Below are 57671 nucleotides of genomic sequence, written 5' to 3'. Positions count from 1 at the left end.
GGCGGATTTACGCAAAGTAGTAAGTTGCATTTAAACGTAACAATAGAGCGGGTCATTAGCTCAGTTGGTAGAGCAGTTGACTTTTAATCAATTGGTCGATGGTTCAAATCCATCATGACCCACCATTCTTTATTCCTTGTGAATACGGTTTGGCATCAATCGGCGGATTTACGTAAGCTTTATTCATAATTGAATAAGTGCATAGAACGGGTTATTAGCTCAGTTGGTAGAGCAGTTGACTTTTAATCAATTGGTCGATGGTTCAAATCCATCATAACCCACCATTCTATGAAAAGTTATATAAGAGCGGGTCATTAGCTCAGTTGGTAGAGCAGTTGACTTTTAATCAATTGGTCGATGGTTCAAATCCATCATGACCCACCATTCTTTATTCCTTATGAATAGTGTTTGGCATCAATCGGCGGATATACGTAAGCTTCATTCATAATTGAATAAGCGCATAGATTGGGTTATTAGCTCAGTTGGTAGAGCAGTTGACTTTTAATCAATTGGTCGATGGTTCAAATCCATCATAACCCACCATTCTATGACAGTTTAATCGGCGGATTTACGCAAGCTTTTTACAAAGCAGATTTATATTAGAGCGGGTCATTAGCTCAGTTGGTAGAGCAGTTGACTTTTAATCAATTGGTCGATGGTTCAAATCCATCATGACCCACCACTCTCTAATACTTTCCTTTATATTCTTTTTTAATTTCCCACTTTATTTTTTATAAACAGCCTTACTAGTTTGCTGTTATTTGCTTTCATATTCTCGTATAATTCGCCCTAATTAATGCACTGTAGATAAGTGGTCGAGAACATGAGTCTAGCTCAAACTATTATGCCTGAAGGTTATATTTTTCCCCCTAAGCCAGCACCGTTAACACAAGACGAGCAAGGCGAATATAAAGCGCGTATAAAACAATTACTAAAAGATAAAAATGCAGTACTTGTTGCCCATTATTATACCGATCCTGAAATTCAAGCACTTGCTGAAGAAACCGGCGGCTGCGTTGCCGACTCGCTAGAAATGGCGCGTTTTGGCGCACGTCACGATGCAGATATGATTATTGTTGCGGGCGTAAAATTTATGGGCGAAACAGCCAAAATTTTAACGCCAAATAAAACGGTTGTTATGCCAACGCTTGAAGCAACATGTTCGTTAGATATTGGTTGCCCGATAGACGAGTTCTCTGCGTTTTGCGATCAGCACCCTGATCGTAAAGTAGTTGTATATGCAAACACCTCTACGGCTGTTAAAGCACGTGCAGATTGGATTGTAACTTCATCCTGTGCACTTGAAATAGTAGAGCACCTCGATGAGCAAGGCGAAAAAATCATTTGGGGCCCAGATAAGCACCTTGGTAGTTATATTCAAAAAAATACCGGTGCTGATATGCTTATGTGGAATGGCGCATGTATTGTACATGACGAGTTTAAAACAAAAGCACTTAAAGACATGAAAGCGCTACACCCAGATGCAGGCGTTTTAGTTCATCCTGAGTCACCAGCAGAAATAGTTGCTCTTGCCGATTCGGTTGGATCTACGAGCCAATTAATCAAAGCAGCGCAAACAATGGACAATAAAAAGTTTATTGTAGCAACTGATCGCGGCATCTTTTATAAAATGCAGCAACTATGTCCAGATAAAGAGTTTTTTGCGGCTCCTACGGCAGGTGAGGGCGCTTCATGTAAAAGTTGCGCACATTGCCCTTGGATGGCAATGAATGGCTTAAAAGCGATTGAAGAAGCCCTCATAAGTCCTAAAGGCAAAGAAGTATTCGTTGATATGGATTTACGCGAAGGCGCTCTTAAATCCTTAAATCGCATGCTTGAGTTTACTGCGAGCATGGCTAAGTAACTTTTAAAGTATAAATTAAAAACGGTTAAGTCTTAGATTTAGCCGTTTTTTTGTGCCTATAGGTAAGTGTTGCTTGATTAGTAAGCATTTAAAGGCCCAAATTTAAAAATGCCTTGCACCTTAAGGGTCTATTTCATACTATAGCGCGCTGTTGCATTACACAATTGCAGCACCGTGGAGGGATGGCTGAGTGGCTGAAGGCGCACGCCTGGAAAGTGTGTTTAGGTTTATCCCTAACGAGGGTTCGAATCCCTCTCCCTCCACCATTATTCTTAGAGCCCAGTTATTAATATCGAAAGGTAACAATAACTGGGTTTTTTAATGCCCTCAGAATGACTAATTATTTACTAAGCAAAGTATCGATAACATGCCGACAAGTTCATGTTTTTCGATTGGTTTTGAAACGTAACCATCAAATAACTGCCTGTATATTTCTTTTTGTTCTGTAAAAACATTAGCAGTTAATGCAATAACAATTTGTTCGCTATTAAGCGCTTTAATTTTTTTACATGCCTGAAGACCATCCATTTTTGGCATTTGAATGTCCATAAAAATAATGTCTGGTTTGTGTAACTCGTATAATGAAATCGCTTCTAAACCATTGTTGGCAATAATAATGGTGGCTTTAGTTGGTTCAAGCATCGCAGCTGCAACAAGCTGATTTATTTTATTATCTTCAGCTAATAAAATAATTTTTCCAGATAGGTCAGGAAGCTCAATATTTTTGGTTGTTAATGTGCTGTCATCCACCTGCGCTTGTTTTAATGGTAAGTACACATAAAACTGACTCCCTGAACCTAACTGGCTTGTTACTTTAATTTCGCCATTCATCAGGCCTATTAATGATTTAGTGATGGGTAAGCCAAGGCCCGTACCACCATATTCACGCGTGGTTGATTGCTCAGCTTGTTCAAAGCGCTCAAACAATCGATTAATTGCTTGCTCAGAAATTCCAATCCCCGTGTCTGATATACAACAACATATTTTGTTTGCGTCGGTTAGCCTAAACGTTACTGTAACGCCACCTTTAGATGTAAACTTAATCGCGTTAGATATTAAGTTTAAAAATACCTGTCTGAGTCTAACTGGGTCGCCCACCCAATGCTTGTGCTCAATATCAATCACAAATTTAAGGTAAATGTTTTTATCTGTTGCTTGCACACCTAAGTCTGACTCTAAGTGATGAATAAGTTCAAAAAAGTCAAAAGGCTTATGCTCTAATGAGAGCTTGCCAGCCTCAATTTTAGAAAAATCAAGAATATCGTTAATAATGGTGGTGAGTGCTCGAGTTGAATACAGTGATTTTTTTAAATACTCTTTTGATTTTTCATTAAGCGGTTGTTCTTGTAATAGTTGTAATGTGCCAAGTATACCGTTCATCGGGGTTCGTATTTCGTGGCTCATATTTGCTAAAAATTCAGACTTTGCTTGCGATGCTTGCTCAGCAAGTTCTTTTGAGTGACCAAGGGCTTGCTCGTGGTCAATTTGTTCTGTTAAATCGTAAGCAATACCTAAGTAGCCAACGGTGTCTCCTTCGTTATTTAACAACGAAGTGACACTTAAATTAACTTGTATTTTTTCGCCTGTAGAAGAAATGTATGTCCATTGATTAATATCTGGCTCTGTTGCTGTTGCTTTTAGGATAAATACTTCAAAACCAGGGGGTACAGGTTTATTTAATTCAGCACTAAGTAGTTTAGCTTTTTTTATAATTTCTTCTTTTAAATGAAATATGCCAGGGTTTTTAATGCCAATAACATCTTGCGCTTTGTAGCCTAATAACTTTTCAGAGGCGGGATTAAATAGAGTTATTAAGCCGTTTGTGTCGGTCGCAATAATTGAATAACTAGCACTGTTTAAAATACTTTGTTGGAGCATGTTCATATCGGCTATTTCTTGAGTACGTTGTTTAACTTCGCTTTCTAGTTTTAAATTTGCTTGCTGCAATGCGAGTTTATTTTTTTTAGCCTGAAGTGTTTTTCTCTTAATTCTTTGGTTTCTTCTAAAAATAAACAATTGAATTAAAAAAACTACAAACATACAGCCAATAGTGGCGAAAGAGCCATTAACATGGCTTGATACCGACTAGGAAGATGAAGGTTATAAATAAAGGCGTCTGAGGCATCAATGGTAATTTTCCACGTTCTACCCATTAATTTTATAATTTTAGTTAATTGATAATCGTTAGTTTTGCTTTTTATGCCATAACTAAAAAAATCAGTCTCAGTATTGTTATTGATATCACTTATCGTTAGTTGATTTTCGTCAAAGTGTGAAAGTGAGTCTAAAATTTTATCAATTAACAACGGCGAATATGCCCAACCTAAAAGCTCATTAAGGCGCTGTTTTTTATTATCAGAAATAGTAATGGTTTTATATATTGGCACTAATATTAAAAAGCCTTGTTGCGAGAGTTTATTCGCTTGTACTAAAGTCAGTGGCGCCGTTAATTGGGTTGTATTATTTATGGCAGCATTCAGTGCTGCCTGTTTGCGCATGCTCTCAGATCCAATATCTAATCCAATTGCTTGTAAGTTTTTTTGCTCAGGAAAAATATATTGAATTATAAAATGCTCATCACTAGTCGCTACGAGTGTATTCAAATTAAATGTCTGATCGGGTCTATCGTTTTTTGCATCATTCAAAAATTTATTTAATTGCTCAATGCCAACTTTTTTTATATAGCATACCATTAGCTCCAGGAAATTCTTTAGCGTAGTTACGGCTCCCAGAGTAGTTAGTTATGGCTTGATAGTTTAAGTTATTTGCACCTATCCCATGTACAAAGCCCTTTAAACCAAATAGCCCATATTGATACAAATCGAGCCTACTGTTAATACCTGTAGAAAGCGAGGATAGGCGGTTATCAAGCGCATTGTTTATTTTATTTTTTATGGCTTCTTGGTGTTTAATATGAGCAAAGTAGGTAAGTATAATGCCCGCAACTAATAAAATGACGTGAGGAAGCAGTGAGATTAATAACCCTTTATTAACCGGTCGTGCTTGAATCATTAATTAATCCTTTTTCATGAGTCGCAGTAAGTGTGTTTCTATTTTAATAACGTGATAAATATAGCACCTATTATTCAAGACACAACTTTGTTATTAATTGGAATGTATATATTTTATAGAGGTTTAGAGTAGGGGGAGTCTAAAAAGTTGATTGTAAGCCTCAAGATAAAATTAAAATACATATAAATATAATAATTTATAAATTCTGCATCACTTTATAGATACCAACAAAAGTAGTAGCAAAAGGCGCTGGTTTTTGTGCTTATTGATTTTTAGAAGAAATCAGCTGCTCATAACTTTACTTAGGTAAGTTTAAATCAAGTAAAATTAAATTAAATTAATATTATGATGTTTTTTTAAATAAAATTAGCGACTTAGATACGAGTGAGTAAGAGGTAATCTTTACCAGTTTTTACAATTCATCCGTAATAAAACAAACTCTTAATATTTTATAATATAAAAATTAAAACATTATAAATTTATATTGTTCTATATTTACTAGCATGAAAGAAATGTAATTACTTGAAATGTAATTACCTTATGACATGTTTGCCGTGTAGGTCAAAAGCATACATATTCCTATGTGCTGCACAGTAAAAACTTAAAAAAACAAGGTAACGGAGATAACTATGGCTCACCGAGTATCTAAATTACTTGCGGCAACAGGCGCAGTATTAACATGTATTTCTATTCCTTCGTATGCTGCTGTTAATGGGCTGACAGAACAAGATGAATTTAATATAAAACTTAGATCAATTTATTTTGACCGTGACTACGGTAACGACGCAAGTGACGATTCAACTTTTGCTCAAGGTATAGAGCTCAATTACACATCGGGTTATATAAATGATTTATTGAGTGTGGTTGTATCGACTTACACCGTAATGAATATTAACTCTACAGGTTCAGCCGCAGGTAATATTTTACCAGCAGGTAATGAGAGTGGCGGAGTAGACGATAGCTTTTCTAAATTTGGTCAATATTTTTTAGATTTTAAATTGGGCAACAACGGTCACGTTAAAGTAGGTGGGCAAAAAACCAAAAGTATGCTTTTAAAAAGCTCAGGCAGCCGTGCTATTCCTAATACTTTTAGAGGCGTTTTTGGCGATTACAAAATTGGCAACACTAAATTATATGGTTACGTATACGACAAATGGAGCCGTCGACATGATGAAAGATGGGAAGACTTTTCTACCGATCAATCGGCACCTGGCGCCATTAGCGTAATTTGGGGCGTAGGTGCTACGCATAAAAAAGACGACATAACATTAGAGGCTGAATATTTAAATTCCCACAATTAGCTAAGTAAAATGGGATTAAAAATTAGTTACGGCATTAAACTTAAGCAAAGTAAGTTAACCCTTTCAACTGGCATATTTACCTCACAAGATGATGGTGATTTATTTGTAACAGGCGCAGAGGGCGGCGATTTAGATGATGAAGATGCACCTGGTGCATTAACAGGTTTAACTAAAAGTGAAAACGATGGATTTGCCTATTACTTAGATGCTGATTGGAAAAAAGATATTTGGAGTGTAGGTGCGGCATTTACTAAGGTAAGTGATGCTTGGATTGAAGATAACTTTAGTGGCGGTCATGGTACAAACCCATTTCCAACTCGCTCATTGATTGGTGCCGATTTAACAAATCAAAACGAGGCAACGTGGCAGGCACGTTTTGGCATTGATTTAAAAGCAGTATCGCCAGGTTTAACAACAAAGTTTTACTACACAAGCGGTAGCGATGCTGAAAACTCTGCGCTGGGTAAGTTAGCTGGCACAGCTGATGAAAAATATTGGGCTGTAGATACGCGCTATAAAGTTGAGAAAATAAAAGGCTTAAGTTTGCGCTGGTTATTTGTAGATTATACAACCGAAAAATCAGGCAGCGTTGATGGTGTTAAAGGCGACAGAGCCGACCACCGAGTTTATGTAGATTACACTATTAAATTTTAAAATAACGTTTAATAAGCCAATGCAAATTTATACATTGGTTTTATTTCCTTTATTAATTACCACTATGATAAAACTAACAAATAGATAATAAAAATAAAGCTAATATATGTTTTCTCTTCAACAGTGGCAATCGCAGGGCCAATTCACTCATATTTCTGGCCATCAAATATTTACAAAAATAGCTGGTGATATAACTAAGCCTGCGCTGCTTTTAATACATGGCTTTCCAAGTGCTAGCTGGGATTGGGAAGGTATGTGGCAAACGCTTAGTGAACATTATTTTGTAATTACGCTCGATATGCTAGGTTTTGGTTTGTCAGATAAACCAATAAACGCTACTTATAAAATTACCGAACAATCCAACTTATATACCCAATTTTTAAAAACGTTAAATATTAATGATGTACATATTTTAGCTCATGACTATGGCGATACTGTGGCTCAAGAGTTATTAGCAAGGCAAGTGGTTAGCCAAAGTGACTTTAAAATAAACAGCGTGTGTTTTTTAAATGGTGGGTTATTTCCTGAGGTGCATAAACCATTATTTATACAAAAGCTTTTACTTTCAAAGCTAGGTTGGATAGTGCCAAAATTAATGAATAAACAAAAATTTGCCAATAATTTAGTGACTATTTTTAGTAAAAGTACACCGCCTTCAAAACAAGTGGTAGACACACTTTGGGAGTTGCTAATTTATAAAGATGGTTTAGCCGTTATGCCTAAACTCATTAGTTATATAAAGCAGAGGCAGCAAAACCGAGAACGTTGGGTTGGTGCCATCATAAATAGCAATATACCACTTACGTTTATAGCAGGCGCAGAAGATCCCATCTCTGGTAAGCACATGATTGAACATTATAAAAAGCTTATTCCGAATGCGCGCGTACAAGAGTTTGTAGAGCTTGAGCATTATCCGCAAGTAGAAAATCCAGATGCTATTACGCAGGCTTATTTGGATTTTAGAAATTGCCAATAAAAACGCGGCACTAAATTAAGTGCCGCGTTTATAAATTAATAACTCTGAGCATTTAGGCTTTGAACCTTAATATTTTTTCTTTGGTGCTTTTAATTGCTTTTCAAACTCGTCTGAAAACAATATCGTGCCGTCGTCTTCCTCTGTAGGGAAGGCTGCAATAAGTAAGTCATCTTCTTCAAGGCCTGGTGTCCAGCGACTAAACCAGTCAGCAAGTGGAATTGCTTTAGCGCTGCAGCCAGCCCATTCGCCAGTTGCCCATGCTTCTGCAAATTCGCGAGTTGGCCAAACTGGCACACAGTCGTCATCTTCGTTGGCAAGCATAACGCAGCCATCATCATCGTTTAAAATCCATACTTGTTTAAATTGTTGTACGGTTTCGAACATATAGGCTAGGCGTTTTTTTGCCCCAAGCCCTAAAATTACTGCTTGTTCTTCGCTTAAATTTGGCGTTGTCATAATTAGCTCACTCTTAATTACTATATCTAAATTATATGCACACAAGTATATCGAGTTATATGACAGAGTGTTGAAAAGTTGCTATTTAATTTCAGCAATGCGGATCTAATTTGTATATTGAGCAGTATAAGTCACAACTAATTTGAGCGATCATTCAAAATAAGCTTGAATGTTTGTAAAAAGGCCACATTGTAGTAAGCATATACTTAATGAAGGATTGAAAAATGACTACTGATTTACTTGCTCCGTTTAAACTAAATAATACGATTGAGCTTAAAAACCGCGTACTTATGGCGCCATTAACGCGTTGTATGGCTGACGATAACTTAGTGCCAACACAAGATATGGTTGAATATTATGCTCGCCGTGCCGAAACCGGTTTAATTATTAGCGAAGGAACTATTATTCGTCCAGACGCGCAAGGTTACCCAAATACACCAGGTTTATTTACCAGTGAGCAAATTCAAGGTTGGAAAAAAGTAACAGACGCAGTGCACGCTAATGGCGGCAAAATGTTTGCACAGCTTTGGCATGTTGGCCGTGTTGCACATCCTCACTTTTTTGATGGCGATGTACTGGCACCATCAGCAATTGGCGTTGAAGGCTCTGTACCTCGTATGCGTGAGCTTACATATATCACACCAAAAGCAGCGACTATAGATGACATTAAGGGCTTAGTAGCTGATTACGCAAAAGCGGCAGAAAATGCGATTGAAGCGGGTTTTGACGGGGTAGAAATTCACGGTGCTAACGGGTATTTGATTGACCAGTTTTTACATTACGCTGCAAATACACGCAGCGACGAATACGGTCAAACGCCTGAAAATATGTCGCGTTTTGCACTAGAAGTAACCGATGCAGTTATCGCTGCTGTAGGTAATGAGCGTACTGCTTTACGTGTTACACCGGGTGCTTATTTTAATATGAGCGAAGATAACCGTGATAAAACGGTATTTGATTACTTATTACCAGAGCTTGAGAAGAGAGATTTAGCATATTTACACGGCGGTATTTTTGACGACAGTACAACGTTTGATTCGCTTGAAGGTAAAACGACGTCTGAATTTTTACGTGCAGGCTACAAAGGTACATTAGTAGGCGTAGGCAGCTATATTTTTGAGTCAGCAAAAGAGGCAATTAACGATGCTAAGTTTGATTTAATTGCTATTGGTCGCCCACTTATCGCAAACCCAGATTACATTAGCAAAATTGCAAACGGTGAAGAGTTAGTACCTTACAGCGATGAAATGCTAGCTGAATTGAAGTAACAGCTAAATATTATATTTAGTTATTAAGGCACCCAAAGTTAAACCTTTGAGTGTCTTTTTTTGTACATATTCCCGCCATAAATCTTCCATATTTGTTTAACCTTTATGTAAATAAAGTTCATCCTCGTTGTCATATTTAAAATTCATACTGTGCTCGTTTTCATATTTCATAATTAAAACTAAACGGGACAACAATGTACGCTTTAAAAAACAAATCGCTATTGAGCATGGCTATTGCCATGGCGGTATCAACATCTACTTATGCTAACGACAACACCATAGAAGAAGTAACCGTTGTAGCTAAACCAACGAGCTACGCTAACAATGTTATTGAGCCTGCAATGCTTGAGCAGCAAAGTTCGGTATCGAGCATATTATCGGTTATTGATAACTTACCAGGGATTAGCATAAACGAAGGTGATGCATTTGGTGGCGACGATTGGTCTACTACAATCACTATGCGTGGTTTTAGTATTGATGGAAACCAACAACAATTAGGTATGACCGTTGATGGCATTCCCAATGGTGGCTCTAATTACGGCGGTGGTGCTAAAGCTAATCGTTACTTGGAGAGTGAAAATTTAGCAACGGTAGAAGTAGGTCAAGGTACGTCTGATATTAAGTCGGCTTCACTTGAAGCACTAGGCGGGACATTTAACTTTGTAAGTAAAGACCCAAGCCTTGAAAAAGGCACTACCTTTGCTTATACCTCAGGCAGTCACGATGCCACGCGTTATTATATTAAACACGAAACAGGCACTGTTTTTAATAACACACAAGCGTACGTAAGTTACTCGCAAACCGATACAAGCCGCTGGATTGGTTCAGGCAGTAATGGGGGCAAAGACAACCAACACGCAGAGCTTAAGTTTGTATCTAATTTTGACGATTTAACACTTACTGGTCGTTTATCTTACGATGATGTAAGCGAGACAAACTATAACAGCGTAAGCCTTGAGCAGTTTGAACAAACACCCGATTGGGATCAGCTAACATGGAATTGGACAGGAGTTCCGCATTTTGACCAAATGTTTGCAGAAGGTTGGGGAACGCTTCGTGAAAATACCTTAGGCTATTTAAAATTTGAATACGCTATTTCGCCAACTTCATTATTAACTGTTAGCCCTTATTATCATAAAAATTCAGGTCGCGGCGATTGGATCCCACCTTATTTAACAACGCCGGTTGATGAAAATGGCAACCCAACAACCGAGGGTGGCACTAATGCAGGCTCTTATGGTTTTGCTGATAGTGAAGGCAACCCGCTTGCACCCAATGCCGATTGTACGCAAAGTTTGAGCTGGCCATGGGAGTCGGGTCCTGGTTTAAATCCTGCGTGTTACGATGCAACAGCAACGCCTGTTATGTCTTACCGCCACACGCATTACAACAAAGATCGTTTAGGTGTAACGGCAAATTACCAAGCTACATTTGGTGATCACGATATCGAAGCGGGCTTTTGGTATGAGCAAAGCGAACGTGATGAGTCGCGTGATTGGCACAAAGTAATTGATGCGCGTATTTATCATCACTTTGATAGCACGCCTTACTGGACACAATACAAAAACACTTTTGATACCGATACATTCAAATGGTACCTACAAGACTCGATTAATTTTGGTGATTTAACGTTAAATATTGGTGTAAAACAGTATTTAGTTGAACTACAAAAGTACGACCACTTTGCTAACGAAAGATCAGATAAAGTAGATAGCGACTCAGACGTGTTATTTAGCGGTGGCGTATTGTATCAGCTAAATAACAACACAGAATTATTTGCCAGCTACAGCGAAAATTTTGCAGCAATAAAAGACGGTGTGCTTGAGCGAGATAGCTCAACACTTACAAACATAGAGCCAGAAACTGCCGACAACATCGACTTTGGTGTACGTTACCAAGCCGACAGATTAACCCTTACAGCAACGGCTTACAGTGTTAAGTTTGATAACCGCATTACCTTTATTGCCCCTGGTAGTGGCACAGATGGGATTGATTACACCATTGGTACAAATGGCTCGTACGTAAATGTAGGGGGTATTGACTCAAATGGGCTTGAGCTTGCAGCAAGCTATATGTTAACACCAAGCTGGAGCGTGTACTCGTCATATACTAATAGCAGTTCTGAGTATTCATCCGATGATCCAAATGCATACGATTCACAGGGTGTAATATTAAGAGATGAAAGTGGTAATGAGGTAGCACCGAGCTTTAGAAAAGGCGACAGCATAATAGATTCATCAGAAGATTTATTTGTGGTATCTACCGATTACTTTAGCGATGGCTTTCGTGTTGGTTTATCGGCTAAATACACCGGTGAGCGCTTAGGTGCATGGCAAGACGAAGATACTCGCACGCGTAATAAAGTAGACGGCTACACCGTACTTGATTTTAATGCAGGTTATTCAACTGACGTAGATGCAGGTCCGTTTAAAGCCATTGACGTATCGTTTGTTGTTTATAACGTTACTGACAAAAGCTACTTAGCAGGTGGTACTGGTAACGGCGCTACTTACTACATTGGTGCGCCTCGCACCGCAGCAGTTACATTTACCGCTGACTTTTAATTAAGTTTTAGTAATTGAATTAAAATAAAGCCCATCATTGATGGGCTTTATTATATCAAAGGGCGCAAAACGCGATGAAAACAATTATAAAAGTAACACTATTTAGCTTAAGTGTATTAGCGAGTAACTTTGCAACAGCAGCGCAAAATGTAGTGCTGGTAACGCTTGATGGAGTACGCTGGCAAGAAGTATTTAATGGGGCTGATAATAGCTTAATGAATAATACTGATTTTGTTAAAAAGCCAGAGCAATTAAAGACCCAGTTTTGGGCAAAAACAGCGAATGAGCGCCAGCAATTACTAATGCCTTTTTTAACGCAAGTAGTGGCTAAAAAAGGCATTATGATTGGTGATAGAGCTAATGGCTCTACTATGTCGGTAAGTAACCCGTGGTATTTTTCATACCCTGGTTATAACGAAATACTCACCGGTGAAGTTGACGAAAATATAAATAGTAATAACAAAGTGCTCAACCCAAATAAAACTATTTTAGAGCGTTTAGATAATTTACCTGAGTTTAAAGGTAGCACAGCCTTATTTGGTAGTTGGGATGTATTCCCATACATTGTAAATACTAAGCGCAGTAACGTGTATGTAAATGCAGGTTTTATGTCAATTGAAGAGAATTTATTCACAGATGCGCCATTATTAAATGCGTTACAAAATGAAATCCCCAGTCCTTGGCATAACGTACGACTAGACAGTTTTACATATCGCTTTGCTAAAGCGTATATGTTGGCTAAAAAGCCTAAGTTGTTAGTGATAAGTTTAGGCGAAACCGATGACTTTGCGCATGATGGACATTACGATCAATACCTTAAATCGGCAAGGCAAAGTGACGCGTTTATAAAAGACTTATGGGCAACCATTCAAACTACAGCAGGTTATAAAAATAACACCACACTAATTATTACTACTGATCACGGCCGTGGCAATAATGCCAACGATTGGCAACATCACAGCTCTAAACGTGCACTTGCTGAGCTAGAGTTAGGTGAAAATACCTACCCAGAAGGAATTGTCGGCTCTGAACATATTTGGCTTGCAGCCATTGGCCCCGCAATAAAAGGTAGTGGCTTAATTAAAACTAAAAATGAGCTTAAACAAGCGCAAATAGCGGCGACCGTTTTAAAGGCGCTTGGGCAGAATCCAAATGAAATAAATTCAAATATGGCGCCTGCTATTAGCGAGATTTTAAAATGAAGAACCTATTAAAAACATTAACCCTAACTGCCTTGGCGTTGAGTTTGGTTATTAGCGCAAGTATTACTGCCGCGCCATCTAAAATTCTGTTTGGTTCGTGTGGGCATCAAGATAAAACATACCCATATTTAATGCAATTAACAAAGAGCAGGGGGATTTGTTTATATTTTTGGGTGACAATATCTACGGCGATACCAACGATATGGATGTACTTGCCGATAAGTACCAACGCTTAGGGGCAAAGCCTGGTTTTAAAACGTTAAAAGCGCAAACGCCTATTATTGCTATGTGGGATGACCACGATTATGGCCAAAACGATGCAGGTAAAGAGTATCCGCATAAAGAGCAATCACGCCAAATTATGCTTAATTTTTGGGATGAACCTGTAAACTCAGCGCGTCGCACTCGCCCTGATGGAATTTATACCTCGTACATGTATGGTGAAAATGAGCAAACCATACAAGTAATAATGCCTGATTTACGTTGGAATCGTGATGCGCTAAACCATGTAGGTGAGCTTGAATACTACACTAAACGTAAGTTAAATAACCAAGGCCCGTATAGTCCCAGTGAAGTGAAGGGCGCATCCATGCTAGGTGAAGCCCAGTGGCAATGGCTTGAACAAGAGCTTAAAAAGCCTGCTGCAATAAAATTGATTGCCTCAAGCTTACAGCTTTTACCCGATTTTACAGGTTGGGAGTCATGGGCAAACTTTCCTGAAGATAGAAACCGTTTATTTGCATTGATTAAAAAGCATAAAGTAAATGGGGTAGTGATCATCAGCGGCGATACGCACTGGGGTGAAATATCAAAGTATCAGCAAAACCTTGATTACCCATTAATTGAGATGACCAGCTCTGGCTTAACTGAAAAATGGAAAGACGTAAGCCCTAATAAACACCGAGTAGGGGATTTTGCTCATAACGTAAATTACGGTGATTTAAGCATAGACTGGCAGCAAATTGATCCCACTATTTCACTTAAATTAAAAGGCATTGATGGCCAAGTAATAATGCAAAGTGACTTTAGTTTATCAAGTATTAGCCCTTATAAATAAACTCACTACTACGCACAGTATATAAAATAGATGCTGTGCGTATAAAAATCTGTAAATTAGTTCTTAACTCTCTGATTTATTAAAGCCAATTACCCTTTTCGCTACCCCTAATATTAAAAATATCTTACACTGGTTTTATCTCAAGCAAGGACCGTATTATATGCTAAATATTATTCAATCAAACCGGATGGAAGCACTGCAAGCGCAGTTCCACCAGCTGTTAAAAGTAAACCCATTGCAAAGCCCGTTCGACAAAGAAGTCGTGCTAGTGCAATCGCCGGGTATGTCGCAGTGGTTAAAAATAGGTTTGAGCGAAAACTTAGGGGTCGCAGCGCAGGTTGATTTTCCGCTGCCATCGAGCTTTATTTGGCAGTTATATCAGCAATTACTGCCAAATGTCCCTAAAGAGTCGGCATTTAACAAGCCTAACCTTGCCTGGAAACTGTTTGCAATTTTACCAACCTGCATTGATGAACTGCTTTATTTGCCGCTAAAAACCTATTTAGAGGGCGATATTGACGGGCAAAAAACCTTTGCGCTATGCGAAAAAATAGCCGATGTGTACGACCAATATTTAATGTACCGACCGCACTGGATAGCCACATGGGATAGCGGCAAAGATGAGCTTGATGATGTAGATGTAAGCATTGCCCCGTGGCAACCTGACTTATGGCGACGCATTGTAAAACTAAGCCAAGAACTTGGGCAAAGCCAATTTCATCGCGCTAATATGCAAGGGCAATTACTTGCAGCACTTGAGACTATGGATAATAGCTTACTGCCACAACGCATTAGCTTATTTGGTATATCGGCGATTGCCAGCTCCCAGCTTGAGGTGTTTGAAGCGCTGAGTAAAAAAACCGAGGTTATATTATTCTTTTTTAATCCAAGTGAGCACTACTGGGGCGATATCATAGATGAAAAAACAGCAGCTAAAATAAGCGCTAAATACGCTAAAATGCCGCTGGTGGAAGCGCAACAAAAAAAACAAACCAATCCAGATGAAGAATACTACTTTATAGGTAATCCGTTGTTATCGTCGTGGGGTAAATTAGGTCGCGACTATTTTGAACAACTTGTACAGTTAGATGCCCGTTGGATTGACGGTTTTATTGATGTGTTTGACGACACCTTACTAGGGCAAGTACAAAGCGAGATTTATCAGCTTGCGTTTAAAGGCGAATCACTGACCGATAACAAAGAGTGGTTTATAAACGACGAAGGTAAGTTACCAATCAGTGCAACCGACACCAGCATTACGCTCAGCGATTGCCATACACCGCTTCGAGAGGTTGAGCGCCTGCACGACTACTTACTTAATTTGTTTAATCAAAACCCTGCGCTTACCCCCAAAGACATAATAGTAATGATGCCCGATGTAGGCACTTACAGCCCCTACATTGAAGCCGTATTTGGCGGGGCACAAGGCAGCCGCTTTATTCCTTATGCATTGGCCGATTTAGCCATAGAGCAAGAAAAGCCTGTCCTTAGTTCATTTGCGAGTTTAGCTAACTTACCGTTTTCGCGCTTTGGTGTGTCGGATATTCTCGATTTATTACAAGTGACGCAAATAGCCGAAAAATTTGGGCTTGAAGCGCACGAATACGAGCAAATTCAATATTGGCTTGAACGTGTAGGCGTGAAATGGGGTATAAACGCAGCGCATAAAAGCAGCTTTGATTTACCCGCTATTGATTTAAATACCTGGCAACATGGGCTCAACCGTTTACTGCTTGGCATTGCCATGCGCGACGAACAATGTCCGTTTAACGGTATTTACAGCGCTGATGAAGTAGAAGGTATGGCGCTTGATACACTCAACAAGCTCGTGCATTTTATTGATGTACTGCAAAGCTTTAAAGAGCAGTTAACGCCCGACGATACGCTCACTAATAAAGCGCATATTTTAAGCGAGCTATTAAACGCTATATACGAAAGTGAAAGCGACGACAGCTGGGATTTATTAGTACTGCAAAACGTGCTTGAAGAGTTACAAAAACACCACGACAACGGCGATTACAGTAAAGCGGTTTCGCAGCGTATTGTTAGTTACTTAGTTAAACAAGGCATTCAAGAAAAAGGCGTGGGGCAGCGGTTTTTAGTTGGGCAAGTAAACTTTTGTACGCTTATGCCCATGCGCGCAGTGCCATTTAAAGTGGTATGTATGCTGGGCTTAAATGATGCCGACTACCCGCGTAACGTACAGCCCATTGGTTTTGACTTAGTGCCTTATTCTAAAAAGCAAAAAGGTGACCGATCACGTAAATTAGATGACCGCTACTTATTTTTAGAAGCGCTACTGAGTGCCCGCGACAACCTATACATGAGTTACATTGGTCGCTCGTGTTTTGATAACCAACCGCGCATGCCATCAACGCTTGTAAGTGAGCTGTTAGAATATATTGGGCGTAGTTTTGTGTTAAACGAAAAGAGTGAAAAAACGCTGCCCGCATGCCTAATTAATCAGCAGCATTTACAGCCCTTTAATAGCCATTACTATTTAATCGATGAGCAAGCCAATACTGTGCTGAGCAACCACAGTTACAATCCAATTTGGCTGCCAAGTGAGTCAATTAAACCAGAGCCAGTTATTGCACTTGATGTGACTGTGCCAGATCAGCTAGATCTCGATGTGTTTATTAGAAGTGTGTGCAGTGCACAAGAGAGCTTTTATCAACAAACATTAGGCTTACGCCTGCCACAATTTAACGAAGTAGCAAAAGACGAAGAACCCTTTAGCCTAGATGCGCTGCGCCGTTATTTTTACCTTGATGAAATACTTAAAGCCAATATAAACGAGCAACCACTGAGTACCGAGCAAATACTGCAACGAGGTGAGTTACCTCAAGCCAATGTAGGCAGCCTCATATTTGAGAGTATGGAGCACCGAGTTGATGCGCTTGCAGGGCAAGTAAAAGAGCAGATTAAAGGCGGAAAAAGTGAGCCAATAGAAGTTGTGCTTACCATTGAAGGCACCAAAATAGAGGGCTGGCTCAATCATGTTTATTTGCAAAAACAAGTGTTTTATCGCAGCGCGAGTATTAAAGCGAAAGATTTAATTAAAGGCTTTATTTATCACCTTGCAGCGCAAAGTATGGATCAACAAGTAGAAACATTGTTACTTGGGCTTGATAAGCAAATTACCTTTGCGCCCATAAGCAAAGCCGATGCCGATGCACTATTAGCCGATTGGTTTGAGTTATATAAAGCGCTGCGCGCAGAGCCTGTGCCATTTTTTCCGGTAAGTGGTTATGAATACGTTAAAAGCGGCGGCGATATAACAAAAGCAATGAGCAAATTTAGCCCGCAATACATAGGGCGAGGCGAGGGCGAAAATCCGTATATTCGCTTAACGGTGCAATCGCTAAACGACTGCCAAGAAGAATTTATAAAATGGAGTGATAAATTGCTCACGCCTTTATTTGAACACGCAAAGGAGAGTGACCATGCAAGCGCTTAATCCTCTTACTATGCCGCTCATTGGTCAAAGTTTAATAGAAGCCAGTGCGGGTACTGGTAAAACTTATACCATTACGGGGCTGTATTTACGTTACTTACTAGGTATGCAAATAGAAGGTGAGTTAAATACGCCGCTCAGTGTTGAGCAAATTTTGGTAGTAACCTTTACCGACGCTGCCACCCAAGAAATTAAAGACCGCGTACGCAGCCGAATTATTGCTGCGCGCGACGCATTGCTTGGGCAAGACCCAAATGACGAACTCATTGAAGGCGTAATTGCTAAAATTGATGATAAGCACCGCGCCTTTGATTTACTCGATGCAGCTGCTAAATCAATGGACGAAGCGGCTATTTTTACTATTCATGGCTTTTGTCAGCGGATGCTAAAACAACATGCGTTTGAGTCGGGTGTGGCGTTTAATCTCGAATTTATTTTAGATGAGCGCGACATACTGCTCGAAACCATTAAAGATTTTTGGCGCGCGTTTGTATACCCACTTAACAAAGAACGCACCGATGCTATTTTAGATGTATTTGCCGCACCAGAGGCTTTATTCGCTCAAGTGGCGAGCATTTTAAACAAAGCTAATGCGCACATTACGCCACAAATAAAATTAGACGATGTATGGAAGGCGCGTGACGAGTACATTACACGTGTACCTGCATTTAAAAAAGCGGTGTTAGAGCAAGAGTTTATAGGTGCTATAAAAGGCTCGGGTTTAAGCGGGTCTAAAACGCCAGCACGAAAAGGCAGCCTTGGTGCGCTTGAGGCATTTTGTTTAGGCGGTGATTTGTTTTTTGAATTTGGCACTAGCAAGTATTCGTTTGAAGTGTGGAGTACAGAAAACTTAAGCGATGCAGGCAACTATAAAAAAAATCAGCCATTATTTGTGCATCCTTTACTGAGTCAGTTTGACGAGCTTGCCGCCCTTAATAACACCATAAACCAAGGGCTCAAAATAGCAGTTATACAACATGCAGCACGCTGGGTAAAAGCTGCAATAGTTAAGCGCAAGCAAGAGCAAAGCGTGATCACCCCAGATGACTTATTGACCAATTTACACAGTGCGCTTAATAACGAGCAAGGCGACGTACTAGCGCAAAAAATTGCGCAGTTATTTCCGGTTGCCATGATTGATGAATTCCAAGATACCGATCCGATTCAGTACGGTATTTTTAGTAAAATTTATGGGCAACAAAATACCACGCTTGCCATGATAGGCGACCCCAAGCAGGCTATTTATGGCTTTAGGGGCGCGGATATTTTTACATATATTGGCGCAAAAGAAGCTGTACAGACTGATCAGCAATTTACGCTGGGTACTAACTTTCGCTCAAGCACCGATATAGTCAATAGCGTTAATAGTTTATTTGCCAAACACGCTAACAGCTTTATTTATAACGACGCTATACCCTTTAACGCAGTAGCTGCTAAAGGTAAAAAAGCGGATGACTCTTTTTTAATTGATGGCAAACCCGCGACCGCATTCGAATTTAATGTATTTGTAGATGAAGCCGCCGATGAAAAAAACAAACCAACCAACAAAGGTGTAGGGCAAGCGCATTTAGCCACTCACTTTGCTAATAAAATAGTGACCCTGCTTGAAAAAGCAAAACAAGGGGATGCGTGTATTGGCAGTAACCCTGTTAGCGCTGCCGATATTTGTATATTAGTGCGCGACCGTGTTGAAGCACAAATAATGAAAAAAGCACTAGGTGATGCCAAAATAGCCAGTGTGTATTTATCGCGCGAGAGCGTTTTTAGCCAAGAGCTTAGCCATCACCTACTTAACTTTTTAACGGCGCTGCATGGTCAATATGACGAGTCATTGCTGCGCGGTGTTTTAGCTGGTCCATTATTTTGTTTAAGTTATAACGAAATATACGCACTCGCCGATGATGAAAATAAATGGCAAGACTACTTAAACTTTTTTGCACAACTTAGCCACATTTGGAACAAGCAAGGCGCTATGGCAATGCTTGAGCGCTTAATGAGCCATAACCAGCTTAGCGCTAAATGGCAAGGATTGGGATATAACGTTGAGCGTTGGCTGACTGACTTTAGGCATTTGGGCGAAATACTTCAGCAAAAACAAATAGAGCTTGAAGGCACGCTGCGTTTACTGCGATGGTTTGCACAAAAGGTAAGCCAACAAGATGGCGAAACAGTACAAGTGCGCCTAGAAAGTGACGCCAACTTAGTTAAAATTGTCACTATGCATGCCTCAAAGGGGCTTGAATACCCTTTGGTATTTATGCCGTTTGCCAGTGGCTATCGCGAAACAAAAGAAGCGCTTTATCATAATAATGGCAAGCTAGTTTACGATTTAAGTAAAGACGAAGATGCACTGCAAAAAGCAGAGCAAGAGCGCTTAGCTGAAGATTTACGCCTGCTGTATGTAGCACTTACTCGCGCTGTGCATTTTTGTGCGCTTGGTGTTTATAACATAGGGCAAGGGCAAAGTAGCCGCTTAGCAATGCAAAGTAGTGCACTTGGGCATGTTTTATTTGCAGGGCTTGAACTTGCCAGTAGCCAAACATGGCGCACGCATTTAAGTGAGTTTTGCGACGCTAATAGCGCGATGAGCTATCAGCAATTTACCTCACAAACATTATTAGAGCAGGGAATACTTTGTTTTAATAACAGTGAAAGTGCGCAGCAAACGTTAAGTGTTAATAAAGTAACGGCAAATATTGAGCGTAACTGGCGAGCAACCAGCTTTAGTGCGTTGAGCTTTAAAAAGCACAGCGACCAATTAGCCCCAGGGCGAAGTGATGAAGATCACGAAAAAGACGAGTTTGCAGTGCAAGAGGACGAAATACCATCACCTTATAGTTTTCCTAAAGGGGCAAAGCCTGGTAGCTGTTTACACGAAATATTTGAACAAATAGATTTTACTAGCCCAATAGTTCATCCAACTAATACTGAGCAAAACTTATCTGAAGTAGTTAAGCGCAGCCTTGAAAAATACCACATAGGTGAGCAATGGCGAGAAGTGGCTGAAAAGTGGGTACTTGATGTTCTTGCGTGTCCCCTAGATAACAGCTCTTTAGAAAACAGCCTTCTTTCATTAGGTGTGCTCACACCCAATGATTGCCTAGTCGAAATGGAATTTAATTTACCTCTTGATAGTTTAAGTGCACCTAAGCTAAACGAAATGCTGGTTAAACATTTTGGCTTTACGCAAAGTAAGCTTGAATTTTCACAAGTAAAAGGCCTGTTAAAAGGCTTTGTCGATTTAATATTTTGCTACCAAGGTAAATATTATATTTTAGATTATAAGTCTAATTATTTAGGTAGCACGCCAGCTGATTACGAGAGCGACATGCTTGAGCAAGCGATGAGCAGTCATCAGTATCATTTACAGTATTTAATCTATACCGTAGCACTGCATCGTTTATTAAAGCAACGCATAGTTGATTACTCAATAGAAACCCATTTAGGCGGTGTGTATTATACTTTTTTACGTGGGATGCCGGCAGGGCAAGGCGTGTACTTTAAAAAGCTAACTGTAGAACAAGTGATTATTTTAGATGGCTTATTTAGCCAAGGAGCTATGCTATGAGCGATTTAAATGAACAACCTGGCTTGTTTGACGATATAGACGAGTCACTTAATAATGAAGCAGCAGAGCCTCTTACTTCAAAAAATGTAGCACAAGATGCCCCATTAGAGGACATTGTGTTAAATAATACGATTATCGAAGTCCCGTTACTTGAGTATTTATTAGCGCAAAATCGACTACGTGTAGTTGATGTTAAACTCGCAGAATTACTGTGTGCTAATAACAAAGAGCAAACACATAATGAGCTGTTTTATATTATTTTATTACTGTGCTTATCGCAGCAAAGTCAGCATAGCTGCCTAACTTTAAATGAGGTTGATTGGAGTAATCCTTTTAACTTGCGCAATAGTGACTTTAATAAACTCGATGGCAATGTGCCCAGTACGCTAAGCCCGTTTAGTGATGATTTTAATGTACACTCAGCGCTTAGTTATTTACAAAGCCATGAAAGCGTAGGCGAAAATAAACCACTACAACTGTTTAACGAGCGACTTTATTTTGCGCGCCTTGCCGATTATGAGCAAACACTTGCAGATAGATTACTAAGTATGAGCGAGCGAAAGCTCAATATTAACAACGAAATATTGGCTGAACTTTTAAATACCTATTTTCCTGCAGATTCTGCAATTGAAACTGATTGGCAAAAAGTGGCATGTGCGATTGCCGCCACCAAAGGCTTTAGCGTGATCACGGGTGGTCCTGGCACAGGTAAAACTACCACAGTGACTAAGTTACTGGCTATTTTACAGTCACTTTATAAAACCGCGCCGCTTAGCATTAAGCTGGTGGCACCGACTGGTAAAGCCGCTGCACGTTTAAGTGAGTCTATTTTGGGCGCTAAAAATAAGCTCACAACGATTCCTGATGATATAAAAACGCTGATCCCGCAAAGCGCCCAAACTATTCATCGCTTATTGGGCGTAAAACCGTTTACTAATAAATTCAGACATAACAAAAGCAATCCGCTGCATTTAGATGTACTAATTATTGACGAAGCCAGTATGGTCGATTTATCGCTGATGGCTAAATTAATAGAAGCACTCCCTGCGCACGCGAGATTAATACTCCTAGGAGATAAAGATCAGCTTGCCTCGGTTGATACCGGCAGCGTAATGAGCGATTTATGCCAAGGTTTAATACTTGGGCAAACGCCAAGCTACTCGCAAGCACGTTGTGATGAGCTAAATAGCTTATGTTTTAATAATGAGCCTAAGCTCGTAGCGCAAAGCGTGAGTGAATTTAAACTCGCAGATTGCGTTGCCTTTTTACAGCACAGTTATCGATTTGATGCACAAAGCGGCATTGGTCAACTCGCACTTGCGGTAAACACCAACAACACCGGTATTTTAAATTATGTTGAGCAAGAAAGTACTGAAGGGCGTTTTAACGATGTGATTTTAGATTACGACTTTGTAGCAAAACCGATTGAAAAGCTTGTTAAAAGTGCAGCAAGTCATTATGCAAAGTATCTTAACTTAATTGCCCAAGGTGCAGATGTTGTACAGGTGCATGCTGCTTTTGCTAGTTATCAGCTTTTAGCTGCGGTACGAGAGGGCGATTACGGCGTGCATAGCTTAAATCAGCGAATAGAGCGCGTATTGCAACAGCAAGGTTTAATAACAGTTAGCCCTAATACTCATCATTATACAGGCATGCCCATTATGGTGAGCCAAAACGATTACCAGCTTAAGTTATTTAACGGCGATATTGGTATTTTAATGCCCGATGAAAGTAATCAGCTCAAAGCAATATTTATTGATGAGCAAGGTAATCAACGAGCATTTTCGCCAGCACGACTCCCTGCACACGATAAAGTATACGTAATGACTATTCATAAATCACAAGGTTCAGAGTTTAGTTACACCGCTATGGTACTGCCACCGCTAAAACAAGCGCGCATGGGTATTAACAGGCAATTAGTGTATACGGGAATAACCCGTGCTAAAAATACCTTTGAGCTGGTGGCAGACAAAAAAGTACTGCAACTAGCAATGAATAAAAGCGTATCAAGAGCATCTGGTTTGTATGAAAGGTTACAATTTTAAGCTTAGTTTGAATTTTTTATTAATAATTTAGCTTCAAACTGCTTGTTATTTATCGCGTTATTATAAATGTCTTCTATACTAAAGTTAATTTTATATTGAATGTATTTGGGCGTGTTGATTTTTGGTGGCTGAATTTGCAGTAGTGTGTTTGGTTTTTAGGCAAGGCAGAGCCTATGTAGTGTGGTATTCCCCATAAATAGGCGATAACGTCGTATAAATACCAAACATACGCTGCCCTTTGGGTTCTTTCTAGGGACGATTAACTCTTTGTTGCCTACATGGATGTAAGTCAGGGGCGTGAGCAGGACGCGGAAGCTTTGCTCGGTTTTTACTTAGCCCACTAGGTTACAAACCTCGCGCCGTGATTTAATCGCCCCTAGATTGAACAAATTTCAATCCACAAAGGTCAACACGCCCTAGTAAGGATATTAATGTTTTTTTCTAAAAATAAGCAAAATGAAATAGCCTCTTTAAAAGCAGAACTCTATCCGTTACAACAAGTGTGGGAAGGGCTTTACCGAGAGATGTTAGTACTGAACATTCTCTATGATGGCAGAATTTCGCACGCCAATGATAGGTTTTTAGAAAACTTAGGCTACAACGAAGACGATCTTACTAATAACTCTTTTGATGATTTTATTACTGAGTCATCTCGTCAATCTTCAGAATTTAAAAGCCTACAGCAAGCTATAAAAAAAGAAGGACATTGGGGCGGTGCATTACAAATTGCGCGCGGTGATGGTAAAGCTGAATGGTTACGTTTAATTGTACACCCGGTGAAAGGGGAGCAAGATCAGTTGCTCTATTTTTCTATATTCGGGAGTGTGCTTACAAAAACAATTACGGCTTCCCGCGAGCAAAGCGACACTATCAAAGCGATATATCGCTCTATGGCAGTAATTGAATTTGATTTAGAAGGCCATGTTTTAAAAGCAAATGAGCAGTTTTTATCAGTAATGGGTTATCAAGAAAGTGAATTAATAGGAAAACACCATCGCACATTTTGTGAAGCTTCAGAGTATAATTCCCAAGAGTATCAACAGTTTTGGGCTAAATTAAGAGAAGGACAGTTTATAGCGGAGCGCTTTAAGCGTGTTGATAAATACGGCAATGTTGTATGGTTAGAAGCGTCATATAACCCAATCTCAAATGACATGAATGAGCTTTATAAAGTAATGAAGTTTGCAACAGTTATTACAGAGCAAGTAAATCAAGAAATTGCGATATCTCAGGCTGCCGAAATTGCTTATAGCACCTCAACCCAAACTGATAAAAAAGCAGAGCAAGGCGCGAGCGTTATACAAGATACGGTTACAGTAATGACCGAGCTTGCTATTAACATGGAGCAAGCTGCAAGTGAAATTTCAGCGCTTGATCAGCAGTCGCAACAAATATCGAGTATTGTACAAAGTATTAGTAGTATTGCAGAGCAAACCAATTTATTAGCACTAAATGCCGCAATTGAAGCGGCTAGAGCTGGCGAGCAAGGGCGAGGCTTTGCTGTGGTTGCAGACGAGGTTCGATTGCTTGCATCTCGTACATCAAAAGCAACAGAAGAAATAGTAGAAGTAGTACAGCGTAACCAATCACAAACCCAAAATACGGTGGCTGTAATAGAAAAAGGTAAAGAAAAAGCAGAGCAAGGTTTAGCACTATCTAAAGAGTCGGGTGATGTGATGCAGGAAATTCAGCAAGGCGCACAAGAAGTTGTAAATGCGATTGGGCAATTTACCAGTGAACTCAAAGCTAACGGCTAGATTAGTTACGTCCTTATTCTAAAGCGGGCACCTTTACCGGTACCCGCTCAACCTAACCCCCTCAATATTACTCTCGAAACACTCCTGATAATTTTAAATTTAACAACTATTCTTTATTAACCCATTAAATAACAAGTAATAAGTTTCTTCATTCCTATAAATGATAATAAATTGTTGCATTTTTGTTCTTTGTTCCTAATACTGATGAACGCCAAGGCTGACAAGCCCTAGTATGAATACCTTAAATGATAATAAAATATTACGTACACAACATTAAGGAATTGTATGAACAACACTAAGCGCACACACACATTAATTAAACCAAGTCACCTAATTGGTGCTGGGCTTGCTATGCTAATGAGCTTTTCTGCTGCGAGTAAAGACTACAAAATTATATTAATTCACGGGTTACAAACCTCGCAAATAACAAATAAGTCGGGTAGTGATGTAATTAATGACGGTGAAACATATTGGCAATCGTACTGGAATAATCGTGCAGATGAGCGAATTGATTGGCCTGCTTATGAGCGTATTGAAGGAAAAATTGCTACCGATTGGGTGTGGCCAAAGTTAAAGCAAATTTCGCGCTCTAATTTATGCAGTGATGGCTGTGTATTTGTAACACATTCAACAGGCGACTTAGTTGCACGCCATATTATTGATAACCAAGAAAACTGGTTAGAAAACGCAGGCTTACAGCCGCTTAATATTGTTGCGACGTTTGATTTAGCAGGCGCGGGTGGTGGAAGTGAGCTTGCAGATGTAGCAGTTAGTGCTTTAACTGGTGCATCATGGAACTTTGCGGTCGATGCAGCACTCAAATGGTGGCTAGGGAGCGATGTAACCGAAGCTGTTGGTGTATTACACGATTTAAAAGTGAATAATGCCCGTAAAATATCGCCATTTCCTGATGCACGTACACCTCGTTTACGCTTTGTGGCAGATGGTAATGCGTATTTAGGTTTAACAGGTGGATTTTTAAAAGGTAATGATGATTCGGTTGTAGCATCGCACTCTTCATGTGGTGCAAGTTCGGCTGGCTCGTTTGGAAGTTGTAGCAGCAGTATTGATACAGATGGCCATTTAAAATCGCAAGGTGATGCTGTTAGTAGCTTTATGCCAAATCATTATCCAATGATGATGAGTGACAGTTATAGCCATAACGAAATACATAACGCGCAGCGTAAAGGTAATGTCACAATAGCCATGAATAACGTAAATGTTGAAGGTAATAACGTAGGGTTTAATACGTTTGATAAAACTACAGGTAGTTGGTTTTGGAAAAAACAATATCGTTATATTAAGGATTCAAATAATTTAAGTGCATCAGCACTTATTTATAATGTGATTCCATAACATAGAAGGCGTGTAGTTATACCAATCTGCATAAATCTTTGATCAATTTAACGAATTAAATTCCACTATAACGTCGTTAAAAATTTTTTATTTACGACTGCATGGATGCAGGAGGTAGAGCAATGCAGGGAGCAATTGCCGAGAACAACTAGATACAAAAATTTTTGCCTAGTTCTAGCGTAATTTTCTTAACGTTAAATAAAGCAGGTTGGTATTAAAAACTATACGCCTTATAAAAGATTGAAATATAAAAATGAAAAAATTTTATGTCGTTGCTTTAATTATTAGCACTATTTTATTCTCGCTATGGTTGACTGGTAAAAATGATGCTCATAAAGTTGCTGAGCCAATAAAACCACAGATTAAACACAGCGCGAACGCACCTGACTTATCGCCTGTAAAAGTGATCCCTATAGATGTGCCTAAAGCTAAAAAACCACAATCAAAAAAGCAAATTGCGTTTAATGAAGACCTAACAAAAGCAGCGCAGCAAGTGGTGATGCAATACGAAAGTGCACTTAAGTTTCCTCCTTATTCTCAACCTCTAAGTCCTTTAGATGAAGATCGATTAAAGCCAAATCAATTTTATCCTGTGTCGAGCCCCATAGGTGAAAGCGGCGATGCTTTAACGGTAAGTCTCAAACAATATCGTTTTGTATATCCAGAAGAAATAACAATAAAGGTAAGCGCTCAAGGGCTTGGTAAAGTGGTCGTTGAACTTGCAAATACTGATACAAAGGAAGTATTAAATACCCATACGGGCAATGCGCGTGACGGTGAGGCAATTATTACATTTGAAGAAGATGAAGATTACCCTCGTAGTTTGCAAGTGTATGTTCAGGGCGATGTTGACGGTAAAAAAGTACCCGTAGTTGCGCAAATTCAATATATGCCACCAAGTGCTACTTTAACAGGTTTTGAAATTGCTTATGCTCAAAATGAAAACATGGTTATGCCAGCTAATTTAACGGTGATAAAAAGTGGTTTGTATCGTGTTAGGGCGAATTTATATAGTGGTGATACACCACTTGCCCATTTGGTATCTAAGGAACGCTTAACACAAGGGAGCCAAACCGTAGACTTAAAAGCTCATTGGTCAGTATTACCTAAGGGCGTTACCGATATGCGCTTAAGTGACTTTGTAATAGAAAGAATGTCGCTAAGCCCAGGTGAGCGTAACAGCTTTGGGAATAGTGAAATAAGCCATTTTGATATAAACGATTTCTCGTACGACAGTTTACAGCAGTTGCCGTATCAGACTAATGCACAAGAAAAGTTAAGTTTAGAGTTTTTACAAGGCCTAGCTGAGAGTTAAAAATAGAACGCAAGGCTGAATTGGTAAATTTAAGGGGGTTGTACATAAATACAACCCCCTTAAATTTGTTAGCCTAGATATGTTAGCTTAGATTTATAGTAACTACACTTGGCGCTTCTTGTTCATCAAGCTCATTAGTAACAGGCACTTTAGGAATGTCTGGCTTATCAAGAGCTATATCGCCACCATCTATGACTTCACCGGTTTGTAAGTTTTTAAAATCAAACAAATCAGCATCAGCTAAGTGTGAAGGCACGACGTTTTGCATTGCTGTAAAAATACTCTCAATACGACCTGGATGCTCAGCATCCCATTTAGCGAGCATTGCTTTTGTATGTTTACGCTGTAGGTTTTCTTGCGAACCACATAGGTTACACGGAATAATTGGATAACCTTGTGCAAATGCGTATTGGCTTATATCGCTTTCTTTACAGTATGCAAGTGGGCGAATAACCATGTGCTCGCCGTTATCACTCATTAATTTAGCCGGCATACTTTTTAGTTTTCCACCGTAAAACATATTTAAAAACAACGTTTCAATCATGTCGTCACGATGGTGGCCAAGGGCTATTTTAGTTGCGCCTAACTCATTTGCTGTGCGGTATAAAATACCACGACGCAGTCGTGAGCAAAGTGAACAGGTTGTTTTACCTTCAGGAATAATGTCAGTAACAATGCTGTAGGTATCTTCTTCTACAATTTTGTATTCTACATTTAATTTATCAAGATACTGGGGTAAAACGTGCTCAGGAAACCCTGGTTGTTTTTGATCTAGGTTTACAACAACGAGATCAAACTTTATAGGTGCTACACGTTTTAAATGTTGAAGCATTTCAAGCATTGTGTAGCTGTCTTTGCCACCTGATAAACACACCATTATACGGTCACCTTCTTCAATCATATTGAAGTCCATAACGGCTTGACCAGTTTGGCGACGTAAACGCTTTTGTAGCTTATTTAAGTTAAATTGAGCTTTAGCTTGATCTGAGTGTGACAATTACGCCCCCTAGTAAAACAATACAGCAAAGTTATTTGCTAAAAATAAAGGGGCGTATTATACCCAAACCACCTGAATATGCGAGTTTAGGATGTAATTAAACACGGTATTTTTAGCAAGTAACAAACTGGATGTTACTAGCTAAATTTTTAATTAATCTAGTTTCTTTGCCATCGGGCTTACGTAACCATCGGGCTTAAGTGCTAGTACATCGCAGTCAAGGCTATCAATTACATGCTCTGCTGTATTACCTACTAAAGCGGCACTTAAGCCTGTACGACCAACGGTACCAATAACAACTAATTCGCTATTTAACCGCTTAGCTACATCAGGGATTACATCCTCTGGTAGGCCTTCTTCAATAAAACATTGCTCTTGGCTTAAATTAAACTCAGCAGCAAGTGCATTGGTTGATTCAATGTGGTGTTTTTTAACTGATTCGTTATAAAGTCCAGGGTTAAACTCAGGAATTTCGATTGCTATATTTATGGGCGTTGCAGGATAAGCATTAACTAAATTAAGTTTTGCGTTGGCAAGTTCACATAAAAATTGTGCGTCTTTAATTACCCGTTTATTAAGTGCTACATGTTCTTCGTTTTCACTAACCGCATTCACAGCAGCTAAAATATTACCGTTTTCTGGCCATGCCATTTCTTTAACAAACAACACCGGGGCAGGGCATTTTCGTACTAAATGCCAGTCGGTAGGGGTGAAAATAACGGATTTAAGTGCACCATGTTGATGTGTGCCTTTAATTACTAAATCGTACTTTTGATCAATTACAGTATCGATTATGGCTTCATAAGGACGGTTATGCCAAACCACTTGGGTGTCAATATTTATATCTTTGTAAGGTGAAACCAAATCGTTAAGCCATAGCTGGCGATCTTTTAGTACGGCATCACGCATTGCTTCGCGTTCATCGCCAGATAGCATCGTTGTCATTTCATAAGAGAAATCGTAAACCGTCATAAAGGCGGTAATACTTGCGCCAGATTTTTTGGCTAAGTCTATTGAACGTGATAAACCGTGTTGATCGTCTTTGGTAGGGTCAATAACCGCAATAATGCGTTTAATAGTGTTCATATGCTACTCCATTTGCCTAACGGGTGTACAATTAGTGTAACGCAAATATAAAACAGTTAAAGGGGTAGCATATAAATTGTTGTTCTAAATCAAACTATTTAATTTAGCGAGGCTTAACGATTGCTGCCGTTTTAGCTAAGGCATCGTTATCTAAAATAGTAATAAATTTACCTTCTACTTTTATTAAGTCCGCTTTTTGAAAACGGCTTAATAAACGGCTAATGGTCTCTACGGTAAGGCCTAAGTAGTTACCTATTTCACCACGAGTCATGGTAAATCTAAATTCTTTACGCGAAAAACCACGTTCACCAAAACGCTCTGATAAGTTATAAATAAAACTAGCTAAGCGTTCTTCTGCTGATTTTTTATTGAGTAATAACAGCATTTCTTGATCGTATGTAATTTCGCTGCTCATCAAGCGCATTATTTGTTGACGAAGTTTTGGTAATTTACCAGCAAGTTCGTCAAGGGTATCGAATGGTATTTCGCACACCATTGACGTTTCGAGTGCTTGCGAAAAACTCTGGTGCGCCATTTTGCTTATCGCGTCAAAGCCTACTAAGTCACCCGCTAAATGAAACCCGGTTATTTGCTCATCACCTTGCTCTGATAATGTGTACGATTTAAATGAACCTGAACGTACTGCATAAATAGCTTGTAAAGGGGCGCCTGATTCAAATAAGTAGTCGCCTTTATGGAGTGGTTTTTTTCGCTCAATAATTTCGTCTAGCTTATCCATTTCTTGGCCATTGAGAGAAAATGGCAAGCACAATTGACTAATACTGCAGTTATTACAGCTAATAGCACAATTACCTTTAGCGCGACTTTGAGAGAAATCCATAATTTAATCCGTTTAAATTTTTATACACACGACTGCAAAATAACCATAAAAGGTTAATACTGCGAATAGGTTACTGTATCAGCTTGTCAGTTGCAATTATCAATAAGTAGATACCATACCAGATTATAACACTGCCCAATACAATTCGGGTCCAAGGGTGGTTAATAATACTATTTAGTTTTTGTGCGGTAACGCCTAACGTGATCATTGCGGGGAAAGTACCCAAAGCAAAACAAAGCATCACTAAAGCACCGTCTAGGGCACTTGGGCTAGTCATCGCCCATGTAAGTGCTGAGTAAACAAGTCCACATGGAAGCCATCCCCACAAAGCACCGTAACCTAGAGCTTTAAAAGGGGAGTTAATAGGCATTAAGTATTTATTTAGCTTAACAATGTGTTGCCACACTAAGGTTTTACCAATTTTTTCTAACCATTGCAACGTAGGACCCAGGCGCATTATATACACGCCGACTAGGAGCATAAAAATAGCTGCAATGAATGAAAGTGCTAAAGAAAAAGATGTGTTTTGCCTAGCAAATTGGCTGCTAATACCAGCAACAAGTGCACCTGCTGCCATGTAGCTCAGTGCACGCCCGGTATTATAGGCAAATGAATAGGTAAATGTTTTGCGTTTATCACTTGCCAGTTGTAATGAGCTTGCAATACCGCCACACATGGCAATGCAATGACCGCTACCTATTAGCCCCATTAAAAATGCGCTGGTGTAAAGAGGATCAATCATTACTTTTGTTATGTTGCTCTTTGTCATCTTCAAACAAAATACTATGACCTTGCTTATTTAAATCAGAAAACTGCTCACTCTTTACGGCCCAAAAGAAAACGCCTATAGCAATAATGACAAACAAAATGGCAATGGGGATCAAAATGTAAATTATGCTCATAACTTTAATAGCCTTAGTGAATTACTAATCACAATAATTGAGCTGGCAGACATGCCAATAACAGCCATCCACGGAGCAACTAAGCCCAGTGCTGCCAATGGTAATATGGACGCATTATACAATAAAGACAGCGCAAGGTTTTGCTTAATAATTCGTCGGGTTTGTTTTGCCACATTGAGTAAATGATCAATTGACGCTAAATCGCTATTAAGGAGCACTACATCGGCGCTATTTTTTGATATGTCAGCACCGGTTTCCATTGCAATGGATAAATGCGCACTGGCAAATACAGGGCTGTCGTTTACGCCATCGCCGACCATTGCTACGATTTCGTTTTGTAACGCCCATTGTTCAACTGCGGTTTGTTTATCTTTTGGCGAACATCCAGACTGCACACTTTCAAGGTTGAGTTGTTTAGCTACTTTTTGCCCAGCATCTGATGCGTCACCGGTTAACATATGGCACGTTAAATTTTGCGATTGAAGTGAGCCTATAAGCTTTTTAGCATCGTTTTTTACTTTATCAATAAAGTAAAAACGTGCAACAACCTGCTTATTTATATACAAGCTTGCTTGTGCATTTGATTTTTTGCTATCAAACCAACCACTTTTACCAATTGCATAATGATTGTTTGCATCTTGTGCGCTAATCCCCAGACCTGGATGCACTTCAACGTTATCAAGAGTGTGGTGAGTAGGAGTAATTTCATCAAATGCGCTGGCTATAGGGTGTTCAGAATAACGCTCTAACATAGCTGCTATATCTAGCACTTGCGCTTTTGTGTATTGCTTATCGAGTATATCTACTTCATCTAGGCTAAATTTACCTTGAGTAAGTGTGCCTGTTTTATCAAACGCAAATAACGTAATTTGTGAGAGTGTTTCGAGCACATGCGCTTGTTTTATTAATACGCCTTTACGGGTCAAGGTTGCAACCGCGCATGTAAGTGCGGTTGGTATGGCTAAACTCAGGGCACATGGGCAGGTAGCAACTAAAACCGAAATGGTGATCCAAAATGCGTGTTCAGGGTCAATTTGGTACCAGCCAATAGCTGTAAGTGAAGCAAATATAAGCAGGCACGCTATAAACCATTGCGCAACTTTATCTGTAATTTCAACCAGTTTAGGGCGTTTAGTTAATGCGTTGTGTTGCAAGCGGATAATTTGATTTAAAAGGGTATTTTGGCCAATTTTATTAATTTTTATTTCAATAACGCCGTCGTGGTTAACGCAACCGGCGTAGACATTGTGGCCGATAAATTTTGTAACGGGTTGGTGTTCGCCCGTCATCATTGATTCATCAACCGTAGTTTTACCCTTTATAAGCTCGCCGTCGGCAGGAATTGTTTCACCCGCTTTAATGAGTACTACGTCATTAAGTTTTAGTTTTTTGGCTGCAATTATAAGTTCTTCACCACTGTCGTTAATGGTGCGGGCTGTTAATGGCAATAATTTTTGTAAGTTAGCAGTAAATTCGCTCGCTTTTAAACGCGCTCTAAATTCAAGATACTTACCTAATAAAAGTAAAAAGGTAAACATGCATACAGATTCAAAATATACTTCGCCGACTTGCATAAATGTGGCGTAACAACTTGCGCCAAACGCACCAAAAATAGCCAGCGATACGGGTAAATCCATATTGAGCTGTTTTGCTTTTAAGCCATTTATGGCGTTGGTTAAAAAGGGCAGTGCGCTATATAAAATAACCGGAGAGGCAAGTACTAAGCTGATCCATCTAAAATACTGCTCAAAATTGCTGTCCATACCTGAAAACATGCCAAAGTACATGGCAAACGCAAACATCATAACTTGCATGGTCATTAAGCCTGCAACACCTAAGCGGCGAATATAGGCTTTGGCAGTTTGTTGCTTTTGTTGAGCTTCAATATCTGATTGAAATGGGTAGGCTTTATAACCAATTTTGGCTAAGGAAGTAATAATTTCACTCAATGGGGTGCTGGTTTTATCCCATTGGATCATCGCGCGGTTGGTGGAAGTATTTACATCAACCCGTTTTACAGTCTTTAAGTTTAAGAGTTGTTTTTCGATAAGCCACGCACACGCTGCGCAGGTTATACCTTCAACACTCAACAATACCTCTGAGATATTATCGTTAGTAGCTATAAATTCGTCTTGAATGTCTTCGTTGTCATAACTTTTTATAAATGCGAGTTGCTCAGGTACCAGTTGCTCAACTTTGCCTGCGCGAACAGTTCGGTATTTATAATAATCAGTCATACCTTGATCAACAATATTTTGCGCAACTGCTTGGCAGCCAATGCAACACATTGGCTGGGCTATATCGTCAATTATAACGTTTGCGCTAAATCCGTTTGGCACACTTTCAAGGCAATGAAAGCAAGAGTGAGACATAGTAATGATTACTTATAGTTAGGAGTAACTAAAACGGTTTCAGCCGTCGGTAGAACAATGTTTTCTTTTAGTTTCCAGCTGCCATCAATTGGCTCAATAAATACAGAATATGCACCTGGCGTATACTTATCAAGTAATGCAGTAAATTCTTGATTGGCATTAGGTGTAAGTGTGGCCTCAAAGTCATGCGCTTTAATAGTACGGTGGTAAAACGATAGTTTTAAAACATGCACGTTGCTACTGTCACCTTTTGTAAACTTAAAGCTTACACGCTCGTTGGTTACATTTAATTCGCCATGTAAGTAAAGTGCTTTTGCTTTTTCAAACTTAGTCAGTTCTAAGTTTATTGCTTTGCCTTTTTTGTAGTAGTCGTCAACAACCATATCTGGGCCGTTACCTATTGCCGTAATAAATAAGCTAATACAGCCAATAATGGCAACTAACGGAAAAAAGATTAAAAACCAAGGCCAAAAATTTTTATACCACGGAGTAGGTTGCATAGTGTCTCTAAAATTAGTTTAGGAAGCGTTATTTTATAGGAATTATACGTAAAAGACTAAAAAAAAGCCTCACACTGGAGGCTTTTTTGATCTGGATTAATCTATTGAATTAAATAAATTAATTTATAAACATTTTATTAACCGCGTGATTATTTATCTTGCGATAAACTGTAAACATAAGCTGTTAATAAGTGAATTTTATCTTCACCTAAAATGTCTTTCCAAGCAGGCATTACACCGGCACGACCGTGGTTAAGTGTTTCTTCAACAGCACGTTGAGAGCCACCGTATAACCAAATGTTATCGGTCAAGTTTGGTGCGCCAAATGGTAGGTTATGTGCAACTGACCCTTTACCGTCAGCACCATGACATGCGGCGCACATAGCAAACTTAGCTTTACCTGCAGCTGCATCTTTTTGATTAACAGTACGACCAGAAAGGCTTAGCACGTGTGCTGTCATTTCTTTAACGCCTTGTTCACCTAATGCTGCGCCCCAAGGTGGCATAGCTGCTATACGACCATTAAGCAGAGTTTCTCTAATTTTGTCTGGTGTACCGCCATATAACCAATCTTTATCAGTTAGGTTAGGGAAGCCTGTTCCACCACGTGCATCAGAGCCGTGACATTGCGTACAGTTTTGTGAGAATAAACGCTGACCAATTTCGATGGCTAATTGACCATCTGTTTGTTCATGTTTGTCACCATTTTCAAGAGCAACTTGCTGCGCTGCGTCACCTTCAAACTTAGAATTAACTAAATCTAAAACCGGCACTTGTGCAAGTCGATTAAAAATAGGACCAAAGCGTTCTTGTGCAGCTTCGTACTCTTTATCAAGTTTTACAAAGCGACCTTCTTCTTTTGCTTTAATTATCGCTTCTTTAGATTCTGCTAAAGTAGTAATGCCTTGATTAGAACTAGTCCATTTACCTAAACCTTCCCAGTTACCTAAACCTGGGTAAGCTGCAAGGTAATATACTGACCAAATAAAAGTTGCGAAAAACATGTAAGTCCACCACTTTGGTAGTGGATTATTTAGCTCTTCAATGCCATCATATTCATGTCCGCAGCTTTCACCTTCAGGTACACCAGCGTAGTTTTTTAAATTCCACACGAGTAAACCAAACAAAATGAACAAACATGATAGGGTTAATACAATAACCCAAATACTCCAAAAGCTAGTCATTTCTCAGACTCCTTTTCCTCGTTAGAGAGTGTGTTGTTATGTTTTTTTTCATCTTCAAAAATGGCATTAGCAGCGCTGTCAAAACGATTTTTGCTACGTTTGCTATATGCCCATACAACAATCACAATAAACAATACTAAAATTACCAGAGTTAAAATGCCTCTGTATGTTCCGTAATCCATAATAGTTACTTCAAGTGGGTACCAAGTTGCTGTAAATACGCGATTAGAGCTTGCATCTCTGTTGCGCCTTCGCCGTTATTCATAGCGTTAACTTTTTCAACATCAGCTTTAAGTTCTTCGTCGCTGCCATAACCTAGGCCCGGGTGTTTTGGGTTTTCTGGGTTGATAGCAAAAGTATCACGGAAAATTTGTAGTTTTTTCAGAGTAAGGCTGGTATCAACCGTATTCTCTGCTAACCAAGGAAAACCTGGCATATTCGACTCAGGAACTACTGCACGCGGATCTACTAAGTGCGCATAGTGCCAATCGTCAGAGTAGCGCTTACCAACACGGGCTAAATCAGGACCAGTACGTTTAGAACCCCATAAAAATGGGTGATCCCATACCGACTCACCCGCTACAGAGTAATGACCGTAACGCTCAACTTCATCACGGAAAGGGCGGACCATTTGTGAATGACAGTTAGAACAGCCTTCACGCACGTAAAGGTCGCGGCCTTCCATTTCTAAAGCATTAAGAGGGCGTAAGCCTTCTACTGGTTTAGTTGTGTCGTCTTGGAACATTAGCGGAGTAATCTCAACTAATGCACCAAAGCTGATAGCGAAAACAGTCAGAATAGCCATAAGGCCAACGTTCTTTTCTACTATCTCATGTTTATTTTGTGAATTTTTATTGCTCATCATCTCACTCCGTTATGCTAATTGTGCTTGCGCGTCTAACTTCAGCGATTCTTTCTCAGCTGAAATTGTACGGAAAACGTTATAAGCCATAACTAACATGCCTGCTACGATGAATACACCGCCTACAAAACGCATGATGTAGAAAGGATGCGACGCTTCTAAAGACTGCACAAAGCTGTACATTAATGTACCGTCGGCATTTACTGCACGCCACATTAGACCTTGCATTACACCAGAGATCCACATTGCAACAATGTATAAAACAACGCCAACAGTGTGTAACCAAAAATGGGTGTTAACCAATTTAACGCTGTACATACGACCTTGTGCAAATAACGCAGGGATAAGGTGGTAAATAGCACCAATTGAGATCATAGCAACCCAACCTAGTGCACCTGAGTGTACGTGGCCGATTGTCCAATCTGTGTAGTGAGATAACGCATTTACAGATTTAATTGCCATCATAGGGCCTTCGAACGTAGACATACCGTAGAAAGACAATGAAACAACTAAGAAGCGTAGTACTGGATCAGTACGCAGTTTATGCCATGCGCCTGATAGGGTCATAATACCGTTAATCATACCACCCCAAGACGGTACGAATAGGATAATAGACATAACCATACCTAAACTTTGCGTCCAATCAGGAAGCGCAGTGTAGTGAAGGTGGTGAGGACCTGCCCAGATGTATAATGAAATTAATGCCCAAAAGTGAACTACCGATAAACGGTATGAGTAAACTGGGCGACCTGCTTGTTTTGGTACAAAGTAATACATCATACCTAAGAAACCAGCAGTTAATAGGAAACCTACAGCGTTATGACCGTACCACCACTGAACCATAGCATCTACCGCACCTGCGTAGATTGAGTATGATTTAGTTAACGACACAGGCACTGCCATGCTGTTTACAATGTGTAGTACTGCAACAGTAATAATAAAGCCAGCATAGAACCAGTTAGCAACATAAATGTGCGACACTTTACGCTTGATTAAAGTACCAAAGAATACAATAGCGTAAACAATCCAAACCACAGCGATTAAAATATCGATTGGCCATTCAAGTTCTGCGTATTCTTTTGAGCTAGTAATACCAAGTGGTAATGTAATTACTGCTAATACAATAACTAGCTGCCAGCCCCAAAATGAAAAGGCGGCGAGTTTGTCTGAGAAAAGACGCGTTTGACAAGTACGTTGTACGACGTAATAAGACGTCGCAAACAGTGCACTAGTACCAAATGCGAAAATTACTGCGTTCGTGTGTAACGGACGTAGTCGAGAGTAAGTTAACCATGGTGTATCAAAGTTAAGTGCTGGCCAAGCTAATTGGGCAGCAATCAGAACCCCAATACTCATGCCAACGATGCCCCAAATCACTGTCATAATAGCGAATTGGCGTACAACCTTATAGTTATACTCAGTTTGTGATGCTACTGTTTGGCTCATTTTCTGGCTTCCGCTGCAATAAATGCGTTTAGAAATGAATTACCCACCTTTAAAAGTGGGGCCTACTATTTTCCCCAAGCGTGTTATCTAAAACTTTCAATACATGAAAACTTCAGAAAAAAAACTTGAGAAACCCTTATTTTTTTGCGGGTGAAATGATAAATTTTTTGGCCTAAAAAAGATAGGTCAATTACATAAAATTATGACATCAATCAAACTTTGTGAGCTTGTTGTTTATTTTTTGATACAGTTTGTGCCTAATTTGGCCTAATAGTAACACTCGCACTTGTTATTTACAGTCACGATTATTAGTATTTGCTTTTCTTTAGTGCGAAATTGTTATGTTTATATATAGATTAAGTTTATTTACGGCGGTGTTTTTTTTATTAACAGCGTGTGATTTCTCTAAAAATACAGATGAAAAATTTCTTAAAAGCACTACATGTGTAGCTAATTTACCTTGCACTTTTTCAAATGGTGTTAAAGTATGGTTAAGCGAGAAAACCCTTTCCCCCGAAACCCCATTTACTATTTTTAGTGATTTACCAACAAACATTACAATTGAAGATGCCAAGCTAAAAGGTATTACTATGTACATGGGTTACATTCCTCAGCAGTTTAAAAAACATAATGATTTGTGGCAAAGTAATACTATGGTAGGTATTTGTTCTGAGCAAAATATGCTTTGGAATTTAGAACTAACCGTTAAAGATAATGCCACCTCTGTAATACAAACACACAATTACTCTTTTTACGTAACGTATTAAAGTTGCGACTACAAACTCTTGTATACAGCTTACATTTTTGATGTGAGTTCGTTTTCTTATACATACGATTATTTGAGTGACAAGATCAATAAAATTGCCTTTTTAGGTTTTGAAAAAGATAAAACTTCTAGAGTGAATGAGTGCCCTCAAAAAGTTCAACTTTAATTACAACTGAATAAAAAATCTAATCAAAAAATCTTCCCAAATGGCTAAATAAGACTGTTTAAGCACCAAGCATGCATAAATATGGTTATTAATTAACATTTAGTTTTACGGTTTTAATAATGTGCTGTGATTAAGTTGTTAATTTATCTATTTTTGGTACGCAGCTCAGTTAATTACATTTGATTACAAAGTGAATCACTTTGGTTTCAGGTGTGTTTCGAATGTTTCGGTTTTTTGTTAGGTTACTGTTTTTAAATTGTATTTATTAATTAATACTGAAACATAATGTAACCTATGTACCTAAAGTAGTTATTCCATTTTATTGCATGATATAAATTGAGCTGCCATTAAGTTTTCGTTCAGTTAAGGACGCCTAAGTTGCCCACCTGACTCACTATTCTAATAAAAAGTGAGCATTACCAATAAAGGTAAATTTCCAACAAGTAGGGTTCTTTCATGAAAAAATCAACTCTTGGTTTAGCTGTAATTGCAGCGATCCCAATGTTCTCAAGTGTGCAAGTTTTAGCGGCAGACGAAGCTGCAAAATCAATCGAAAAAATTCAAGTGACGGGTTCTCGTATTAATCGCACTGATATGGAGACGTCAAGCCCTATTACCGTCATTGGCGATGATTTTATTACCAAAAGTGGTTATACATCAGTTGCTGATGTACTTTCAAATCAACCTTCAGTTGCAGGTACAAGCTTAGGTGGTACTAGTAATAACGGTTCAGGTGGTTCTGCAACAGTAAACTTACGTGGCATGAGCTCTCAACGTACCTTGGTTCTATTGAATGGCCGCAGAATGGTGTCATCTGGTACTGGCGCTGATTCTTCTGTCGATTTAAATACTATTCCAGTTGCAATGATTAAGTCTATTGAAATATTAAAAGATGGTGCGTCTGCAGTTTATGGTTCTGATGCCATAGCTGGTGTTGTAAATATAATCACTAAGAAAGATTTTGAAGGCACGGAACTTAATATTGACGGAAGTAGAACAACAAAGAATGACGGGAATAATTACGGTTTTAGTATACTCCACGGTATGCAGGTAGCGGATGGTAATTTTGTCGTTGGCGCTCAGTACTCTGGTCGCGGAGAAATAATTCAATCTGATCGACGCTTTGTGGATGCAGGGCAATCATCTTGGATACCACAAGGTACATTAGGCGGTAAAACCTCCGTTGGTAATGGTGATTTTAAAGATAGAACGACTTCTTATGATTTCACTACATCTAGCTATGCACAAACACCCAATGATTTGTATAGTATTTTTACAAGCTATGATACTGAACTGGATTCAGATACAACTTTAAATATCGATTTAATGTATACGCGTCGTGAATCATCACAACAATTAGCACCGCAACCGATAACTATCGATTTAAAAACCGATAGACTAAATGCTAAATATACTAATTCATTTTCTAAAAATGGTACGCTAGCTGATACATTAGAATATAAAAGAAGGATGGCTGATGTTGGTCCTCGTCTCTATGAACAAGAAACTGACACCTACAGAGCCTCAGTGTCTTTACAGGGACTTTTAGATAATGATGCTAGCTGGGATATAAGTGCTACTTATGGGCGAAACGACTCAAAGGATAGCGTAAAAAATTCAATTAACGCTGTAAGAGTAGAAGAAAGTATTTATGCTAATCAGGATATTTGGTTTAGTGGCGAGCCTCTAGAACGCGACTTCTTAACAGCTAATAATTCAATATTTATGGAGAATAATGAAGGGGGCAATGAGCAGTTCGTTCTTTCTGCTGGATACAGCAATGTAACAGAAAGTGATATTGGTTATGCTATAGGTATTGAAAACCGTTTTGAAAGTGGTTTTTATACCCCTGATTTAATTACTCAATTAGGCGAAAGTTCTTCAGCACAGCAGGATTCTACAGATGGCGACTATTCTGTACAGTCGGTCTATTTTGAGACATCAATGCCAGTCTTGGAGTCTGTATCATTAGAAGGTGCGGCTCGTTACGATAATTATTCTACCTTTGGTGGTGAAATTACCTGGAAACTAGGTGCCACTTGGAATGTAACTGATGAATTTATGGTGCGCTCTGTATTAGCTACTGGCTTTAGAGCACCAAATGTTGCTGAATTATTTGGCGGAAATTCAGGTTCTTATGATTACTTATCCGATCCATGGGAAAATGCTACAGATGCTCAAATACTTGTAAACCGTGCAAGTGATGATGACCTACAAGCTGAAGAAAGCCGTTCATTCACTTTTGGTATGGTTTGGGAAGTTACTGATGGCTTATCAAGTACTTTAGATTACTGGAAGTTTGATATTACTAATGCAATTACTCGCTTGGATGTTCAGAATGAATTGAATTCTTGTTTTGCAGGCGATACAGATTCATGTTCATCAATTAAAGTGACTCAAGCTGGTGATTTATCTGACTTAACCTCTGTACTAACTAATGTTGGCTCTAAAAAAACATCTGGGGTTGATTGGAATATTAGTTACACTGGTGATAGATACAAGATCAATCTTGATACAACTTATCTAATTAAGTTTGAAGAAGATGACATTAATTATACAGGTACTATCGATGGCAACTTTGGTGGCTATTCTAAAATAAAGTCTAACCTTTCAGTTAATTACGATCTTACTGATTCATTAAACATCCTCTATAACGCACGATTCATTCGTGGAATGGATGGTGAATACTACGGCGAAAATTTTAGTACTGACAACATTATTTACCACGATGTTTCAATGAGCTATAACTTGAATGATGCATTGAGATTTACTGGTGGTATGAACAACATCTTCGATAAAGAGCCTGAGAAAGTATTAGGTGGTAACGATATGGGTACAGTTCCTGAGGTTTACGATGTAATTGGTTCACGTATTTTTGCAAGTGTAAACTACAAGTTTTAACTAGCACATTAATCGTATTAAGGCTCAGTATTAACTGGGCCTTTTTTATTGAACAAAATAAAGGAGACAAGTACACTAAAACGATATTTTAGAAGGAGAACTGATTGTTAAAACAAGATGAAAACTTATCTTTTGTCATTGAACCAGAGCTAACTCCTCGTTCTGAACAGCGCATAGATCTGTATTTTTCTATTCCCAATGAAATGGGGATTAATCCGCAAACACTTACCGAAGAATCTTACTTTAATAACCACTTTAAATCACATTTAGCGTATAACGCTAACAATATACACTTGCCTTTAGTGCGAAGCCGTTTTGTTAGTAAAAACAAAGGTGAGCAACAAGATTACCGGCAAAATCTTAATTTATTTTGTTACCAAGTACGTTTAGCCCTTGATGCCGATATAAAAGACGCGTTAAAAATTGATGAGGCAGAAGATTTTTATAAACGTGCTAACGAGGTATATGAGCAAAGCGAAGGGCTTTTAAAAAAGCTGCGTCGCTACACACCAGATGACGAAAAACTACTGCCATTTTTTACCAATGCTGATAACTATTTAAGTTGGCATGTTGAGCAATCTTTTTTAAAGCTTTTAGATGAAGGCCCACGTAGTAGCGATTATGCAAAAGAGCGTAACGATTTACTGCAGTTTTGTAAAAGCGAAAATACGTATCGAGCAGAAAAAAGCTACAACTCTGAAACAACCATGCAAGACGCAAATCGAATAACAAATAAAATGCGCTTGTTACAACGCTTAATTGAGCACGGCGTAATATTACAGCGTCAAACGCGGTTTCTTAACAGCTACCTTAAGCGATTAGTTAAAGGCACTGTTACAGCCGTTATCATGGCATTTGTGATGGTTGTAATACTCAATGCTCGCTCAACGTTTACGGAAGTCACCGCGACGCTTATTTTAATTTTAGGGGTTATTTACGGGCTACGTGAAATATTTAAAGAAGATATTACACGTATGATTTGGCGAGCCATTGTACAAGGGCGACCTAAGTGGCGATTTAGTTTTAAAAATAGTATTACCAAAGACAAAGTAGCGAGTCAGCTAATTTGGCTTGAATACATGCGCTTTAAGAAAATACCTAAAGAAGTGAAATCTATTTTTTCAAAACGTCGTCAACAAAATAAACAAGCTGCGCAGTGGTTACACTTTGCAAGTGAGACACGTGTTAGTGCGAAAGAATTTTTGCCCGGCTACGATACACTACAGCACACACTACAATTTAATCTTGCACCATTTGCACGTTATTTAAAACGTGGTGAAGGGAAGCTATATCATTTAGACAGTAATAAAATTTCTAAGCAGGCTGTAGAAAGGCGTTATCAATTAAACATGGTACTTGTTCTAACTGAGGAAGATAAAACACTTTATCAACGCTATAAAATAACGTTAAATCGCAGTAAAATCGTTAATATTGAGCTTATCTACTCCAAAAAATGAGTTTAATTAATTTTAAAAGGGGCTGATACAATCAGCCCCTAATATTTGGTCACTTTATTTATTAGCTAAGCCATGTTTGCTATATAAAGTTACTTTGTCTGATACTAGAGTGATCTCGATATTTTTTGCTTCATCGCCCCATATACAGTTAGTATGCAGTGTTTTTTCAACACAGTTATCAGCACTGCCTAAAATAGTTTCAACTTCAGTCTTATCCATGCCTACTTTAATTTTTTCATAATTTTCAAGACTTACCTTAGAACAAGCCGCAAGGCTTAATGTAGCTGCGATGATAAGGAGTTTTTTCATTGTTATATCCTACTTAATATTAATGTTTGAATTTTCTGATCTGGACAATCATGCCCATTCGTGGATGGTCAAAGTAATGTACTTCACCACTAATTACACGTCTAAACTGAGAGAAACGGGCAGACTCTATATCGCCGTTTTCTAGCTTTTGGCTAATATCAAAATTAGCTGTAATGTATAAATAATGTCGTAAATGTATTTTAAATAAACCGTCTAGTTCCCACTCTGCTTTTGGTTGTTCTGGGTCGTTAAATAGCGCCGGTTGTGAATTCAATAAACTTACAAAATCAGGGTTTGAATAGCTAGGTGTTACATTGGGTTCATTTTTAAGATGCTTACCCGCTATTAAATGCATGCTTGGGGCGCGTGACTTGCTTGCGCCTTCAAAGCGCCAGCCAGTATGTAGAATAGGTGTTAAGCCTTTGCGGTCTAGTTGCCTATATTGCGCTTTAAATTGCAGCTGTTGCGGCGCTAATAAATAAATTTGCTGCATATCATCTTTAGCGGGTGCTAAAGGCGTTACAGGTAGCTCATCGTAGCTTTGTAGGTAGTCAATACTGTTGTCACATACACCCGATTGCGGGTTTGAATTAACTAATGAATCAGTAAAAGTGCGTTTTTGAAAACGCTCATCGCCATCTATGCAGGCCTGCATTGCTTGTTCAGTGTAAAGAGGGGTCAGTAAGTCTAGCGTATTTTTATCTTCAATAGCTTTGTGCTTAAGTGTAAAATCTTCTTGCAAATACGGAGCAGGGCGCTGCTTAAATACAAGCACCTCAACCTCAAACCAGCGTTCTGCAAATGCAGTGCTGCTAAATAAGCAGCATAAAACAATAAGCGATTTTTTTAGCAACATTAATGGCTAACCTTTTTTTCGAAATCTGCAATCATTGCAGTGACCATTTTTAAGCGTTCGCGGGCATTTGCCTCACTAATTGCAAAGCGCAGTTTATTTGCGCCATCCATTTTGTACACCTTAGGTGCACTTTGTATCAAGCCAATGATGAAGCTAGGGTTAACCTTGGTATCTTGGCTAAACTCAAAGTAACCACCTTTTGGGTTTGCCTCAATTTTAGTTATACCTAAACTACTAGCTTTCATTTTTAATAATTGTAGGCTAAATAGGTTTTTAGCGGCATCAGGCAGTAAACCAAAGCGGTCTATAAGTTCTACCTGTAGTTCATCCATATCATCAAGGTTAGCACAACTAGCAACTCGCTTGTACATACCTAGGCGTGCATTAACATCGTGTATGTAATCATCAGGTAATAGTGCAGCCAGTTTTAAATCTACTTCGGTTTGTTTTTTAAGTAGATTTTCAAGCGTTGGCTCTTTTCCTTCACGTAGCGCATTTACGGCTTGCTCAAGCATTTCCATATACAAACTAAAGCCGATGGTTTGCATTTGGCCTGATTGATCATCGCCAAGTAGCTCACCCGCACCACGAATTTCTAAGTCGTGTGTAGCGAGGGCAAAACCTGCACCTAAGTCCTCTAATGATTCAATTGCTTGTAAGCGTTTACTCGCATCTTTAGAAAGGGCTTTAGGGTCACCTGTTAGTAAATAGGCATACGCTTGATGGTGGCTTCGACCAACTCGTCCACGTAATTGGTGTAACTGGGCAAGGCCGAGTTTGTCTGCTCTGTCCATGATAATGGTATTAGCCGTAGGCACATCAATACCGGTTTCGATAATCGTGGTACATACCAGCACGTTGTATTTTTGATGGTAAAAGTCAGTCATTATTTGCTCAAGCTCTTGCTCGCGCATTTGGCCATGGGCTGTAGTCACACTGGCTTCAGGTACCCATTCACTAATTTCTTGTGCAACACGCTCAATAGTTTCTACGTTGTTATGTAAAAAGTAAACTTGGCCACCGCGTTTAATTTCTCGCAGTACTGCTTCGCGTATTAGTTCTACATCGCGTTGGCGTACAAAGGTTTTTACCGCTAAACGTTTAGCCGGTGGCGTTGCGATTATCGATAAATCGCGCATGCCGCTCATGGCCATGTTGAGTGTACGAGGTATTGGCGTTGCAGTCAGTGTGAGTATGTCTACATCGGCGCGCAGTGCTTTAATTTTCTCTTTTTGACGAACACCAAAGCGATGTTCTTCATCAACAATTAACAAGCCTAAATCGTTAAATTTAATGTCTTGCTGAATAAGTTTATGCGTGCCAATAACTATATCGAGCTTACCGTTGGCCATTTTTTCAAGTGTGTCTTTTTGCTCTTTAGTGGAGTTAAAGCGCGAAAGCACACCTACTTCAATAGGAAAATCAGCAAAACGGTCTTTAAAGTTTTCATAGTGTTGTTGAGCCAGCAAGGTCGTAGGCACTAAAATTGCCACTTGTTTATCATCGTTAACCGCTACAAAAGCAGCGCGCATGGCCACTTCTGTTTTACCAAAGCCTACGTCACCACACACTAAACGATCCATCGCTTGTTTTGATTGCATATCACCTAATACGGCTTCTATGGCGTTGCGCTGATCGTCTGTTTCTTCAAAAGGAAAGCTATCGCTAAATTGACGATATGCAGGGGCGTCTAGAGTAAATTTATTACCAGGTTTTGCTTGGCGCTGAGCATAAATGTCGAGTAATTCAGCGGCGACATCGCGAACTTTTTCAGCCGCACGTTTTTTTGCTTTTTCCCACGCATCTGAGCCAAGCTTATGCAGCGGGGCGCTGGCTTCTTCACCACCAGAGTAACGACTAAGCATATGCAGTGCAGATACTGGCACGTACAATTTAGCTTCACTTGCGTAAGTAATCGTAACAAACTCAGTAACTACACCTGCAGCATCAATTGTTTGCAAACCTTGGTAACGGCCAACACCATGATCAAGATGCACAACAGGTTGACCTTCTTTAAGCTCGGCTAAATTACGAATTAGCGCATCTTGGCTGGCTTCGTACTTGTGCTTGCGGCGTCTGCGCTGAGATACTTTTATGCCAAGTAGTTCTTGCTCGGTAATAATAGAAAGGCTTGGTTTAGTGCCAAGTACTACACTTTGCTCGAGCGGGCTTACTACTAAGCCTACATCACTTGCACTTTTTATAAATTGTTCGAGTGTTTCAAATTCTTTAAATTTTAAACCGCTTGGTTTTAAAATGCTCAGCAATGATTCGCGACGACCGTCCGATTCAACACTGAGTAATATGCGGCCTTTTTTCTTTTTTTGCTCTGCTACATAATTTATAAACGCGCCATAAGGTTCATGCTGTTTATGATCAATACGAATGGCTGGCAGCTCGCTAACGCTTAAGTTTTTATTACCCGCTTTAGTGCCAAGCTTTGCAAGGGATAATCTAATACGTGCAAAATTGCCTAAATTAGAAAACAGCTCTTCAATTGGCTGATAAAGCGCATTAGGTTCAAGTAATGGACGAAGTGGGTCAACTCTGCGGTTTTCATAGCGTACATTTACATCGTGCCAAAAGTTATCTGCCGCATGCTCTAAATCACCCAGCTGCATAACGGTTGTTGTATCTGGCAGGTAGTCAAAAATAGTCGCGAGCTTTTCAAAAAATAATGGCATGTAGTATTCAATACCTGCAGGCCAGTTACCTTTGCTTACTTGCATGTATACAGAGTCTTGCTGTGAGCTTGCACCAAATTTTTCGCGATAGCTTATTCTAAAACGTTCAATATCAGCGTCGTTAGTAGGAAATTCATGCGCTGGAAGTAGCTCAATTTTATCTACTTTTTCATCAGAGCGCTGTGTTTCTACATCAAATAAGCGAATTGTGTCGAGTTCGTCATCAAAAAAATCGAGTCTAAATGGATGCGGGCTACCCATTGGGTATAAGTCAACGATAGAGCCGCGTATAGCGTATTCGCCGTGCTCCATTACTTGTTGAACATTTAAATAACCAGCTTGCTCTAAATTGTCACGAAAGTTATGTGTGTCTAGCTTGTCGCCCACTTTAAAGTTTATTGTTGAACCGTAAATAAACGAGGCTGGGGCTGTGCGCAACATTAGAGTAGATACAGGCACAATTAACACACTTTGTTGTTCTTTTTTTAAGGTATTTAAAGTGGCTAAACGGGCTGAAATAATATCTTGATGGGGAGAAAAGTGATCGTATGGCAGAGTTTCCCAATCAGGAAATACCATGACTGGGTTATCGGGTAATAAATATTCTAATTCTGTTTCAAGGCGCAGTGCACTTGGTGTATCAGGCGTAACAATTAAGACTAAGTTATCTTGTTGTTTAACGCCTTCAGCAATAGCAATACTTAAACCACTTCCGCTTAGCTGGCCCCATTGAATTTTATCTTTATGAGATTTTACCCAAGGCAAGGCTGCCCATTGCTCAAACGCCATTTATTACTCCATTTATAGTTGGCTCTTAGCAAGTAAGAGCCATCTTGAGTTAAGGTTACTTAGTCTCGGTATATTTTTGTTAGGTCTTTATAGTGATCAATTCTACGGTCACGTAAGAAAGGCCAAATACGTCTTACGTTTTCTGAGCGTTTTTGATCAATTTCTACTACTAAAATTTGCTCATCAGTATTATTAGCCTCTGCTAATAGTTCACCTTGTGGGCCTGCAATAAACGAATTGCCCCAAAACGAAATACCATCGCTTTGCTCACTAGGGTCACTTTCATGGCCAACGCGGTTACAGCTAATTACCGGCACGCCATTGGCAACAGCATGGGCACGTTGGCTAATAACCCACGCATCTTTTTGACGAGTTTGCTCAGCCGAATCGTCGTTAGGATCCCAACCGATAGCGGTTGGATAAATTAATACCTCAGCGCCAGCCATTGCCATTAAACGTGCAGCTTCCGGAAACCATTGATCCCAACATACTAGCACGCCTAATTTACCCACCGAGGTTTGAATAGGCTCAAAACCGATATCACCTGGGGTAAAGTAAAATTTTTCGTAAAAACCTGGATCATCAGGAATATGCATTTTGCGGTATTTACCTGCAATACTGCCGTCTTGCTCTAATACAACTGCAGTATTGTGATAAAGGCCCGTAGCGCGCTTTTCAAATAAAGACGCGACAATAACAATGCTTAGCTCTTTAGCAAGCTCACCTAAGGCATTACTGCTAGGGCCTGGAATGGTTTCGGCTAAATCAAATACGTCAACATTTTCGGTTTGGCAAAAATAGAGGCTTCGGTGTAGCTCTTGGAGTACAACCAGTTTTGCACCTTTTTGAGCGGCTTCACGAATGGCACTTATTGATTTTGCCATATTGTCCTGAGCGTTATCGGTATTGCTTTGTTGCACTAACGCAACGGTTAATTTTGCAGGGCTTGTCATTGTGCTGCTCCAGCTAAAAATCCACGAGGTAATTGCATTGTAATACAGTGCAGGCTGCCAAATTGTTCAATAATTGGTTGGCAATTTACGCCAATAATAGTGTGTTGTGGGTATGCTTTTTGAACTTGCGCAAGAGCACGCTCATCATTGGCATCATTATACGTTGGCACAAGCACAGCATTATTAATAATTAAGTAGTTAGCGTAGGTAGCCGGTAAGCGTGTTTGCTTATCGTCATAAGCGGCTTTTGGCCACGGTAACTCAATTAAGTTATATGGGGTGTTATCGGCAGTTTTAAAGGTTTTTAGTTGTTTTTCCATCGCATCAAGTGCGCTAAAGTGCTCATCAGTTTTATCGTCACACTGCACATATACAAGGGTATTATTTGGTGCAAAACGCACTAAGGTATCAATGTGGCTGTCGGTGTCATCGCCCGCTAAATAGCCATGTTCAACCCATAAAAAACTCGTCGCGCCTAAGTGCTCTTTTAAAAGTGCTTCAATATCATTTGGGTTTAAATCAGGGTTACGGTTTTTATTAAGTAAACACTCACTGGTTGTTAGCAACACACCGTGCTCGTTTATTTCAATACCGCCACCTTCAAGTACCATATCGAGCGCTTGATATTGGTTGTTTGTGCTACTTAGCTCTTTTACCAAAGTACAATTAATTTGATTGTCTAATGCGCTTTCAAACTTATTGCCCCAACCATTAAAAGTAAAATCATATACTTTTAATGGCTTTGGTGAATCAATAGCGGCGCAAGTAAGCGGACCATGATCGCGCGCCCAGGTATCGTTAGTAGGCGTTACTACAAAATGGACACGATTAAGAGAGACGTTAGCACTATTTAGTAATGCTGTAATATGCACTTTTAAGGCACTGTTATGCGCCACAATAACAAGCTGTTGCTGCGTTGTTATGTGTTTAGCAAGTTCAATATATACAGGTTCTACACGCGCTAAGTTGTCGGCCCAATCGGTGTCTTTGTGAGGCCATGTAAGCATAACAGCGTCTTGCTCGGCCCATTCTGGTAAAAGTCTAAAGTTCATGAATTTTATATACTAATTAAGATGGCGCTAGTTTAGCATTTTACATAAAGATGTCAGCTAATTATCACTGTTTAGGTCGCCTTGGTTTTGATCAAGTTCTTGACGTTTTTTAAGTTGGCGGGTTTGAGCATGTAAACTCGCTCTAACAATAAGTTCTTGGTCAGTGGTTCTAATTGCGGTAAAGAGCATAGTGTATTGGTAGTGTTCGCTATCTTGTTTTTCTACTGCCACAACTTCGGTGTAACAATAAACCGCAGAGGCCTCGTGGTGCAAAAACAGTTTGGTTCTAAATGCTTGGCCAATTGAGTGTACTTCAGGTGATGTAAAACGAATACCGCCACCGCCGTAGCTATCACATTGTATTGCGTTATCTTGGGCTTGTTCTGAGGCCAAAATATGGCTCATTATTAAATCTATTTTACGTGACTGCGCTTGTAAAAAAGTAGCTAGCTCTTGTGCTATATCGCCTAAGTTACGCAGTGGGCGTAACGAGCTTTGCTCAAGCTCACTTACTTCATTTGCTAATCTAAATAGTGGGGGAATGTCGTCTTCAAGCTCAAGCTGCGATTTAGGAACTTGTCCGTTTGATACGGGGAATAAATTTACTCTTATACTTTCATTAATTTGAAAGTACTGCTCAAACTCACCTAATCTTTCACTATTCATTATGTTCTCCACCACGTATTTATTTAATAGTAGCGTTGTGAGTACTAAATTGCTAGCAGATAAAATAACGCGTAGCGGGCTAAATGCTTTGTTTACATTCAATTTTTAACATACAGATTATGAAAATAAATACACTAAGACATATTTAGGGGGAGTTACAAAAAAGCGGCCAATGTCATCCTAACATTGGCCGCTTGGGTATTGATTCATCAGCGTGTACTTATTTAAGTAGAGCGGCTAATTCATGTAAATCTTTCACAACGTGATCTGGTTTTTTAGCTAATGGGTAAAGTGCTTTACCTGGGCGTGCTATAAAAGTGGTTTGTAAGCCAGCTTCTTTTGCACCAGCAACATCCCAGCCATGGGCTGCAACCATCATTGCTTCATTTGGTGCTACGTTTAGCTTTTTAAGTACCCACTCATACACACGTAAGTCTGGTTTGTAAATTTTAATATCTTCAATGCTGTAACGCGCATCAAAGTAAGACATTAAACCAGCGCTTTCAAACTGTGCCTTTACACCTTTGTTTGAAGAATTTGTAAGGCTTACTAACTTATAGCCCTGTGCTTTGAGTTTTGCCAGTCCTTCTTTAACATCGCTGTGGGGAGGAAGCGTTAAAAGAGGCGTAACAATAGCTGTTTTAGCTTGTTCACTTGTAATATCAATGTTGTTATTTTGAGCAACCATAAGAAGTGACGCCACACCGATTTGCCCAAAGTCGTGATAACTACCGCTTACAGTATCTACTAATGAATGATGCAGCATAGTTGAAAACCACAGTGGTAATAAATATTCACGTCCGCCTAGCGCTTTACCAATAGAGGTACGCATTGACGTTAAATCAAGTAGGGTTTCGTTTACATCAAAAATAAGCACTTTAGGTTTTGCTTGTTCTTTTGGTTCATCAGCGACTGCATAACCAGATACAAGGCTTGTGCCCACAAGTAGTGAAAGAGTAAGTGTTTTTAACGATTTTAAAATAGACATTAATTATTCTCCGATTCAAGTGCTGTCATAACATCAATAGGTTCTGCGCGTAGGGTGTAATCTTCGCTTAAAAATGCGTATGTAATTACACCTTCTTGGTTTATCACATAGGTGGCCGGTAGCGGTAATTTAAAGCTTTTATCGCCGTAGTAGTGTTCAAAATCAATACCAAATTGTGTGTATAACGCTTGAATACGCTCATCAAGTGTAAACAATAAACCAAATTGCTCAGCTACTTTATTGCTCACATCTGAAAGCACGTCAAATTCAAGGTCGTTTTTTTGTGCAGTTGAGAGAGTTTCATCAGGTAGTTGTGGTGATATTGCGATTAACTGAGCACTTTGAGTTTTAAATTGTGGTAAGTAGTCGTTAAGTGCTTTTAGTTCTAAATTACAATATGGGCACCAGCCACCACGGTAAAAGCTAATGATTACCGGGCCTTTTTTTAATAAATCTGCAAGCTCAATGTTTTCGCCGTTATGGTTGGCTAAGCTAAAGTTTTCTACTTTTTTACCAATTTGCAATGCATTGTCTCTAATATGCTGTGCAATTAGCTCTTCATTTGTAGTGTTCATTAGTGCCAAAACGTCAGCCGGTAATTTGGCATCTTTTTGTACGTTATAGGCATCTATTTGCGCTTTTAAACTCATGATTGAACCTCAATAATTAGACTATTTGCAATTATAGTGTTTTAGATATTTAAATAAACATTGCAATACTGAAAGCTTCATTCGAAAATATTAAACATTGAAAAGTGCACAATGGCATCTTTATGTATAATTTAAGCGACCTAGAAACATTTATAGCTGTAGTTGAAAATAAGGGCGTGCTTGCTGCTGCCCGCGAGCAGCATTTATCGCCTGCAACGGTGAGCCATCGCTTAAGTAAACTAGAGCGTGAGCTTGCTACAGTACTTGTTTTTAGAGATAGCAGGCGAGTACGGTTATCTCCCGCAGGTGAAATATTTTATACGCGTGTGGGGGCTATAATAGAAGCTCTACACGATGCTGAACATAGTATTGGCGCGCGTAGCTCATCGGTGAGTGGTTTACTACGCGTGACCATGCCGCCTTGGGTTTTTTCAAAATACGTAATGCCTAAACTCAATGAGTTTGAGCAAGCTTACCCTGAACTAAAGCTTGATTTTTTAATAACGGATCATTTTGTAAATGTGGTTGATGACGCCCAAGATGTTGCAATTAGGGTGGGAAAATTAAATGACTCAGGATTACTTTCTCGTAAAATCGTAAACAATAGTCGCATACTGTGTGCAGCCCCTAGCTACATAGAAAAGTACGGCATGCCTGAAAATTTAACGCAATTGAGTGAGCATTATTGGGTTTGCCTGCCGTGGCAACGCCAGTTAAAGCTTTTTGACGAACACAAAAAAATACATACCTTTAATGCTAAAACTCGTTTTACTATTTCAAACTCCGATAATATGACACAAGCTGCCATTGCAGGTCATGGTATTGCTATTAAATCAAAAATAGCGATTAATGAAGATCTTAAAAACGGTATTTTGGTTGAAGTTATGCCAGGGGTAATGGCACAAGATGATGCACCGGTTTGGTTTTTACGTCCGCAAAATAGTTTAACAACCCGCAAAACCGATGTATTTTATGATTTTATGAAATCACTATTTTTGAGCTGCGAATAAGCGTTTAAATGATCGTTTTACTCCAGTTAAAAACAAATAACCAGTAAGCTCTGCAAGCAAGGCAACAATTATGGCAGCAACAATGGCGGCTATAATAGAGTCTTTTTTCAAAATGATTTGACCTTCAAAGCGTTGCCATACTTGTTGCTTTATATCGCTCATGCCACTGATCATAGTAAATATATACGGAGATTTCTCAAACCTATTTACGGCTATCTGTAAATCTTGCTGTCGCTCGTAAAGAGTACTGATATTACTTGCCCCTTTGTTCACAATTTCATCATCAATATTTTGATAGTGTTTTATTAGCTTATTTAAATCATTATTGAAATACTTAGCTGCATCGCTTTTAAAAGGCGCAACGGCATTATTAGCTTCAATTAACTGGGCTGATAGTGCTTGGCCAAAATCGCTTACAAATGCAGGTATTTGCACTCCAAGTAGTAAACCGAATGCAAAGAAACTAAGTCGTATATAATCTAAAAGTTTACTCATTTATCTTCCTATGCATTTAAATAACCCAGAATTAACATTTGAGCTTGTTTTTATGTCAAAAACTCGTAATCTATTGGGGCGTGTTAACCTTTGTGGATTGAACCCAAAGGGCAGCGCATGTTTGGCATTTATGCTGCAAATTCAACCACGAAAGGCCAACACGCCCTAATAATAAAAATAACAACAGGTGGATGTTAAGGATGACGAAAAAAGTAAAGTTCACGTCAACATTTGTTGATATTTCTAAACAGCTCAAACGTTTTGTATCGCGCATTGTTCAACCCGACGATGTAGAAGATATTGTGCAAGAAACTTTTGTAAAAAGCTATGAAGCTGATTTAAAACAAGACATCCAGTTTACCCGCAGTTATATGCTAAAAACAGCAAAACATCTAGCACTCAACCATATAGCTAAGTGGGACAATAAATTTAATGATTCGTTAGAAAACGATAACGAATTGCCCGTATTACTCAAATCAATGAAGCTCGAAGACGAATACACATCTAAAGAGCGTTTTTTACTCTTTTGTAGAGCTACTGAGCAACTAAGCTCATCGATTCGTAAATGCTTTATATTAAAAAAAGTTTACGGTATGAGCCAAAAAGAGATAGCAGACCAAATGCAGTTAAGCCAAAGCACTGTTGAAAAACACATTGCCAAAGGATTGTTACAAACCATGTTGTATATGCGTGAACATGAGCAAAGCCCTCAAACGAACCCTAAAGCTCAGGCACATCCTATATCAGTTAAGAGGGTCGCAGAATGAGTAATGTTCATCAATTTAATTCAAAAGATTTAATCTTAGAAAAGTCATGTGATTGGATAAGCGCGATTGATCGTGGTTTAACTGATGATGAAAAAGAGCAATTTAAATTATGGATGATGCAAAGCACTGCACATCAAGACTCTATATACGAGCTTGCTCAGCTTTGGGATGAGCTTTCAGTATTAAACGAATTAAGTCATTTATTTCCTCAGCGCAACAATACTAAAACATCAAAAAACAAGTGGATGTTTTCTTACTCAATTGCAGCGAGTTTGTTTGCAGCGTTAATGGTATGCAGCTACTTATTAATTAACTTAGAAAATGGCTACAACCAAGAGCTTGCTAAAGTTAATTACACTAAAATTTACAAAACAAAAGTAGGCGAGCAAGCAACGTATGTGCTGCCAGACGGCACCATAATGCAGCTTAATACTAATAGCTTACTAGAAGTTGCTTATAGCAAAGGTCGCAGACAGTTATTACTTAGTCGTGGGGAAGGGCGCTTTAATGTAGCAAAAGATGCCACGCGTCCGTTTAGTGTTATGGCTGGTGATAAAAGTTTTACCGCGTTAGGCACGGTATTTAATGTACAACGCAATACATCATCAGATTTAGAACTGGTGGTTACTGAAGGCAAAGTGATGATCACCGATCCAAGTGTAGCGGTTGATGCAAATGACTTTAAAGATTATCAACTTGCAGATAATAGCACGAAAAAAATTCGTCAAATTAATGCCAATATTGTTACCTCAGGCGAAAAAGCAGTTATTGAGCAAAGTGTTACAAAACCAATTACGCAGCTTTCAATGAACGACGTACAACGCGATTTGGCATGGCAAAACGGTATGCTTATTTTTAATGGAGAAGAGCTAAGCGATGCTTTAAATGAAGTAAGCCGCTATACAGCCACACGTTTTGAGCTTTCATCAGCTGAGCTTGCCAGTATTAAAGTGGCTGGAGTATTTAAAGCCGGTGACGTTGAAGGTTTACTAGAAAGTTTACAAACTAACTTTTCGATTGATCATGAGCGTTTAGGTGAGCATGTAGTAACGCTAAAACACCATACAGAATCATAAGTAGACGTTATGCAAATCAAACTAATGTTAGGTAAAGTTGCATCAATAAAGATTGAACGTAAAAAAAACATTAAAAAAAAGAAACAAAACCATAGAGGATTTTTGTTTGTCAGCTGTTTATATAAGTTGCGCAGTAACCAAACGCATTTATTGAGTGGATTTAGTGTGCTTGCACCGGCTATTTTTAGTTTAAGTGTACAAGCAGCAACTCAAACCACTGGGCAAATGGTGCAATTTGATATAAAAGCGCAGCGAGCAGACAAAGCCTTAATTGAATATGCTAAACAAACAGAGCAAACCGTGGTGTTTTCTTATGAGTTGGCAAAGCAGTATGACGCAAATTCAGTTTATGGATTTTACACTCAGCTAGATGCTCTAGAGGCATTATTAGGTGGGACTGAGCTCGATGCGGTTGTTGATCAAAATGGTTTACTGAGTATAAAACTCAAACAAATCAACAGGAATGATAACAACATGATGAAGCTTTCAGCGGTCAGTGCAGCAGTATTACCAGCTTTACTTGCAGTAAATTCGCAAGGTGTAAACGCAGCAGAAGAAGTCGCTCAAGAAAAAATTGAAAAAATCGCTATTGTCGGTAGCCGTGTAGCAGGACGTTCAGTTGAAGATTTACCCGTTCCAGTAGATATCCTAAGTGCAGAAGCGCTTGAAAATACGGGCCAAACAGAAGTTGGTCGTATGCTACAGTCTATCGCCCCTTCATTTAACTTTTCAAGCTCTGCAATTAGTGATGGTACTGATGCTTTAAGACCTGCGACACTTCGCGGTTTGGGCCCCGATCAAACATTGGTGTTAATTAACGGCAAACGTCGTCACCAAGCAAGTATCATTCATATTAATGGCTCTGTTGGGCGTGGTACCGCAGGTACTGACATGAATGCAATTCCAGCTTCTGCAATTAAACGCATTGAAGTATTACGTGATGGCGCTGCTGCTCAGTATGGTTCTGATGCAATTGCTGGTGTTATTAATATTGTACTTAAAGATGGTAGCGAAGGTGGCAAAGCGGCTATTAACTACGGTCAATATTCTGAAGGCGATGGCGAAACCATTAACCTTGATTTTAATAAAGGCTTTGCGCTAGGTGATGACGGTTATTTAAATACAACTATCAATTACCGTGAGCGTGCACCGACTAACCGTGCCGGTTTACATGGCTCTTGTCAGTTTTATGGTTGTACAGAACTAAGTGACGGCACTTTACTTGCTGGCGATCCGCGTGAGCTGACAGCCGATCGTGATACCTTTAGAATTGGTGATGCTGATTCTCAGCAGTTTGGTTTAACAATTAATACCGGTTACGAGTTAGGTGATGGCGAGCTTTACGGCTTTATTACTTACTCAACACGCGAAAATGAGTCGGCTGCATTTTTCCGTCATAATGCAAATGCAGGCGGTAACCCAGTACTACAAGATAACGATGCGACGATTCCGCTAGGTTTCTTACCAAAAATCAACACAACTATCGACGATATCTCGTACAACTTTGGTTATAAAACTGAATTTGATAACGATTCAAGCCTTGATTTATCTTACACCTATGGCGAGAACAGTATTGATTACACTACAAGTGACACTATCAATGCCTCATACGCTAACTTTTTACGTTATGACCAAGGCTTAAGTGCAGCTGATATTCGTACAACTATTCCACGTGAAGCGTACGCTTACGGCATGGAATTATCACTGCAAACAATCAATATTGATTTTACGCAAAACTTTGATGATTATTCTTTAGCAATGGGTGCAGAAATCCGTACTGACGAATATCGCATTTTAGAAGGTAATGAGTACGCATACCGCGATTACGATACAACCAACAACGGTGTAAGTATTTACAACGGCTTAAGTGGTGGTGTTGGTTCTGAAGATGCATCAGGTGGTTCACAAGGTTTTGGTGGTTCAGCTCCTGCGTCATCAGTTGATGAATCGCGTGATGTAATTTCATTTTACATAGATGCAGAAGCTCATGTGATTGAAGATGTAATTTTATCGGGTGCACTTCGCTACGATAACTACAAAGGCT

General features: G+C 39.3%; 42 protein-coding genes, 6 tRNA genes and 2 pseudogenes (1 of these 50 running past the window's edge). 26 read left to right on the top strand and 24 right to left on the bottom strand.

Annotated features, from left to right (window positions below; translation table 11 throughout):
* The first annotated feature begins 49 nt into the window (after positions 1 to 49).
* From ABX891_RS11390 to ABX891_RS11360, 7 genes are all read left to right on the top strand, one after another.
* Positions 50 to 125: transfer RNA gene (locus ABX891_RS11390), tRNA-Lys, on the top strand.
* Positions 126 to 208: 83 nt separating this feature from the next.
* Positions 209 to 284: transfer RNA gene (locus ABX891_RS11385), tRNA-Lys, on the top strand.
* Positions 285 to 308: 24 nt separating this feature from the next.
* Positions 309 to 384 (top strand) — tRNA-Lys (locus ABX891_RS11380).
* Between the two features lie 83 nt (positions 385 to 467).
* A tRNA-Lys gene (locus ABX891_RS11375) sits at positions 468 to 543 on the top strand.
* A gap of 63 nt (positions 544 to 606) precedes the next feature.
* Positions 607 to 682 (top strand) — tRNA-Lys (locus ABX891_RS11370).
* Between the two features lie 141 nt (positions 683 to 823).
* Entirely contained in the window at positions 824 to 1864 is a 1041-nt protein-coding gene (nadA, locus tag ABX891_RS11365) for a quinolinate synthase NadA (RefSeq protein WP_002962419.1), read from the top strand.
* Between the two features lie 176 nt (positions 1865 to 2040).
* Positions 2041 to 2130, top strand: a tRNA-Ser gene (locus ABX891_RS11360).
* A 70-nt stretch (positions 2131 to 2200) separates the two neighbouring features.
* On the opposite strand, the gene ABX891_RS11355 is transcribed toward ABX891_RS11360, so the two are convergent.
* Genes ABX891_RS11355 through ABX891_RS11345 form a run of 3 tightly spaced genes read right to left on the bottom strand, consistent with a single transcriptional unit; the run spans position 2201 to position 4876 of the window.
* The gene (locus ABX891_RS11355) at positions 2201 to 3904 is read right to left on the bottom strand and encodes a PAS domain-containing hybrid sensor histidine kinase/response regulator (protein ID WP_354629526.1); all 1704 of its coding nucleotides are present in this window, start codon (positions 3902 to 3904) and stop codon (positions 2201 to 2203) included.
* Positions 3895 to 4509, bottom strand: a complete 615-nt coding sequence (locus tag ABX891_RS11350) for a CHASE domain-containing protein (protein ID WP_354629525.1) — start codon at positions 4507 to 4509, stop codon at positions 3895 to 3897. The genes ABX891_RS11355 and ABX891_RS11350 overlap by 10 nt, the downstream gene beginning before the upstream one ends.
* 16 nt (positions 4510 to 4525) lie before the next feature.
* Positions 4526 to 4876 (bottom strand): hypothetical protein, encoded by a 351-nt coding sequence (locus tag ABX891_RS11345; protein WP_354629524.1) that lies wholly within the window; start codon positions 4874 to 4876, stop codon positions 4526 to 4528.
* 629 nt (positions 4877 to 5505) lie between these two features.
* Here ABX891_RS11345 and ABX891_RS11340 point away from each other — a divergent pair.
* Together ABX891_RS11340 and ABX891_RS11335 are read left to right on the top strand one after the other, a co-directional pair.
* Positions 5506 to 6831 (top strand): annotated as a pseudogene (locus ABX891_RS11340) (OprD family outer membrane porin).
* Positions 6832 to 6937: 106 nt separating this feature from the next.
* Positions 6938 to 7807 (top strand): alpha/beta fold hydrolase, encoded by an 870-nt coding sequence (locus ABX891_RS11335; RefSeq protein ID WP_354629523.1) that lies wholly within the window; start codon positions 6938 to 6940, stop codon positions 7805 to 7807.
* A 66-nt stretch (positions 7808 to 7873) separates the two neighbouring features.
* On the opposite strand, the gene ABX891_RS11330 is transcribed toward ABX891_RS11335, so the two are convergent.
* On the bottom strand, positions 7874 to 8263 hold the full coding sequence (locus ABX891_RS11330) for a DUF2750 domain-containing protein (RefSeq protein ID WP_002962412.1): 390 nt from the start codon (positions 8261 to 8263) through the stop codon (positions 7874 to 7876).
* Between the two features lie 224 nt (positions 8264 to 8487).
* Here ABX891_RS11330 and ABX891_RS11325 point away from each other — a divergent pair, with 224 nt between their 5' ends.
* The 10 genes and pseudogenes from ABX891_RS11325 (at position 8488) to ABX891_RS11280 (ending at position 27852) form a co-directional block, all read left to right on the top strand.
* A complete protein-coding gene (locus tag ABX891_RS11325; RefSeq protein ID WP_354629522.1) occupies positions 8488 to 9531 on the top strand; it encodes an alkene reductase in 1044 nt (347 codons plus the stop codon).
* A gap of 194 nt (positions 9532 to 9725) precedes the next feature.
* Positions 9726 to 12095 (top strand): TonB-dependent receptor domain-containing protein, encoded by a 2370-nt coding sequence (locus tag ABX891_RS11320; RefSeq protein WP_354629521.1) that lies wholly within the window; start codon positions 9726 to 9728, stop codon positions 12093 to 12095.
* Between the two features lie 74 nt (positions 12096 to 12169).
* The gene (locus ABX891_RS11315) at positions 12170 to 13297 is read left to right on the top strand and encodes an alkaline phosphatase family protein (protein ID WP_354629520.1); all 1128 of its coding nucleotides are present in this window, start codon (positions 12170 to 12172) and stop codon (positions 13295 to 13297) included.
* Positions 13294 to 14354 (top strand): annotated as a pseudogene (locus ABX891_RS11310) (alkaline phosphatase D family protein). Before ABX891_RS11315 ends, ABX891_RS11310 begins: the two are co-directional and overlap by 4 nt.
* Before the next feature lie 160 nt (positions 14355 to 14514).
* A complete protein-coding gene (gene recC / locus ABX891_RS11305; protein ID WP_354629519.1) occupies positions 14515 to 17814 on the top strand; it encodes an exodeoxyribonuclease V subunit gamma in 3300 nt (1099 codons plus the stop codon).
* Positions 17801 to 21379, top strand: a complete 3579-nt coding sequence (gene recB / locus ABX891_RS11300; RefSeq protein ID WP_354629518.1) for an exodeoxyribonuclease V subunit beta — start codon at positions 17801 to 17803, stop codon at positions 21377 to 21379. Before recC ends, recB begins: the two co-directional genes overlap by 14 nt.
* Entirely contained in the window at positions 21376 to 23424 is a 2049-nt protein-coding gene (gene recD, locus ABX891_RS11295; protein WP_354629517.1) for an exodeoxyribonuclease V subunit alpha, read from the top strand. Before recB ends, recD begins: the two co-directional genes overlap by 4 nt.
* Before the next feature lie 431 nt (positions 23425 to 23855).
* The gene (locus ABX891_RS11290) at positions 23856 to 25181 is read left to right on the top strand and encodes a methyl-accepting chemotaxis protein (RefSeq protein ID WP_309166551.1); all 1326 of its coding nucleotides are present in this window, start codon (positions 23856 to 23858) and stop codon (positions 25179 to 25181) included.
* Between the two features lie 285 nt (positions 25182 to 25466).
* Complete coding sequence (locus ABX891_RS11285; protein ID WP_039490101.1) at positions 25467 to 26537, top strand: hypothetical protein; 1071 nt, start codon at positions 25467 to 25469, stop codon at positions 26535 to 26537.
* Positions 26538 to 26790: 253 nt separating this feature from the next.
* Positions 26791 to 27852 (top strand): hypothetical protein, encoded by a 1062-nt coding sequence (locus ABX891_RS11280; RefSeq protein WP_354629516.1) that lies wholly within the window; start codon positions 26791 to 26793, stop codon positions 27850 to 27852.
* Between the two features lie 82 nt (positions 27853 to 27934).
* On the opposite strand, the gene ttcA is transcribed toward ABX891_RS11280, so the two are convergent.
* The 11 genes from ttcA to ccoN all read right to left on the bottom strand — a co-directional run bounded on the left by ttcA (position 27935) and on the right by ccoN (position 38042).
* Positions 27935 to 28849: a tRNA 2-thiocytidine(32) synthetase TtcA gene (gene ttcA, locus ABX891_RS11275; protein WP_002963067.1), complete on the bottom strand. Its 915-nt coding sequence runs from the start codon at positions 28847 to 28849 to the stop codon at positions 27935 to 27937.
* 153 nt (positions 28850 to 29002) lie between these two features.
* Positions 29003 to 29935: a universal stress protein UspE gene (gene uspE / locus ABX891_RS11270; RefSeq protein ID WP_149602858.1), complete on the bottom strand. Its 933-nt coding sequence runs from the start codon at positions 29933 to 29935 to the stop codon at positions 29003 to 29005.
* Between the two features lie 103 nt (positions 29936 to 30038).
* Positions 30039 to 30776 (bottom strand): FNR family transcription factor, encoded by a 738-nt coding sequence (locus ABX891_RS11265; RefSeq protein WP_002963069.1) that lies wholly within the window; start codon positions 30774 to 30776, stop codon positions 30039 to 30041.
* A gap of 70 nt (positions 30777 to 30846) precedes the next feature.
* The gene (locus tag ABX891_RS11260; RefSeq protein ID WP_039490095.1) at positions 30847 to 31518 is read right to left on the bottom strand and encodes a sulfite exporter TauE/SafE family protein; all 672 of its coding nucleotides are present in this window, start codon (positions 31516 to 31518) and stop codon (positions 30847 to 30849) included.
* The gene (gene ccoS, locus ABX891_RS11255) at positions 31511 to 31678 is read right to left on the bottom strand and encodes a cbb3-type cytochrome oxidase assembly protein CcoS (protein ID WP_002963071.1); all 168 of its coding nucleotides are present in this window, start codon (positions 31676 to 31678) and stop codon (positions 31511 to 31513) included. Before ccoS ends, ABX891_RS11260 begins: the two co-directional genes overlap by 8 nt.
* On the bottom strand, positions 31675 to 34050 hold the full coding sequence (locus ABX891_RS11250) for a heavy metal translocating P-type ATPase (RefSeq protein ID WP_354629515.1): 2376 nt from the start codon (positions 34048 to 34050) through the stop codon (positions 31675 to 31677). The genes ccoS and ABX891_RS11250 overlap by 4 nt, the downstream gene beginning before the upstream one ends.
* A gap of 8 nt (positions 34051 to 34058) precedes the next feature.
* Entirely contained in the window at positions 34059 to 34550 is a 492-nt protein-coding gene (locus ABX891_RS11245; protein WP_002963075.1) for a FixH family protein, read from the bottom strand.
* Positions 34551 to 34699: 149 nt separating this feature from the next.
* The gene (gene ccoP, locus ABX891_RS11240) at positions 34700 to 35734 is read right to left on the bottom strand and encodes a cytochrome-c oxidase, cbb3-type subunit III (RefSeq protein ID WP_165743041.1); all 1035 of its coding nucleotides are present in this window, start codon (positions 35732 to 35734) and stop codon (positions 34700 to 34702) included.
* Positions 35731 to 35916 carry a CcoQ/FixQ family Cbb3-type cytochrome c oxidase assembly chaperone gene (locus ABX891_RS11235; protein WP_024597380.1) on the bottom strand — a complete coding sequence of 62 codons (186 nt, stop codon included), beginning with the start codon at positions 35914 to 35916 and terminating at the stop codon, positions 35731 to 35733. Before ABX891_RS11235 ends, ccoP begins: the two co-directional genes overlap by 4 nt.
* 5 nt (positions 35917 to 35921) lie before the next feature.
* Entirely contained in the window at positions 35922 to 36596 is a 675-nt protein-coding gene (gene ccoO, locus ABX891_RS11230; protein WP_165743090.1) for a cytochrome-c oxidase, cbb3-type subunit II, read from the bottom strand.
* A 12-nt stretch (positions 36597 to 36608) separates the two neighbouring features.
* Entirely contained in the window at positions 36609 to 38042 is a 1434-nt protein-coding gene (ccoN, locus tag ABX891_RS11225; RefSeq protein ID WP_165743040.1) for a cytochrome-c oxidase, cbb3-type subunit I, read from the bottom strand.
* Positions 38043 to 38383: 341 nt separating this feature from the next.
* Here ccoN and ABX891_RS11220 point away from each other — a divergent pair, with 341 nt between their 5' ends.
* From ABX891_RS11220 to ABX891_RS11210, 3 genes are all read left to right on the top strand, one after another.
* Entirely contained in the window at positions 38384 to 38809 is a 426-nt protein-coding gene (locus tag ABX891_RS11220) for a hypothetical protein (RefSeq protein ID WP_290192730.1), read from the top strand.
* Positions 38810 to 39430: 621 nt separating this feature from the next.
* The gene (locus ABX891_RS11215) at positions 39431 to 41875 is read left to right on the top strand and encodes a TonB-dependent receptor plug domain-containing protein (RefSeq protein ID WP_309166520.1); all 2445 of its coding nucleotides are present in this window, start codon (positions 39431 to 39433) and stop codon (positions 41873 to 41875) included.
* A 104-nt stretch (positions 41876 to 41979) separates the two neighbouring features.
* Positions 41980 to 43332, top strand: coding sequence for a hypothetical protein (locus ABX891_RS11210; protein ID WP_024597376.1), 1353 nt, complete (start codon positions 41980 to 41982; stop codon positions 43330 to 43332).
* Between the two features lie 54 nt (positions 43333 to 43386).
* Here ABX891_RS11210 and ABX891_RS11205 read toward each other — a convergent pair whose 3' ends face one another.
* The 8 genes from ABX891_RS11205 to ABX891_RS11170 form a co-directional block, all read right to left on the bottom strand.
* Positions 43387 to 43641, bottom strand: coding sequence for a hypothetical protein (locus ABX891_RS11205; RefSeq protein WP_002961511.1), 255 nt, complete (start codon positions 43639 to 43641; stop codon positions 43387 to 43389).
* A gap of 19 nt (positions 43642 to 43660) precedes the next feature.
* Positions 43661 to 44497, bottom strand: coding sequence for a peptidoglycan binding protein CsiV (locus ABX891_RS11200; protein WP_354629514.1), 837 nt, complete (start codon positions 44495 to 44497; stop codon positions 43661 to 43663).
* Positions 44497 to 47970 carry a transcription-repair coupling factor gene (gene mfd / locus ABX891_RS11195; RefSeq protein ID WP_354629513.1) on the bottom strand — a complete coding sequence of 1158 codons (3474 nt, stop codon included), beginning with the start codon at positions 47968 to 47970 and terminating at the stop codon, positions 44497 to 44499. Before mfd ends, ABX891_RS11200 begins: the two co-directional genes overlap by 1 nt.
* 59 nt (positions 47971 to 48029) lie before the next feature.
* Positions 48030 to 48923, bottom strand: coding sequence for a carbon-nitrogen hydrolase (locus tag ABX891_RS11190; RefSeq protein WP_182194330.1), 894 nt, complete (start codon positions 48921 to 48923; stop codon positions 48030 to 48032).
* Positions 48920 to 49975, bottom strand: coding sequence for an agmatine deiminase family protein (locus ABX891_RS11185; RefSeq protein ID WP_354629512.1), 1056 nt, complete (start codon positions 49973 to 49975; stop codon positions 48920 to 48922). Before ABX891_RS11185 ends, ABX891_RS11190 begins: the two co-directional genes overlap by 4 nt.
* 57 nt (positions 49976 to 50032) lie before the next feature.
* Entirely contained in the window at positions 50033 to 50641 is a 609-nt protein-coding gene (locus tag ABX891_RS11180; protein WP_002961502.1) for a PilZ domain-containing protein, read from the bottom strand.
* A gap of 220 nt (positions 50642 to 50861) precedes the next feature.
* The gene (locus ABX891_RS11175) at positions 50862 to 51629 is read right to left on the bottom strand and encodes a haloacid dehalogenase type II (RefSeq protein WP_290192725.1); all 768 of its coding nucleotides are present in this window, start codon (positions 51627 to 51629) and stop codon (positions 50862 to 50864) included.
* Positions 51629 to 52279: a peroxiredoxin-like family protein gene (locus ABX891_RS11170; RefSeq protein ID WP_197098346.1), complete on the bottom strand. Its 651-nt coding sequence runs from the start codon at positions 52277 to 52279 to the stop codon at positions 51629 to 51631. The genes ABX891_RS11175 and ABX891_RS11170 overlap by 1 nt, the downstream gene beginning before the upstream one ends.
* 122 nt (positions 52280 to 52401) lie before the next feature.
* Between ABX891_RS11170 and ABX891_RS11165 the strand changes: the two genes are divergently transcribed.
* The gene (locus ABX891_RS11165) at positions 52402 to 53289 is read left to right on the top strand and encodes a LysR family transcriptional regulator (protein WP_197098347.1); all 888 of its coding nucleotides are present in this window, start codon (positions 52402 to 52404) and stop codon (positions 53287 to 53289) included.
* Here the strand turns inward: ABX891_RS11165 and ABX891_RS11160 are convergent.
* The gene (locus ABX891_RS11160; RefSeq protein ID WP_182682652.1) at positions 53269 to 53784 is read right to left on the bottom strand and encodes a DUF2937 family protein; all 516 of its coding nucleotides are present in this window, start codon (positions 53782 to 53784) and stop codon (positions 53269 to 53271) included. The genes ABX891_RS11165 and ABX891_RS11160 overlap by 21 nt on opposite strands.
* A gap of 200 nt (positions 53785 to 53984) precedes the next feature.
* Here ABX891_RS11160 and ABX891_RS11155 point away from each other — a divergent pair, with 200 nt between their 5' ends.
* The 3 genes in view from ABX891_RS11155 to ABX891_RS11145 are tightly spaced (at most 9 nt apart) and all read left to right on the top strand, a layout consistent with a single transcriptional unit that may run on beyond the window.
* Positions 53985 to 54551 (top strand): RNA polymerase sigma factor, encoded by a 567-nt coding sequence (locus ABX891_RS11155; protein WP_002961494.1) that lies wholly within the window; start codon positions 53985 to 53987, stop codon positions 54549 to 54551.
* Positions 54548 to 55627: a FecR family protein gene (locus ABX891_RS11150; RefSeq protein ID WP_197098349.1), complete on the top strand. Its 1080-nt coding sequence runs from the start codon at positions 54548 to 54550 to the stop codon at positions 55625 to 55627. The genes ABX891_RS11155 and ABX891_RS11150 overlap by 4 nt, the downstream gene beginning before the upstream one ends.
* 9 nt (positions 55628 to 55636) lie before the next feature.
* On the top strand, positions 55637 to 57671 hold the 5' portion of the coding sequence (locus ABX891_RS11145; protein ID WP_354629511.1) for a TonB-dependent receptor plug domain-containing protein. It continues 1004 nt past the right edge of the window; only the first 2035 of its 3039 coding nucleotides appear in the window; its start codon is at positions 55637 to 55639; its stop codon lies beyond the right edge, outside the window.

This window comes from Pseudoalteromonas sp. NCIMB 1079 (assembly GCF_040567695.1).
GTDB lineage: Bacteria > Pseudomonadota > Gammaproteobacteria > Enterobacterales > Alteromonadaceae > Pseudoalteromonas > Pseudoalteromonas distincta.
The sequence above is the reverse complement of the archived record's forward strand: the minus strand, read 5'-3'. Positions and strand labels throughout refer to the sequence as shown.

Coding starts and splice junctions, on each gene's coding strand:
- nadA (WP_002962419.1), top strand. CDS start 824: ATGAGTCTAGCTCAAACTATTATGCCTGAAGGTTATATTTTTCCCCCT.
- ABX891_RS11355 (WP_354629526.1), bottom strand. CDS start 3,904: ATGTTTGTAGTTTTTTTAATTCAATTGTTTATTTTTAGAAGAAACCAA.
- ABX891_RS11345 (WP_354629524.1), bottom strand. CDS start 4,876: ATGATTCAAGCACGACCGGTTAATAAAGGGTTATTAATCTCACTGCTT.
- ABX891_RS11335 (WP_354629523.1), top strand. CDS start 6,938: ATGTTTTCTCTTCAACAGTGGCAATCGCAGGGCCAATTCACTCATATT.
- ABX891_RS11330 (WP_002962412.1), bottom strand. CDS start 8,263: ATGACAACGCCAAATTTAAGCGAAGAACAAGCAGTAATTTTAGGGCTT.
- ABX891_RS11325 (WP_354629522.1), top strand. CDS start 8,488: ATGACTACTGATTTACTTGCTCCGTTTAAACTAAATAATACGATTGAG.
- ABX891_RS11320 (WP_354629521.1), top strand. CDS start 9,726: ATGTACGCTTTAAAAAACAAATCGCTATTGAGCATGGCTATTGCCATG.
- ABX891_RS11315 (WP_354629520.1), top strand. CDS start 12,170: ATGAAAACAATTATAAAAGTAACACTATTTAGCTTAAGTGTATTAGCG.
- recC (WP_354629519.1), top strand. CDS start 14,515: ATGCTAAATATTATTCAATCAAACCGGATGGAAGCACTGCAAGCGCAG.
- recB (WP_354629518.1), top strand. CDS start 17,801: ATGCAAGCGCTTAATCCTCTTACTATGCCGCTCATTGGTCAAAGTTTA.
- recD (WP_354629517.1), top strand. CDS start 21,376: ATGAGCGATTTAAATGAACAACCTGGCTTGTTTGACGATATAGACGAG.
- ABX891_RS11290 (WP_309166551.1), top strand. CDS start 23,856: ATGTTTTTTTCTAAAAATAAGCAAAATGAAATAGCCTCTTTAAAAGCA.
- ABX891_RS11285 (WP_039490101.1), top strand. CDS start 25,467: ATGAACAACACTAAGCGCACACACACATTAATTAAACCAAGTCACCTA.
- ABX891_RS11280 (WP_354629516.1), top strand. CDS start 26,791: ATGAAAAAATTTTATGTCGTTGCTTTAATTATTAGCACTATTTTATTC.
- uspE (WP_149602858.1), bottom strand. CDS start 29,935: ATGAACACTATTAAACGCATTATTGCGGTTATTGACCCTACCAAAGAC.
- ABX891_RS11265 (WP_002963069.1), bottom strand. CDS start 30,776: ATGGATTTCTCTCAAAGTCGCGCTAAAGGTAATTGTGCTATTAGCTGT.
- ABX891_RS11260 (WP_039490095.1), bottom strand. CDS start 31,518: ATGATTGATCCTCTTTACACCAGCGCATTTTTAATGGGGCTAATAGGT.
- ccoS (WP_002963071.1), bottom strand. CDS start 31,678: ATGAGCATAATTTACATTTTGATCCCCATTGCCATTTTGTTTGTCATT.
- ABX891_RS11250 (WP_354629515.1), bottom strand. CDS start 34,050: ATGTCTCACTCTTGCTTTCATTGCCTTGAAAGTGTGCCAAACGGATTT.
- ABX891_RS11245 (WP_002963075.1), bottom strand. CDS start 34,550: ATGCAACCTACTCCGTGGTATAAAAATTTTTGGCCTTGGTTTTTAATC.
- ccoP (WP_165743041.1), bottom strand. CDS start 35,734: ATGACTAGCTTTTGGAGTATTTGGGTTATTGTATTAACCCTATCATGT.
- ABX891_RS11235 (WP_024597380.1), bottom strand. CDS start 35,916: ATGGATTACGGAACATACAGAGGCATTTTAACTCTGGTAATTTTAGTA.
- ccoO (WP_165743090.1), bottom strand. CDS start 36,596: ATGAGCAATAAAAATTCACAAAATAAACATGAGATAGTAGAAAAGAAC.
- ccoN (WP_165743040.1), bottom strand. CDS start 38,042: ATGAGCCAAACAGTAGCATCACAAACTGAGTATAACTATAAGGTTGTA.
- ABX891_RS11220 (WP_290192730.1), top strand. CDS start 38,384: ATGTTTATATATAGATTAAGTTTATTTACGGCGGTGTTTTTTTTATTA.
- ABX891_RS11215 (WP_309166520.1), top strand. CDS start 39,431: ATGAAAAAATCAACTCTTGGTTTAGCTGTAATTGCAGCGATCCCAATG.
- ABX891_RS11205 (WP_002961511.1), bottom strand. CDS start 43,641: ATGAAAAAACTCCTTATCATCGCAGCTACATTAAGCCTTGCGGCTTGT.
- ABX891_RS11200 (WP_354629514.1), bottom strand. CDS start 44,497: ATGTTGCTAAAAAAATCGCTTATTGTTTTATGCTGCTTATTTAGCAGC.
- mfd (WP_354629513.1), bottom strand. CDS start 47,970: ATGGCGTTTGAGCAATGGGCAGCCTTGCCTTGGGTAAAATCTCATAAA.
- ABX891_RS11190 (WP_182194330.1), bottom strand. CDS start 48,923: ATGACAAGCCCTGCAAAATTAACCGTTGCGTTAGTGCAACAAAGCAAT.
- ABX891_RS11185 (WP_354629512.1), bottom strand. CDS start 49,975: ATGAACTTTAGACTTTTACCAGAATGGGCCGAGCAAGACGCTGTTATG.
- ABX891_RS11180 (WP_002961502.1), bottom strand. CDS start 50,641: ATGAATAGTGAAAGATTAGGTGAGTTTGAGCAGTACTTTCAAATTAAT.
- ABX891_RS11175 (WP_290192725.1), bottom strand. CDS start 51,629: ATGTCTATTTTAAAATCGTTAAAAACACTTACTCTTTCACTACTTGTG.
- ABX891_RS11170 (WP_197098346.1), bottom strand. CDS start 52,279: ATGAGTTTAAAAGCGCAAATAGATGCCTATAACGTACAAAAAGATGCC.
- ABX891_RS11165 (WP_197098347.1), top strand. CDS start 52,402: ATGTATAATTTAAGCGACCTAGAAACATTTATAGCTGTAGTTGAAAAT.
- ABX891_RS11160 (WP_182682652.1), bottom strand. CDS start 53,784: ATGAGTAAACTTTTAGATTATATACGACTTAGTTTCTTTGCATTCGGT.
- ABX891_RS11155 (WP_002961494.1), top strand. CDS start 53,985: ATGACGAAAAAAGTAAAGTTCACGTCAACATTTGTTGATATTTCTAAA.
- ABX891_RS11150 (WP_197098349.1), top strand. CDS start 54,548: ATGAGTAATGTTCATCAATTTAATTCAAAAGATTTAATCTTAGAAAAG.